Origin of the sequence: Mycobacterium sp. UM_WGJ, from assembly GCF_000455125.1 — a bacterium.
Taxonomy (GTDB): Bacteria; Actinomycetota; Actinomycetes; order Mycobacteriales; family Mycobacteriaceae; genus Mycobacterium.
In genome coordinates, this window is record NZ_AUWR01000018.1 from 1 (window position 1) to 57,671 (window position 57,671).

Consider the following 57,671-nt stretch of genomic DNA (forward strand, 5'->3'; position numbering starts at 1 on the left):
CCCCACGGGGCACTGCCCCGAGACGCCACCGTGTCACGAGCGTCCAATTTCTACAAGACATTGTTTTTGAATAGCCTTTATATGAATTCCTGCGCCACGACCGCCGGCAAGAATTCGCAATGTTCCGGTCCCTGTTGTAGACATTGGCATCGCATGTGAGGCAACCTGCCTTGGGCCACACCACGGGACAGCCCACTCAATTCAGGTAATTCCAGCGCGCCACCACCCGGATGGTTCCCGGATGTCTTCACATCTTTTTCACATACAAAGGATTGGTCGGGATCGCAGCGGGGCAACGCTCAGCCCGGCAGTACCGGCAACGCTCCGCTCACCATGAACGGCCCCAGCGGCGACCAGCTCTGCTCGTCCTCGGCCGCCGCGGACGACAGCGCGAGCACACCCCGCGGATCGGCCACATAGACCGTGGACGGGTCGGCGACGATCGTCGACACCGGCAGCTGCAGATTGCCGTTGGGTGCATCGGAGTTGACCCCGTCGATATTGACGTAGGACACCGGATGTTTGGGATCGGACCGGCTCACCACGATGTCGTCGCCAGTGCGCCAGCTCAACGACACCGCCGAGGAGCCCAGCCCGAAGCCCAGCCGGCGCGGGTAGTGCAGCACGAACTGGCCGCCGGCCATCTGCTCGATACCGGCCAGGATCACCTGTCCACCGATCACCATGGCAGCCCGGGTGCCGTCACGGGACAGTTGCAGCTCGCTGATCGGTCCGGGGAACCGCGCGGAGACCGCCCCGGAATCCACCGGGATCCGGGCCGGGCGGCCTGTTGCGACTTCTTGGATGGCCCGCAGCACATTGTTGCCGTCGACCACCACCCACACGGCCTCGTCCAGCGACCAGCTGGGCCGCGACAGGGTGTGCCCCTCAGCCGCCTGCACCGCCTCGCCGCCGAGGTCACCGATCCACAGGGTGGCCTCCGGGTCACCGGGGTGCACCACCACCGAGGCCACCTGACGGCCATTGCGCGACAGCGCGCACGATTCCTGATCGGGCTCCCGGCCGAACGCCCCGGGCACCCGGTTGGCCTGCTGGCCGTCCAGTACCAGCAGCGATCCACCCACCAGCGCGTGTATGCCCGCACCGGCGCCATCGGAGGCGCCCGGGTCGGTGGTGGCCACATCCGAGGTGGTCCACCCGTCGGGGAACCTGTCGTCGAGCGCCGCGCCGTCGGCGTCGATCACGTAGGGGCCTTTGATATCAGCGCGGGCCAGCGTCCAGATGAGTTGCGCGGCAAGCAGTTTCCTGGTGTTGGGGTCGGTGGCCGCCAAACTGTCCAGGTCGATCTTCGCGCCGCCGTAGCCGCGGCCGACCCCGCTCTTGCCGCCGTCGGCGCGGGTCACCGGCCCGCGCAGTCGCACGGGAGGCGACAGCAGATTGCGCACCCCGGCCATCTCGGGGCGGGGGCCGGCAATCAGCTTGGACACCAGTTCGGTCGCCAACTGGTCGGGATCGGACACCGCCACGTAGCGGGGATCGGGCACCACTGTCTTGCCGGTCGGGTCGACGAAGTAGAGCGTGTTGCGCTTGTAGGTCGCCTGGAACTGCTGCCAGTCCAGGAACACCCCGTTGGGCAGCCGATCGATGCGCCAACCGTCGGAGGTCTTGAGCAGTTCGATCGGCTCCGGGGCCGGCAGGGCGCCCTCGGCGGTCTCGAACACCCCGATGTCCGAGAGCGACCCCAGCATGTCGGCGCGCATTGTGACCGCGACCCGGCCGGCGCTGCGCGTCTCGACGAAAACCACGTTGTCGATCAGCAACGCGCTACCGGCGTCGTCCCAGGAGTCAGAGGCCTCCTGGGTGAGGAACTGCCGCGCCGCGCGGTGCCGGTTAGCCGGATCGGCGGTCGCCTTGAGGAATTCCCGCAGCAGCACATCGGGATCCATCCCCGGGGTGGGCTTGGGCAGCACCGACGGCGGCGGCGACTCCACCGTGCCGATCGCCTGCGGCGCCGACGTGCTGGGCACCCCGGCGCACCCGGCCAGCGCGCCCACCAACGCTGCCACGACCAGCATCCGCGTCGCGATCCTGTTGCGCGGCATCATCCGATCCTCTCGGCGTGCTCGCGGGCCCGCTGACGACGTTCCCGACGCTCGGCGGCGCTCACCGGCTTCATCGGCAGCGGGCTGGTGGTGACCTTGTGTCCGCGCACCAACGGCAGGGTGAGCCGGAAGCAGGCCCCCTTGCCCGGCTCGCCCCAGGCCTCCAGCCGGCCCTGGTGCAGCCGGGCGTCCTCCACACTGATCGCCAGGCCCAGCCCGGTTCCGCCGGAGCGCCGCACCCGGGATGGGTCGGCACGCCAGAACCGGCTGAACACCAGCTTCTCCTCGCCCGGGCGCAACCCCACGCCGTGGTCACGCACCGTGACCGCCACCGTGTCTTCATCGGCGGCCATCCGAATCACCACCGGCTTGTGCTCGGCGTGGTCGATGGCGTTGGCGATCAGGTTGCGCAGGATGCGTTCCACCCGGCGCGGATCGACCTCGGCGATCACCTGATGGCCGGGCATGTCCACCTTGAGCTGGACACCGGCGTCGGCCGCCAGGTGCCCCACGTTCTCCAGGGCACTGTTGACGGTGGAGCGCAGGTCCACCGACTCCACGGACAACTCGGCCACACCGGCGTCGTGACGGGAGATCTCCAGCAGATCGTTGAGCAGAGACTCGAACCGGTCCAGCTCACTGACCAGCAGTTCGGTCGAGCGCCGCAGCGAGGGCTCGAGGTCTTCGCTGTGGTCGTGGATCAGGTCGGCGGCCATCCGCACGGTGGTCAGCGGGGTACGCAGTTCGTGGCTGACGTCGGAGGTGAACCGGCGCTGCAGGTTGCCGAACTCCTCGAGCTGGGTGATCTCGCGCGACAGGGTCTCGGCCATGTCATTGAAGGACACCGCCAGGCGGGCCATGTCGTCTTCACCGCGCACCGGCATCCGTTCGGACAGGTGGCCTTCGGCGAACCGTTCGGCGATCCGCGAAGCCGACCGCACCGGCAGCACCACCTGCCGCGACACCAGCAAGGCGATACCCGCCAGCAGCACCAGCAGCACCAGGCCACCGGTGGCGATCGTCCCGCGCACCATGCTGATCGTGTTGCGTTCGGTGCCCAGCGGATAGATGAGGTAGAGCTCCAGGTTGGTGATGCGCGACGTCGTCGGCGTCCCGATCACCAGCGCCGGCCCGGAAAAGCCTTCGACGTGCACGGTCGCGTACTGGTAGCTGACCTGACCGGCCTTGACGAATTCCCGCAGCGCTGCCGGAACCTGATCCACCGGCCCGGCGGCGGTCGCCGCGCGCGGCCCTTCGCCGGGGACCACCAGGACCGCGTCGAACGCGCCTGCCGTGCCGCTGCCGGCAGCCGGGTCGGTCTTGGACATCAGCGTGTTGCGAGCCAGCTGCAGACTCGATGTCAGCGAGCGGGCCTCCTCACCGCCGACGATGCCACCGGCAGTGACCCGCGCCCGCACGATCTGCTCGGTGGCCGCCCGAACCTTGACGTCCAGCACCCGGTCGGTGATCTGGCTGGTCAACACGAAACCGAGACCCAGGATGACCACAGCCGACATGCCCAGCGTCAGCACCACAACCCGCAGTTGCAGCGAACGACGCCAGGCGACCTGCACCGCGCGGCGCAGTGTGTTCACACCGAGCAGCAGTGGCCCCGACCGCCGGGGGCGCCGTCTGGAGCTGAAGATCATTGGCGCTTCTCCTCAGCCTCGCTGGCGCTCGGCATCGTCGAAGACGCGAAGATCACGTGCGCCGCTCCCCGGTGGGGATCACGGGGGTCCGGCCTTGTAACCCACTCCTCGGACGGTCAGCACCACAGTCGGGTTCTCCGGGTCTTGCTCCACCTTGGCCCGCAGGCGCTGGACGTGCACGTTCACCAGCCGGGTGTCCGCCGGGTGGCGATATCCCCAGACCTGTTCGAGAAGCACCTCACGAGTAAACACCTGCCGCGGTTTGCGTGCCAGCGCCACCAGCAGGTCGAACTCCAGCGGGGTCAGCGAGATCTGCTCACCGGCCCGGCTCACCTTGTGCGCCGGCACGTCGATGTCGATATCGGCGATCGAGAGCATCTCAGCCGGCTCGTCGTCGTTGCGGCGCAGCCGGGCCCGCACCCGGGCCACCAGCTCCTTGGGCTTGAACGGCTTCATGATGTAGTCGTCGGCGCCCGACTCCAGCCCGAGCACCACGTCGACGGTGTCGGTCTTGGCGGTGAGCATCACGATCGGGACACCGGAGTCCTTGCGCAGCACCCGACAGACGTCGATGCCGTTCATGCCGGGCAGCATCAGGTCCAGCAGCACCAGGTCGGGCCGCAGCTCGTGCACCGCGGTGAGCGCCTGGGTGCCGTCACCGACGACCGCGGTGTCGAAACCCTCCCCACGCAACACGATGGTGAGCATCTCGGCCAGCGACGCGTCGTCGTCGACGACAAGAATCCTTTGCCTCATGGCGTACATGGTGTCACCAGATCGAGATAAAACGTGGCTATCACACGCGCGTTTCGCGGAGTTACCCGCGCATCTCGGCCGCCAGAGCGGCCGCATCGACCGTCGGGCCGACTATCTGCCAGCGTCCAGCGAACTCGGCTTGGGCCAACCCGCGATACACCGCGCCGGTGCGGCGCTGCAGACCGTCGTCGCGCTCGTAGCTGTCGCGGGTGCGTGCGGCGTCGTGCTCCTCACGGTGCCGGGCCCGCTGCGCGGCGAGTTCGGTGGGCACGTCGAGCAGTACCTGCCAGTCCGGCGCGGGCAGCGCGAGCCGCTCGAATTCCAGCCGGCGCACCCAGTCCACCATCTCGCCGTCGGCGCCCTGATGCAGCCGGGCGGCGCTGTAGGCCGCGCTGGAGGCGACGTACCGGTCCAAGATCACCACGTCGTTTCCCCGGCACAGCGCGTCGATCTCGCCTTTGGCGCCGGCGCGGTCCAGCGCGAACAACATCGCCATCGCATACACCGAGTCGGCTAGATCGCCGTGCTGCCCGTGCAATGCCTCGGCGGCCACATCGGCGGTCACCGAGACGCCGTAGCGCGGGAACGCCAACGTGGCCACCGACTGGCCGGCGCCCTCGAAGGCGGTGCGCAACCCTTGGGCCAGCGTGTTCTTGCCGGCGCCGTCAACGCCTTCGATCGCGATCAGCACGGCGGGAAGCCTAGTCAGCCCCCTGCCGAGCAGACGCAAAAGCCCCCAATTCCAGGCCGGAATGGGGGCTCTTGCGTCGGTTCGCGGAGAAAATCAGTACCGGTAGTGGTCCGGCTTGTACGGGCCTTCCACATCGACGCCGATGTACTCGGCCTGGTCCTTGGTCAGCTTGGTCAGCGTGCCGCCCAGAGCCTCGACGTGGATGCGGGCCACCTTCTCGTCCAGGTGCTTGGGCAGCCGGTAGACCTCGTTGTCGTACTCATCGCCCTTGGTCCACAGCTCGATCTGAGCGATCACCTGGTTGGAGAAGCTGTTGCTCATCACGAACGACGGGTGGCCGGTGGCGTTGCCCAGGTTGAGCAGCCGGCCCTCGGACAGCACGATGATCGACTTGCCGGTGTCGGGGAAGGTCCAGACGTCGACCTGCGGCTTGACGTTGTCGCGCACCGCGCCGGAGGTCTCCAGGGCGGCCATGTCGATCTCGTTGTCGAAGTGGCCGATGTTGCCCAGGATGGCCTGGTTCTTCATCGCCTTCATGTGCTCCAGGGTGATGATGTCCTTGTTGCCGGTCGTGGTGATCACGATGTCGGCGTCGCCGATGGCCTGCTCGACGGTCTGGACGTCGTAGCCCTCCATCAGCGCCTGCAGCGCGTTGATCGGGTCGATCTCGGTGACGGTCACCCGTGCGCCCTGGCCCTTGAGGGACTCCGCGCTGCCCTTGCCAACGTCGCCGTAGCCGCAGACCAGCGCCTTCTTGCCGCCGATCAGGGCGTCGGTGCCACGGTTGATGCCGTCGATCAGGGAGTGCCGGCAGCCGTACTTGTTGTCGAACTTGGACTTGGTGACCGAGTCGTTGACGTTGATCGCCGGGAACACCAGCTCACCAGCGGCGGCCAGCTGGTAGAGCCGCAGCACACCGGTGGTGGTCTCCTCGGTGACACCCTTGACCGACTCGGCGATCTTGGTCCATTTGGTCTTGTCGGTCTCGAAGCGGTCGCGCAGCGTGGCCAGGAAGACCTTCCACTCGTGCGAGTCGCCGTCCTCGGCAGGCGGAACCACGCCGGCCTTCTCGTACTGGGCGCCGCGCAGCACCATCATGGTGGCGTCGCCGCCGTCGTCGAGGATCATGTTGGCCGGCTCGCCGTCCCAGGTCAGGGCCTGCTCAGCGCACCACCAGTACTCCTCGAGGGTCTCGCCCTTCCAGGCGAAGACCGGGGTACCCTTGGGCTCCTCGACGGTGCCGTGCGGCCCGACGACGACCGCGGCGGCAGCGTGGTCCTGGGTGGAGAAGATGTTGCAGGACGCCCAGCGAACTTCGGCACCGAGGTCGACCAGGGTCTCGATGAGCACCGCGGTCTGGATCGTCATGTGCAGCGAACCGGTGATGCGGGCACCCTTGAGCGGGTTGACCCCGTGGTACTCGTGACGCAATGCCATCAGGCCCGGCATCTCGTGCTCGGCCAGCCGGATCTCCTTGCGGCCGAACTCGGCCAGCGACAGGTCAGCGACCTTGTAGTCGATGCCGTTGCGGCTGTCCGCGGTCAAACTCATCAGTACGCCCCCGTTAGGTTCGGTGAATTGGCTCCGCTACAAGCTACCGGCGCAGGCCGAAGTCTGCTCGGCCGGGTCAATCGGTCTCGGTCACACCGTAGGTCTCGACCGCGGGTGTGAATAGTCGGGCCAGGTCGGCGGCCACATCGTGATCGGCTTCCGGGGGCATCGAGACATAGCTGATGGCCAGCCGCACGACGGCCCGAGCCAGGATTCCGGCGTCGTCCTCGCTGACCTTGACCCAGCTGTGCATGAACGACGTGGTCAGCCGCGCCGAGCAGCGGGTGATGATGGGGCCGCTGTCGATGGTGATGATCTGCAGCAGATCCGGCTTGGCGGCCCCGGTCAGCAATGAGATCACCAGCGGGTCGGCGGCCGACTCGGAGAAGAAGGACCGGAACCCCTCCAACAGCGCGGCGTGGATATCGCCGACGTTGTCGGACATCGCTCGTTCCACGGCGTCGACCAGGCGGTCGGCCAGCCTGATCGCATAGCCCTGCGCCAATCCCTGGCGCGAACCGAACTCGTTGTAGATGGTCTGCCGGCTGACGCCCGCCGCCGCGGCCACCGCGGCCAGCGTGATCGATGACCAGTCCCGGCGGGTCAGCAGTTCGCGCATCGCATCGAGCACCGAGTCACGTAGCAGCGCCCGGGATGCCTCGGCGTAGGGGATGCGCTTCACCAACGCGACGTTAGCGTGTGCCACACCGCCACTCCTCATCTCTGCGTTCTGCTCCGGCGCGGCGGATGCCGCATGCGAAACCGCCCGGTGGGCAGCGAACAGTTCGTAGGCGCTCATGCCGCCGCCGCTTCGGCCGCCCCATACCGGGCCAGGATCTTCGCCCGCCGGCGCGGCGAGATGTTGACCCGGGTGATGTCGCCGCCGTAATGCGCCAGCACCCGGTGGTCCATCAGCCTGCGCCACAGCGGGGGGAAGTAGGTGAGCCCGATCAGCGACGCGTAGCCGCTGGGCAGGTTCGGCGCCCCGGCCATGCTGCGCAGCGTCTGGTAGCGCCGGGTGGGATTGGCGTGGTGGTCGCTGTGCCGCTGCAGGTGGTAGAGGAACAGGTTGGTCACCAGATGGTCGGAGTTCCAACTGTGCTCGGGAGTGCACCGCTCGTAGCGGCCGTTCGCGCGGGTCTGCCGCAGCAGACCGTAGTGCTCGATGTAGTTCACCGACTCCAGCAGCGAGAAGCCGTAGACGGCCTGAATGACGACGAACGGGATAAGCGCCGGGCCGAACACCGCGATCAACACTCCCCAGAGCACCACCGACATCAGCCAGGCATTGAGCACGTCGTTGGACAACCGCCACGGTCCCGTGCCCAACCGGCGTAACCGGGCGGCCTCCAGCTGCCAGGCCGAGCGAAGACCGCCGAAGACGGTGCGCGGCAGGAACTCCCAGAAGGTCTCGCCGAACCGGCCCGACGCCGGGTCCTCGGGGGTGGCAACCCGGACGTGGTGGCCGCGGTTGTGCTCGATGTAGAAGTGCCCGTAACAGACTTGGGCCAAGGTGATCTTGGAAAGCCAGCGTTCGAGCCGGTCCTTCTTGTGCCCGAGCTCATGCGCGGTGTTGATGCCGACCCCGCCCAGGGTGCCAACCGACAGTGCCAGCCCGATCTTGGCGAACCAGCTGAGAGACCCCTCGACTCCCAGCCAGTTCAGATCGGTGGCGGTGAACAGGTAGGCGCCCAGGACAAGGCTGGCGTACTGGCACGGAATGTAGGCGTAGGTGCAGTAGCGGTAGTACCGGTCATTCTCCAACTGCTCCATCACTTCGTCGGGCGGGTTCTGCCCGTCGGCGCCGAACCGCAGGTCCAGCGCCGGCAGCAGAACGTAAACCAGGATGGGCCCGATCCAGAACGGCAACTGCGCGGCCAGATGCCAGCCGACCCGGTTCATCGCCCAGACCAACGGCAGCATCGTGAACATCACCGTGGGGGCGATCAGGCCCATCAACCACAGGTATCGCTTTTTGTCCCGCCACACCGCTGCGGCCTGGGTGCCCATCCACGCTCTCCTTGTGAGTTCGGCCACTGTCCGACTGGACATTACATGGACATAAGTCATCCGTCTAGACATTTGATACCGATTTGTACAAATAGCATGCCGCGCCGTGGCCGCGGAATCCGTATAACTTGGGTGCACAACGCACTCAGGGATGGGCACGACCGCGATGACGACTGCAGGTTCGGGCGCAGGCGCGCGGCCGCGTACCGCCGTCCGGGTCCGCGACTACGCGACCGGGCTGGCCTTCGCCCACCTGTTGACCAGTGCCGAGGCGATCGCGGTGGTGGTGTCACTCAACGGCGAAACGCCCCTGACCGACTCCACCCTGCTGTCGGCGCGAAACCTGGTGCTGGTGGCGGTACTGGTCACGCTGGGCACGCTGTCCGTCGTCGCCGCGGGCAGCGCCAGCATCGCGCCGTCCGTGCGCTGGTACACCACCGGAGCGCCACCCGACCCGGGGCAACGCCGCGCGGCCGTCAACATCCTGCGCCGGCAGTCGGTGATCGTGCTCGGAACCTGGCTGGTCGGCGGGGCGATCGGCATGGCCGCGATCCAATCCCACAACATGGGACTGATCGTGCTGCTCAGCACCATCATCGTGTTCGGGGGCACCGCGTCGCTGAGCACCAGCATGCTGTTCACCCAACGCACCTTCCGGCCGATCGTGGCCGCGGCCTGGCAGGGGTCCGACGTCCGTGCCACCGCCCCCGGCGTCTTGGCCCGGCTGGTGACCATGTGGTTCATCACCTGCGCGATGCCGTCGGCTGCCATCATCGCGCTCATCGTCTGCCGGCAGATGGGCTGGATCATCGACCCGGACTCGTCGGTGGAGATCCCGGTCCTGGTGCTGTGCGTGGTGGCGGTGCTGCTCGGGGTGCGCGCCATGATCCTGGTGTCCCGGTCGATCTCCGACCCGGTCGGCGAAGTCGTCAACGCGATGGCCCGGATCGAGCGCGGCGAGATGACCACATCCGTCGGGGTCTACGAACAGTCCGAGATCGGGCGGCTGCAAACCGGGTTCAATCGCATGGTGGCCGGTCTGGCCGAACGCGACCGGCTCCAGGACCTGTTCGGCCGCCACGTCGGCTCCGATGTCGCCCGACTGGCCGTCGAACAGGACCTCGCGCTCGCCGGCTCGGTTCAAGAGGCGGCGATCCTGTTCATCGATCTGGTGGGCTCCACCGAACTGGCGGCCACCCATCCGCCCGACGAGGTCGCCGGGGTGCTCAACGACTTCTTCCGCATCGTGGTGGACGCGGTCGACGCGCAGCGCGGTTCGATCAACAAATTTCAAGGCGATGCGGCGCTGGCGGTGTTCGGCGCTCCCGTCCCTTCCCAGGACGCTGCTGCGGCGGCGTTGGCCACCGCTCGCAGCCTGATCGCCCGACTTCGCCGGCTGCCATTGGTGGACTTCGGGATCGGGGTCTCGGCTGGCCCGGTGTTCGCCGGCAACATCGGCAGCGAAAACCGCTACGAGTACACGGTGGTCGGCGACGCCGTCAACGAGGCCGCGCGGCTGGCCGACCGCGCCAAGGCCGTCACGGCCCGGGTGTTGTGTTCGGCGACCGCGCTGGAACGCGCCGACCACGACGAGCGGGCGCGCTGGGCGCGCTACGGATCGGCGACCTTGCGCGGCCGCGCACAGCCCACCGAAATGTCGATGCCGATCACCGAGCCTGCGACCGGGGGTGACGCGGCTGCTGGGCACATGCCAGACTCCGAGCATGGCTTATGACATCGCCCGTCCTCAGATCGAGGGGAACATCGCCGTCGGCGAGGACCGTCAGCTCGGCTTCGCCGAATTCGGTGCCCCGCAGGGCCGGGCGATGTTCTGGTTGCATGGCACACCCGGCGCCCGCCGGCAGATTCCGGTCGAAGCCCGGCTGTATGCCGCCGAAGCCAACATCCGCCTGATCGGGGTGGACCGGCCCGGCATCGGTTCCTCGACCCCATTCCAGTACGAGACGGTTTCCCAGTTCGCCGACGACCTGCGCACCGTCGCCGACACGCTCGGGATCGAGAAGATGGCGGTCATCGGGCTGTCCGGCGGCGGTCCCTACACGCTGGCGTGCGCCGCGGCCATGCCCAAGCGGGTGGTCGCGGCCGGCGTGCTGGGCGGTGTCGCCCCAGCGGTGGGCCCCGAAGCCATCGACAGCAACCTGATGCGGCTGGCCCGGCTCGCCGAGCCGGTGCTGGACCACGCCGGGCGACCGATCAGCTTGCTGGCCGCCGGCCTGATTCGGATGGTCCGGCCGGTGGCCTCGCCGGCGCTGGAGCTCTACGCGCGGATCTCCCCGGAGGGCGACCGCGAGATGCTGTCTCGCCCGGAGTTCAAGGCCATGTTCCTCGACGACCTGCTCAACGGCTCCCGCAAGCAGCTCGCCGCGCCGATCGCGGACGCGATCCTGTTCGCCCGGCCCTGGGGCTTCCGGCTCGCCGACATCAAGGTGCCGGTGCACTGGTGGCACGGCGACGCCGACCACATCGTCCCGTTCTCCCACGGCAAACATGCGGTGGCGCTGCTTCCCGACGCCCGGCTCTACCCGATTCCCGGGGAGAGCCATCTGGCCGGACTGGGCCGCGCCGAAGAGATTCTGTGCACGCTGCTCCAGGCCTGGGACGAGGCGCGCGAGCCGACCCTGTGACCGCGCCGCAATCGATCCGGGAGTTGTTCGACCAACTCGGTCTGCGGGAGGTGCCGTCGGCCGACGGCACCCTGACGCTGCAGATGCCGGTCGACGAGCGTGTGGTCAACACCGCCGGCGGGCTGCAGGGCGGATCGATCGCCACCATGGCCGACGTGGCGGCCGGACAGCTCGCGGCGCGCAGCACCCAGTTCGGCAACGGCATCGCCACGACGGACCTGTTCATCCGCTACCTGCGGCCGATCAAGGCCGGACCGGCGCGGGCCGTCGCGTCCATCCTGCGTACCGGCCGGCGTTCGGTGGTGGCCCAAGTCGACATCTACCGAGGCGACGATGATCAGCTGGCCGCCACCGCGACGGTGAATTTCGCCGCCATCGAGCTACCTGGCTGAACGCGCTCATGTCGGTAGTGCTGGTGCACGGCAACCCGGAATCGAATGCGATCTGGGACCCACTGGTCGATGCCCTGGGCCGTCGAGATGTCGTGCGGTTGTCACCACCGGGCTTCGGCGCCCCACTGCCGCAACACTTCTCCGCAACCTACGTCGCCTACCGCGACTGGCTCGAACGTGAGCTCGAAGCCCTCGGCGGTCCCGGCGAGCCGATCGACCTCGTCGGACACGACTGGGGTGGCGTCCACGTCGTCAATCTGGCCATGCACCGCCCCGACCTGGTGCGTAGTTGGACCACCGACATCATCGGTGTGTTCGATCCGGACTATGCCTGGCCCGAGACCGCCCAGATCTGGCGGACCCCGGGAAAGGGTGAGCGGCTGGTCGCGAACATGCTCGGCGGGACAGTGGAAGACCGGACCGCGCTGTGGTCGGCCACGCTGCCGCCAGACATCGCCAGATCCATGGCGCAGGCACAGGGTCCGGAGATGGGCCGGGCAACCCTACTGCTGTATCGCTCGGTGGAAGGCCCCGGCGCGATGGCGCAAACCGGCGGAGGGCTGGAGCGCGCGCGTGCCCGGCCGGGCCTGTCCCTGCTGGCCACCGGCGACCCCTACGTGGGATCCGAGGAGATCCGGCGACGCGCAGCGCAGCAGGCGGGCGCCCGCACCGAAGTGCTCGACGGGCTTGGCCACTGGTGGATGACCGACGATCCGGTGCGTGGCGCGGCCGCGCTCACATCCTTCTGGGAATCGGTCGCCGAATCGCGGTGACTCAGTTCGGCGTGGTCAGCCGGCTTCCGAGGAAGTGCGGCAACCGAAACCGCCGAGGCGCATGCACGACCGGCGTGTCCTGCGACGCTCCGCCGTTCTGGGCGGCGGTGTAGGCCGCGGAGTTACCGGTGACACGCAGCACCTGGCCCCGCCAGCTGATGTCGGCCTCCCGGTAGGCCTCCACCAGAGCCCGCTCCAGCAGTTCGTCGGCCTCGGCGATCGACAGCGCGGCCAACTCCACGAAGTCCCCATCGCGGGCATCGAGTTTGAGCGTGGTGGGGCCGGTTTCCACCAGGTCACAGTTGGCCCGGATGCTCAGTTCGGCGTTCGAACGCGCCAACCCGGCCAGCGCGTAGGCGGCCAGCAGGACACGGCCCGCCTCGTCGCCGGCCGGGCCGCAGTCGAAACGCAGCTGACGCAGCGCGGCGAAGCTGAGCACCTGGGTGCGAATAATCCGACTGCAGCACACTCCGCTGTCGGGCACCGCACGGGAATCCGCCGATACACCTTCGACGAGCACGCCGATGATCTCACCGGACAGCACTCCGCGGAAACGGCTTTGACCGGTGCCCAAAGCGGCGTCGATCGCACCGAAGATCAGACTGCCGGGGCTCAGTTCCAGCAGCGCGCGAGCGTTGTCCGGTGTGCTCTCGCGGGCCACGCGGTAGGCGGGGTGGGCGATCGCGGGCTTGCCGTCGATGGAGCCGGTGAGAAAGTGCCCGTCGAAAATGCGTTGCGGCAGTTCGAGATCGGTGTAGACCACCCGGCCGCCCTCGTAGGAGACCTCCATTCGCGGCACCCGGCTCAGCAGCGGATGCTGGGCGTGGATGCCTTGCAGGATCGCGGCTTCGACGCGCTGGACCTGGCTCTGGTTGTCATCGATGAGCACAGTGGCCGTCGGTTCCCCGTCGATCAGTCGGGTCTCGACCGCCGACGCTGAGCGCCCGGCACGGGGCGCCGGGCTGATCGCGGCGTGTGGTCCCCCAGCCGGCGCCAGCTCGGTGGACACCGTCAGGGTGCTGCCGCCGCCGGCCTGGCAGGCGGCCACCAGCTGTGGAAAGGAAAGTTTGGACAAAGCGATCAACCTTTCTGGTCCACCGAGTGTGGCACAGGCGTGCGGTCCAGATCCGGCTCGAGATAGATGACCAGCGCCGCGGGTACAGCCGCACGGATATTGGCTTCGGCGGCGTCGATGGTGGCCGCGACGCCGGCCAAATCGAGGCTGCGAACCACTGCGATCTTGGCCCCCACCAGCATCTCTTCCGGGCCCAGGTACTGGGTGCGGATGTGGATCAGCCGGGTGACGTTCTCGGTGCCCTCCAGCGCCGCGCGAATGGCCTGATCCTCGGCGGCGGTGGCGCCCTCGCCGATCAGCAGGCTGTGCATCTCCACCATCAGGAATACGGCGACCACCCCCAGCAGCGCACTGATGCCCAGCGTTGCGACACCGTCCCACAACGGATTTCCGGTGACCGTGCTCAGTCCGACGCCGATCAGTGCCAGTGCCAGACCGATCAGCGCCGCGGTGTCCTCGAGCAGGACCACCGGCAGCTCCGGGTTGCGGGAGGTACGCAAGAAGCGCCACCAGCTGGCCTCACCTTTGAGCGGGCGCGACTCGCGCAGCGCGGTGCGAAAACTGTAGGTCTCCAAGCCGATAGCCACCAGCAGGATTGCGATCGCCACCACCGGCGAGCTCAGCTCGACCGGGTGACGCACCTTCTCGTAGCCCTCGTAGAGCGCGAACATCGAGCCCAGGCTGAACAGCACCAGCGCCACCACGAACGACCAGAAGTAGCGGCTGCGTCCGTGCCCGAAGGGATGCAGCGCGTCGGGTGCCTTGGCGGCCGCGCGCTGCCCGAACAGCAGCAGCGCCTGGTTGGAGGTGTCGACCACCGAGTGCACTGCCTCGGCGAGCATGGCGGCGCTACCGGTGATCAGGTAACCGGCGAACTTCGCCACCGCGATGCCGCCGTTGGCCGTCAAGGCCGCGATGATGGCCTTGGTGCTGCCCGAGGACGACACTCTAGAGGCCTATCGTCGCCCGGAACAGGGCGGCCGGTTTTTGGGCGAGCAGCCGGATCGGCCCGTCGTCGCAGGGCACCCAGGCCGACTCGCCGCGGTGCAACGTCAGCGTCTTGGACTTGGCGTGCACGGTGATCACGCCCTCGGTGCACAGCAGAATCTGCGGACCGTCGTGGCGCGCGGGCGCGTCCACCTCGTGACCGAGGTGGCTGCCGTCGAGCGTCAGTCGCGACACCGCGAATTCCTCGGCGGGTGTCCGGTAGACCAGCTCGAGTCCCTCGGTATGGGTGGCCGGTCGCAGCGCCTCCTCCGTGGTGGGGGTGAAATCCAGCACCCGCAGCAGCTCGGGGACGTCGACGTGTTTGGGGGTCAGTCCGCCACGCAGCACGTTGTCGGAGTTGGCCATCACCTCCAGACCCACGCCATGCAGGTAGGTGTGCAGGTTTCCGGCCGAGACGAAGATGGCCTCTCCCGGCGCCAGGCTGATCCGGTTGAGCAGCAGCGAAGCCAGGACACCGGCATCCCCGGGATACCGCTCCCCCAGTTCGAGCACCGTCTTGGCCTCGGCAGAGAACTCGCCGGCCTCAGAACTGAGGTACTGGATGGCCCCTTCCAGCACCGCGGGCACCAACACGTCCAGATCAGGTTGGGGCGCGGTGATCCACGTGGTGAACAGCGCCCGCAGTCCATCGGCGTCGGACTGCACATCGGATTGACCGTTGCCGGTCTGGCCGCCGAGCAGGTCGATGAACGGGTCCAGGTCGGATACGGCCAGCGCCCTCAGCAGCTCGATGGTGCGCGCCACCGGCCGGAATCCTGCCAGCGCCTCGAACGGCTGCAGCGCCACCAGAAGTTCGGGTTTGTGACTGGTGTCGCGGTAGTTGCGGATCGGCGAGGACACCGGGACCCCGAGCCGCTCCTCACGCTCGTAGCCCTCGATCGCCTGCATGGCACTGGGGTGGGCCTGCAGCGACAGCGGCTCGTCGGCGGCCAGCACCTTGACCAGAAACGGCAGCCGGTCACCGAAGCGCGCCTGAGCCACCGGGCCCAGCTGGCCCTCCGGGTCGTGAGTCAGGACGTTGAGCAACGACACCTCGCCGGTGTCGGTCTCCAGGCAGGCCGGGTCCCCCGGGTGTGCCCCCAGCCAAAGCTCGGCTTCGGGATGCGCCGCCGGAACGGGCCGACCGGTGAACTCGGCGATAGCAGTCCTCGAGCCCCAGGCGTAGGTCCGTATCGCACCGCGTAGCTGTTCCACTGTTCCCGTCAACCCCGCAAAAGTCTCACGTAGGCGGCGGCCATCTCCAACCGCACGGCCAACACCGCAAGCTGCTGTTCGGCCCGGCCCGGACCGCTCGGCGACAGCTCCCCCGCCGGCACAGTCAGGCTCGCGGCTTCCGCCGAGGCACCCGGTGCCACCGGCACATCCCCGGCTGCGATCAGATCGACGTCGTGCAGGCCGTTGATTCGGGCCGCCACCACGGTGCGTTCGGCGGCCAACGTCAGGGCCAGTACTCGCAGCCGTCCGGCGGCCGGTCCGTCGATCTGCTCGTCGTGAAAGATGTCGGAGACGTCGCGGCCACCGGCGGCCTGCGCCCGCAGCACGCTCACCGCGTCGGCCAGCCCGGCCGCCGCTACCGTGATCCGACCGATCCGCAGCATCGCCGCGCTGCCGTGCCGAGCCAGCGCCAGGGTCGCCGCGCAGTCGCCGGCCAACGCGACCTCGCGGCCCACGATGCGGTCCGCCAGCATCTTCGCCGGGTTGGTGAACAGCTCACGCGCGGCACTGTTGCGCAGCGCCTCGGCGTCGAGCTCGTCGGCCAGCACGGCCAAGTCGGTCGGTGCGGCCGCACCCTCCAGGGCATCCATGATGGCCAGCCCGGCGGCCAGGTAGCGCGGCAGACCGAACTCCGCCGAGACGGCGATCCGCGGTTCCAGCACGGCGACCCGGCCGGCGGTGGCGTCGCGCAGCGGCCCTTCGTAGGGCGCGACCACCACGACTCGCGCGCCGCGACGTACCCCGGCCGCGGCCGCGGCGACCAGCGCGGGATCGCCCGGATCGTCGCCGGCAACGATCAGGGCGTCCAGCGATCCGATCCAGGACGGGGCCTCGGCGGCCAGCACCAGCGGTGCCCGCGCCGACTCGCCGCGGGTAGCGGCCAGCAGGCTCCCTGCCGTGGCCGCGGTGCCGCGGGTGGACAGCCAGATGATCGTCCGCGGCGGGTAGTCACGGCTCTCGCTGCGCACGGCATCCAGGGCACCCTCATCGACCGTCGCGGCGGTAGCGCGCACCTGTGCGCCGGCCATCGATGCGGCCCACAGTGCGCCGTCACGGTCAGCCGCCAGCAGGGCCTCGGTGTCATCGAGGTCGACGGTGGAGAAGGAGCCGGAGAACGCGGTCACGGACGCGACTTCTCCGCAGCGGTGATCTGTTCGGAGACTTGGGCCACCACCGCGTCCACCGCGGCGGCGTCGGGCGCCTCGACGTTGAGCCGCAACAGCGGCTCGGTGTTGGAGCTGCGCAGGTTGAACCAGCTGCCCGAACCCAGCTCGACGGTCACGCCGTCGAGGTGGTCCACCGACGACACCTGGTCACCGAACGACCCGACCACCGCGTCCACGCAGGCCTGCGCATCGGAGACGGTGAAGTTGATCTCGCCGGACGCCGCGTAGCGCTGGTAGTCGGCGGTCAGCTCCGACAACGGCCGCTGCTGTTCGCCGAGCGCGGCCAGTACGTGCAGGGCCGCCAGCATGCCCGAGTCGGCGCCCCAGAATTCCCGGAAGTAGTAGTGCGCCGAGTGCTCCCCGCCGAAGATGGCCCCGGTCTCGGCCATCAGCGCCTTGATGTAGGAGTGTCCGACCCGCGACCGCAGCGGGGTGCCGCCGCGCTCGCTGACCAGTTCGGGCACGGCATGCGAGGTGATCAGGTTGTGGATCACCGTCGCACCGGGCTCGCGGGCCAATTCACGGGCCGCGACCAGGCCGGTCACCGCCGATGGCGACACCGGCTCGCCGCGCTCGTCGACCACGAAGCACCGGTCGGCGTCGCCGTCGAAGGCCAGTCCGATGTCGGCGCCGCTCTCGCGCACGAACGTCTGCAGATCAACGAGGTTGGCCGGATCCAGCGGGTTGGCCTCGTGGTTGGGAAAGTTGCCGTCCAACTCGAAGTACAGCGGCAGCAGTGTGATACCCCCGACCGAGCCGAACACCGCCGGGGCGGTGTGGCCGGCCATCCCGTTGCCGGCGTCGACGGCCACACGCAGCGGCCGCAGGCCGGAGATGTCGACCAGCGAGTGCAGGAATGCCGCATAGTCGGCGAGCACGTCACGGTCGGTGATGCTGCCGCGCGATTCTTGGCCGTCGCCAGCCGGATCGACGCCGGCGATCAGCTCATCGCGGATCCGGCCCAGGCCGCTGTCAGCGCCCACCGGCTTGGCACCGGCCCGGCAGAGCTTGATGCCGTTGTAGGCCGCCGGGTTATGGCTGGCAGTGAACATCGCACCCGGGCAGTCCAGCGCCCCGGAGGCGAAATAGAGCTGGTCGGTCGACGCCAGCCCGATCCGGACCACATCCAGGCCGCGGGCGATCACGCCTTCGGCGAACGCCGCAGACAGCAGTGGCGAACTGTCCCGCATGTCGTGGCCGATCACCACTTGGTGGGCGCCTTCCTCGGCCATCAGCCGGGCAAACGAGGACCCGACCTCAGTGACGAGGGATTCATCGATCTCCGAACCGACCAGGCCGCGTACGTCGTACGCCTTGATCACACGGTGGACAGCCGCAGCGGGCCGAGACATGGACAGGGCTCCTGACGCAGTGGACTCTTGACGCTCAAGCCTAGCCCGGAACCCGCGATCAGTCCGAAGGGTCTGGCAACACACGCAGGTGGCCACGACGCCGGCCATTGGTCTTGCCCGGTGCCCCGGGCGGTGCCAGCACACCACCACCGGGTCCGGCGGTGGGCGCTCCGCGGGTCGGGGAGTCGATCGGATTGGCCTGGGGGTACCACCCGTTTGCCGGGGCCGCCCGCCCGGATTCGCGCTCGCGAACCGCCTCGGCAAGCGCGATCAGATCATCCTCTTCAGGCGATACCCACGGGCCGGGGTGGCGGACCAGTTCCCAACCGCGCGGGGCGGTGATCCGGCCTGCGTGACTGAAGCACAAGTCCCAGGAATGCGGTTCAGCGGCAGTCGCCAGCGGGCCGACCACGGCGGTGGAGTCCGAGTAGACGAACGTCAGCGTCGCCACCGCATAGTGCGGACACCCTGGCCGGCAGCAACGGCGGGGAACGTTCACGCCCGTGAGGCTATCGTGGCCGCGCGCCCCCGCGCCGCCGGACACGCGCAAGGCGCCGGCACCCTATGCACAACCGTTACCATCTTCTGCGTGATCGCCACGCGTCGCCGCTGGCGCGGCCGCGAAACCCGCGGGCCGCTGTTGCCGCCCACCGTTCCAGGCTGGCGCACCCGCGCCGAACGGTTCGACATGGCCGTGCTGGAGGCCTACGAGCCCATCGAGCAACGGTGGAAGCAACGGCTGACGGCGCTCGATGTCGCGGTCGATGAGATCCCGCGGATCGCCGCCAAGGATCCCGACAGTGTGCAGTGGCCCCCAGAAGTGGTCGCGGACGGGCCAATTCCGCTGGCCCGTTTGATTCCCGCCGGGGTGGATGTGCGGGGAAATCCGACACGCGCCCGAATCTTGCTGTTCCGCAAGCCGATCGAGCAACGCGCAAACGACAGCACAGAGCTCGGTGATTTATTGCACGAGATCTTGGTGGCCCAAGTCGCCACCTATTTGGATGTCGAGCCCACCGTCATCGACCCGACGATCGACGACTAGGACCGATCGGTCACACTCGTCGCAGAGCGGGAATCAGATGATGCCGCGCTTGAGGCGGCGGCGCTCACGCTCGGAAAGCCCGCCCCAGATACCGAAACGCTCGTCGTGCGCCAAGGCGTACTCCAGGCACTCGCTGCGAACCGAGCATCGCTGGCAGATCTTCTTGGCCTCGCGAGTCGAACCGCCCTTCTCCGGAAAGAACGCCTCGGGGTCGGTCTGCGAGCACAGGGCACGGTCCTGCCACTGCTCATTGGTGGCCGTCGCGGGGTCGAACGGGTCGAACTCGTCGTAGTCCTCCGGCTCGGGAACCAGACTCAGATGTGGTCGACTGGGCATCGCCTCCAGCCCGCTCGGCCCAGCCATTTCAGCCATTTCGGCACCGGCGTGCGATGCTCCTCCCATCACGCCCCAAAGGTGCTCATAGGACATGCTCCGCCTCCTCACCTGTAGCGCGATCCTGATATGTCGGCCGAATCCAAGATATTGACCATCTCGATTCGAACATGTGATCGAATCTCGGTCTGCGGCACCGAAATCGGCTGGCCAACCGGGAAATGACACTAGTGTGATTAGACACGGGTTGATCAGCCCGGTCAAGCTGATTGGCCAAATTCCTTACCATCTCGTGATCGATTTCCAACGTGTCCGAGACCGGCGAGTCCCTGTCATCTACCCCACACCCGCGTCTCGGCGTGTCTTACCGTGCCCCCGATGCAGCGACGACGGCGGTCCGCCACACCGGCGGCGGCGGCGCCAAAGGTACTGTCGTGCGCTGTGAAGGTCACCGTTCTCGTCGGAGGGGTCGGCGGCGCCCGATTCCTGCTCGGCGTCCAGAAACTACTGGGTCTGGGCCAATTCGCCGAATCCCCGGCTGACAACGGGGCCGACGCGCACGAGCTGACCGCGATCGTCAACGTCGGCGACGATGCCTGGATGCACGGTGTGCGCATCTGCCCCGATCTGGACACCTGCATGTACACCCTGGGCGGCGGCGTGGATGCCGAACGCGGCTGGGGGCATCGCGACGAAACCTGGCATGCCATGGAGGAGTTGGGCCGCTACGGAATGCAGCCCGACTGGTTCGGTCTCGGCGACCGCGACCTGGCCACCCACCTGGTCCGCACCCAGTCGCTGCGCGCCGGTTACCCGCTGACCGAGGTGACTTCGGCGCTGTGCGAGCGCTGGCAGCCCGGCGCGCGACTGCTGCCGGTCACCAACGACAGTTGCGAAACCCACGTCGTCATCACCGATCCGGCCGACAACACCCAGCGCGCGATCCACTTTCAGGAGTGGTGGGTGCGCTACCGTGCCCAAGTTCCCACCCACGGGTTCGGCTTCGTGGGCGCAGAGAAGGCCACCGCCACAACCGAAGTCGTCGACGCCATCGCCGGCGCCGACATCGTGCTGCTGGCCCCCTCGAATCCGGTGGTCAGCATCGGCGCCATCCTGGCCGTTCCGGGTGTCCGCGCGGCCCTGCGCTCCACGGCGGCACCGGTCGTCGGCTACTCCCCGATCATCGCCGGAAAGCCGTTGCGCGGTATGGCCGATGTCTGCCTGAGCGTGATCGGCTTGGACTCCACCTCCCGAGCCGTCGGCGAGCACTACGGCGCCCGCAGCGGCACCGGGATCTTGGACTACTGGCTGGTGCACGAGGGCGAGTCCCCCGACACACCCGACATCGCCGGCGTCACCGTTCGCGCCGCCCCGCTGTTGATGACCGATCCGGCGGCCACGGCCCAAATGGTCCGCACCGGACTGGAGCTAGCGGGGGTGTCACCATAAAGGGGCAGGGCGAGCACGGCAGCGCCGCCAAGGTCGAGATCCTGCCGGTGACCGGATTGGGCGAGTTCCGGCCCGGCGACGATCTCGCGTCCGTGCTGGCCCAGGCCGCACCGTGGCTGGCCGACGGCGACATCGTGGTCGTCACCAGCAAGGTGGTGTCCAAGTGCGAGGGCCGCATCGTGCCGGCGCCGCACGACGCCGAGGCGCGTGATGCGCTGCGCCGCCAACTGGTCGAGGCCGAGGCGGTACGCGTACTGGCCCGCAAGGGCCGCACCTGGATCACCGAGAACCGCCTGGGACTGGTGCAGGCGGCCGCCGGTGTGGACGGCTCCAACGTCGGCTCCGACGAACTCGCGCTGTTGCCGGTCGATCCCGACGGCAGCGCCGCCGCGTTGCGCGCCGGACTGGCCGAGCGTCTGGGCGTCAGCGTGGCGGTGCTGATCACCGACACCATGGGCCGGGCCTGGCGCAACGGCCAGATCGACGTCGCGATCGGCGCGTCGGGCCTGTCGGTGCTCAACGGCTACGCCGGGTCAGTCGACCGACACGGCAACGAATTGGTGGTCACCGAAGTCGCCGTCGCTGACGAACTCGCCGCGGCTGCCGACCTGGTGAAGGGCAAGCTCACCGATATTCCGGTGGCGGTGGTGCGTGGCGTCAGCAGCCCCGACAACGGTTCCACCGCAGCAGCACTGGTGCGTTCCGGCTCCGAGGACCTGTTCTGGCTCGGGACCGCCGAGGCCATCGAGGCGGGACGCGGGCAGGCTCAGCTGCTGCGCCGCTCCGTGCGCAGGTTCGCCGGGGAACCCGTTCCGGCGCACCTGATCACTGATGCCATGGCCGAGGCCCTGACCGCCCCGGCGCCGCATCACACCCGCCCGGTCCGGTTCGTGTGGCTGCAGACTCCGAGCGTGCGCACTCGGCTGCTCGATGCCATGGCACAGCAGTGGCGATCCGACTTGGCCGGCGACGGCAGATCGCCTGAGTCCATTGACGCCCGGGTCTCGCGTGGCCAGATCCTTTACGACGCACCTGAAGTCGTCATCCCGATGATGGTGCCCGACGGCGCCCACCACTATCCGGACGCCGCCCGCACCGCCGCCGAGCACACCATGTTCACGGTCGCCGTCGGTGCCGCCGTCCAAGGCCTGTTGGTGGCGCTGGCGGTCCGTGGCGTAGGCAGCTGCTGGATCGGTTCGACCATCTTCACCCCCGAGTTGGTCCGCACCGAACTGGATCTGCCGCCCGACTGGGAACCCCTGGGCGCCATCGCGATCGGCTACCCCACCGAGCCGCCCGAACCCCGCGAACCGGCCGACATCGGCGACCTGCTGGTGCGGCGATGATTCTGCACGAGTCCGCTGTAACAACGCTGAGTGGTTGGACCGCACCAGATTCCGCGCAAGATTCGCTCCGGCATGCGGTGCTGGCGTTTCTGGCGGCCCGCCCCGACGCGTGCCGGCGCGAATGCGTTCCCGGCCACATCACCGCTTCCACCCTGGTGCTCGACCACACCGGTGAGCACGCGCTACTCACGCTGCACCCGCGGGTGGGCCGCTGGCTGCAGCTCGGAGGTCATTGCGAGGACACCGACGCCGACATCCGCGCAGCCGCGCTGCGCGAGGCCACCGAGGAATCCGGCATCACCGGCCTGCGACTGGATCCGGCGCTGGCGGCCGTACACGTGCATCCGGTGACCTGCTCACTGGGTGTGCCGACCCGGCACCTGGACCTGCAATTCGTGGCGCATGCGCCCACGAACGCACAGATCGGGATCAGCGACGAGTCGCTTGCGCTGCGCTGGTGGCCGGTCGACGGCCTACCGCCGGACACCGACGACGCCCTGGCGCATCTGGTGGCGCGGGCCGTCGGATAGGCCCCCGGGCTCACTGGGAGTCGTTTACCCGCGTCCAGGGTTGGCAGTTCTGTGACTCGAAGGCCTTGACCGTGACGGGAATGCTCGCGTACATCGGGCCGATTGACGTGTTCGTCTGGACCACATGGTCCTTGGCCGCATCGGGTGTGCTGTAGGTGAACCAGGAACACATCGATTCCTGGGTCGGCACGTTGTTGATCCACACGCCGAAAGCCGAACCCGACCCACCGGTGTGATAGAGGCCCGGTGCGATGTCGGTTCCGACCTGAAAGACCCCGTTACCGGGAATCGGGTCCAGCGGGTCTGCAGCGGCCGGCGCCGCCATGGCGACTGCGGCCAGGCACGCGACGAAGGCTCTGGTGAACATGGTTATGACTATCCACCGTTGACTCGGCGTCCATGGCGGAAAAGCGCGAGATGGGTGCGCCGTTGAGCGCAGAGTCAGCGCGAAAACGGCTCAGACGTCGCTGGAGTAGCGGATCCCGCAGTCCGGGATCGACACCCCGGGCCACACCCGGGCCCCGCGCAGCAATTCGCAGCGCGCCCCGATGTCGGCGCCGTCGCCGATCACCCCGTCGCGAATCAACGCCCGCGGCCCGATGCGAGCGCCGAAGCCGATGATCGATCGTTCGATCACGCTGCCGGCCTCGACTTTCACCCCGTCGAAGATCACCGCGCCGTCGAGGCGGGCACCCGGGCCGATCTCAGCACCCCGGCCCACGACGGTCCCGCCGATCAGCACCGCACCGGGCGCCACCGAGGCACCGTCGTGCACCAGTGCCTCACCGCGCTTGCCGCCCAGCGCCGGTGACGGCGCGATGCCGCGCACCAGGTCCGCCGAACCGCGTACGAAATCCTCCGGCGTGCCCATGTCGCGCCAATAGCTGGTGTCGACGTAGCCGCAGACCAACACGGCGTCGGCCAGCAGCGCGGGAAACACCTCGCGCTCCACCGAAACCGGGCGGCCGCGCGGGATGCGGTCGATGACGCCGCGGGAGAGCACGTAGCAACCGGCGTTGATCTGGTCGGTCGGCGGGTCTTCGGTCTTCTCCAGGAATGCGGTGACCCGCCCGTCGTCGGTGGGCACGCAACCGAAGGCCCGTGGGTCGCCGACACGCACCAGGTGCAGGGTGGCCTCGGCGCCCTGCTCCCGGTGGTAGGCGTGCAGTTCGGTCAGATCAGCCCCGGACAGCACATCACCGTTGAACACCATCGCGGTGTCATGGCGCAGCTTGGGGGCGACGTTGGCGATACCGCCGCCGGTGCCCAGCGGCTCATCCTCGGTCACGTAGTCGATCTGCAGGCCCAGCGCCGAGCCGTCGCCGAATTCCTCGGCGAACACCTCCGGCTTATACGACGTGCTGAGGATGACGTGCTCGATGCCGGCGGCAGCGATCCGCGACAGCAGGTGCGTCAGGAAGGGCAGACCCGCGGTCGGCAGCATCGGCTTGGGGGCCGACAGCGTCAGCGGCCGCAGCCGGGTGCCCTTGCCGCCGACGAGGACCACCGCATCGAGTTGGCTCAGTGTCACGGGTGTCCCTTCGTCAATTTGCGGCGGGCGTTGCGCACCGCCAGGTGTGAGCGCACCGCCAGCGCGCCGCGCATGCTCCAGCGCAACGGGGCCCGCCACCAGCCGGTGTGCCGGTCGGCGAGGTAGGTGTAGGTGCTGCGATGGTGCGCGGCCAGGTTGCGTGCGGGGTCCTTGCCGGTGGCGTGACCCTTCTGGTGCAACACCTCGGCCGTGGGCACGTAGACGTTGAGCCAACCGGCCTTGGCCAGCCGGTCGCCCAAGTCGACGTCCTCCATATAGAGGAAGTAGCGCTCGTCGAAGCCGCCGACCGCGTCGAACGCGGCCCGGCGCACCAGCAGGCAGGCGCCCGAGAGCCACCCGACCGGCCGTTCGCTGGGCTCCAGCCGTTCCTGCCGATAGGCGCGGGTCCACGGATTGTTGGGCCACACCGGACCGACCACCGCGTGCATGCCGCCGCGGATCAGGCTGGGCAGGTGGCGCGCCGAGGGATACACCGAACCGTCCGGCTCCCGGATCAACGGTCCCAGCGTCGCCGCCTGCGGCCACCGGGCCGCCGCATCCAGCAGGGCCTCGATGCTGCCCGGACCCCACTGCACATCGGGGTTGGCCACGATCAGAAATTCGCTGCGCTCGCCGCCCTCGGCGTCCAGCAGAGCCACCCCGGCGTTGACCGCTCCGCCGTAGCCCAGGTTGGCCCCGGTATGCAGCAACTGCACGTTGGGATAGCGCTGCTCGGCCTCCTCCGGCGAGCCGTCGGTGGATCCGTTGTCGGCCATCACCACCCGCACCGGACGGTCGGTCGCCAGCGCCAGCGACGCCAGGAATCGGTCCAGATGCCATCCCGGCGAATAGGTCACCGTCACCACCGGTAGGGCCTCACTCACGGCCTAGAGGTTATCTGGCCACGGCGGCGGACAATGCATCGCTCCACCGGCGCAGCGGTGCCAGGCCGGCCCGCGCCGACTCGTCGCCCGACAACGCGGAGTAGGCGGGACGGGCCGCCGGGCGCGGATGCACGGCACTGCTGACCGGGTGCACCCGGTCCGGATCGGCGCCGACCGCGGCGAACACCGCGCGGGCCTGTTCGTAGCGGCTCGCGGCACCGGCGTTGGCGGCATGCAACACCCGAGCGCCCGGCGGCGAGGACGCCAGCGCCAGCAGTGCGTCGACGAGATCGCCGACATAGGTCGGGGATCCGATCTGGTCGTCGACCACCTCCACGTCCGCGTCGCCCGCGGCCCGCTCGCGCATCACCGCGACGAAGTCCGAACCACCGGCGGCACCGGTGTAGACCCAGGCGGTGCGCACCACCAGGGCGTCCGGTGAAGCGGCCAGTACCGCGTTCTCACCGGCCAGTTTGGTGCTGCCGTAGACCGACAGTGGCCGGGTGGCGTCTGCCGGTTCGTACGGGCGCGGCGGGTTATCGCCGAAGTCGCCGTCGAAGACGTAGTCGGTGGAGATGTGGATCAGCCGCGCGCCGGCCCGAGTACAGGCGGTCGCAAGGTGGCCCGGTCCGGTCGCGTTGACGGCGTGGGCCCGCTCGGCATCGGTCTCGGCGGCGTCGACTTGGGTGTAGGCCGCACAGTTGATCAGCACGTCGTCGGGCCGCAGGTCCACGGCGTCCACGGCGGCGCCGTCGGTGATGTCGCATTGCGCCGATGTCAGCGCCAGCACGTCATGACCGGTCTCGGCGGCGCGTTTCGCCAGGAAAGTGCCGACTTGGCCGCCTGCGCCGGTGATCACAATCCGCATGAGCGTCGAGCTTAAGCGGCGGCTCCAGCTTCGCTTGCGGGCTGCCACGCCGCGCTCGGCTACCGCCGATACGGCAGTTACGCAAGTAATCTGAAGTGATGCCTGCGCAACGTGTGGTTCGTGTGATTGCCACGGTGGCAGCCGTCGCCATCGTCCTGGGGACCGGGGTGGCCTGGAGCCAAGTCCGGTCGTTCGAGGACGGCATCTTCCACGTCTCGTCGCTGGCGCTGGGCAACGGCGGATCCGACGGCGCGGTCGACATCCTGCTGGTCGGGATGGACAGCCGCACCGACGCCCACGGCAATCCGCTGACGCCGGAAGAGCTGGCCGCGCTGCGCGTCGGCGACGACGAGGCCACCAACACCGACACCATCATCCTGGTCCGGATCCCCAACAGCGGGAAGTCGGCCACCGCGATCTCGATCCCCCGCGACTCCTACGTGGCGGCACCTGGGCTGGACAAGACCAAGATCAACGGCGTGTACGGGGCCACTCGGCTGGAGACCGCCGACGCGCTCGTCGAATCCGGGATGGATCCGATCCAGGCGCAGGCGCGCGGCACCGAGGCGGGCCGCGAGGCCCTGATCAAGACGGTGGCCGATCTGACCGGCGTCACCGTCGACCACTACGCCGAGATCGGACTGCTCGGGTTCGCGTTGATCACCGATGCCCTCGGCGGCGTCGACGTCTGTCTCAAGGAGCCGGTGTATGAAGAGCTCTCCGGCGCGGACTTCCCGGCCGGCTGGCAGCGGCTGGGCGGCGCCCAGGCACTGAGCTTCGTCCGACAGCGCCACGAACTCCCGCACGGCGACCTGGACCGGGTCCGGCGTCAGCAGACGGTGATGGCGTCCCTGGCCCATCAGGTCATCTCCGGCAAGACCCTGTCCAGTCCGGGCACCTTGTCGCGGCTGCAGGCCGCGGTACAGCGGTCGGTGGTGCTGTCGGAGGGCTGGGACGTGATCGACTTCGTCACCAAGGCCCAGGACCTGGCCGCGGGCAAGGTGGCGTTCGCCACGATCCCGGTGCTCGAGGAGGCCGGCTGGAGCGACGACGGTATGCAGAGCGTGGTCCGTGTCGATCCCGACCAGGTAGCTGACTGGGTGGCCGGGCTGCTGCACGATCAGGACGAGGGCAAGACCGAGCAACTGGCCTACAACCCGGAACAGACCACCGCCAGCGTGCTCAACGACACCGACATCAACGGCCTGGCCGCCGCGGTTTCCGGGGTGCTCAACGCCAAGGGGTTCGGCACCGGGTCGGTCGGCAACAACGAGTCCGGACACGTGCCCACCAGCCAGGTGCAGGCAGCGTCGGCTGACGACCCCGGCGCGCTGGCGGTGGCCAGGGACCTGGGCGGCTTGCCGGTGGTGTCCAACGAGTCAGTCCCGACCGGCTCGGTGCGCGTGGTGCTGGCCAACGACTACACCGGGCCCGGATCGGGCCTGGGCTCCGGGGGCGCCAGTGCGCAGGCGGCCGGCATCTTTAGCTACGACGACGACGAGGCGCCCCAAATCCCCGTTGCGTCACCGATTCTGACCGCGGGTTCCAACGACCCACAATGCGTGAACTAACGTCGCTGAGGTGATCAACCTCAGCTCGGCGATCCTTGATCCGATCATGCGCGCCGACCCCGTCGGGCCACGGATCACCTATTACGACGACGCCTCCGGCGAGCGCATCGAGCTGTCCGCGGCGACGCTGGCAAACTGGGCGGCCAAGACCGGCAACCTGCTACGCGACGAGCTCGGCGCCGGAGCCGGCAGTCGTATCGCGGTGTTGTTGCCGTCGCACTGGCAGACCGCGGCGGTGCTGTTCGGTGCCTGGTGGATCGGGGCCGAGGTGCTGCTCGGCGATCCAGGAGACGACTCCGATGTCGCGCTGTGCACTGCCGACCGGCTCGATGAGGCCGACGCGGCGGTGGCTGCCACCGGCGGCGAAGTGGTCGTGTTGTCGCTGGACCCGTTCGGCCGGCCGGCCCCCGACCTGCCGATCGGCGTCACCGACTACGCGACCGCGGTGCGGGTGCACGGCGACCAGATCGACGCCGAACGCGCCCCCGGCCCAGCCCTGGCCGGGGCGTCGCCGGATGACGTGCTGGCCTCGTGTGAGAAGTGCGCGGCAGCATTGGGTTTGACGTCGTCGGATCGGGTGTGGTCGACCGGGGACTGGACCAACCCGACCGAGCTGATCGAGAACATGCTGGCGGTGTTCGCCGTGGGTGGGTCGCTGGTCCAGGTCGCCAATGCCGATCCCGAACTGCAGGAGCGTCGCCGGGCCAGCGAAAAGGTCACCCGCGATCTGGGCTGAACCGCCCGACAGCCATTTCCGTCCCCCATCGGGGGGAAGCAGGCGTCACGCCGGGACCACCAACACATGCATAAATGCTTATATGCTGATACTCTTGCCCGCAAGAACCCGCCGTACGTAAGAGGAGATGACCCATGGCAGTGCAGGGATTGCTGGCGAAAGCGGCGTCGACGGTGTTCACCGGATTGGTCGGCGTCAGCGCCTACGAGGTGGCCCGCCGGGCGCTGGCGAAAGCTCCGCTGCACGAGGCAGCGGTGACGGCTACCGAGTGGAGTCTGCGCGGAACCCGGCGAGCCGAAGAGGTCGCCGAGTCGGCACGACTGAAGGTGGCCGACGTGGTGGCCGAGGCTCGCGAGCGGATCGGCGAGGAGGCCACCCCGCCGGCGGCCGCCGTCGAGCACGACCACGAGCACTGACCGCCCCGCGCCGACGAGGGGGAGCGCAGCGATGAACAGCAGCGGCGCCATAGCGACCGTGCCCGCCGACAACGACGAGCTGACCGTCATTTCCGACGCGGCGGGCCGGATACGGGTGCAGGTGGCGTGGGTGCGCGGCGACTCGCGCCGCGCGGTGGCCGCCGAGGAGTCCGCCGGCCGGGTCCACGGTGTCCGTACCGTGCACGCCTATCCGCGAACCGGATCGGTCGTGGTCTGGTACTCCCCCAAACGCAGTGACACTGCGGAGATCCTCGCGGCGATCGCCTCAGCGGCCACCGTGGCCGCCGAGCTGATCCCCGCCCGCACGCCGCGCTCGGCCGACGTCAGCAACACCGACGTGCTGCGCATGGTGATCGGCGGTGCGGCGCTGGCGCTGCTGGGGATGCGCCGCTACGTCTTCGCCCGGCCGCCGCTGCTGGGACCCAGCGGCCAGCTCGTCGCAACCGGTGCCACTGTCTTCATGGGATACCCCTTCCTGCGGGGCGCGCTGCGCTCCATCCGGTCCGGCCGGGCCGGCACCGACGCTCTGGTGACCGCCGCGACCGTGGCCAGCCTGGTGCTTCGCGAGAACGTGGTGGCGCTGACCGTGCTGTGGTTGCTCAATATCGGTGAGTACCTGCAGGATCTGACGCTGCGCCGCACCCGCCGCGCCATCTCGGATCTGTTGCGCGGCAACCAGGACACCGCCTGGGTCAGGTTGGCCGACGGTACCGAGGTTCAGGTTCCGATCGACACGGTGAAGATCGGCGACGAGGTGATCGTCCACGACCACGTGGCGATCCCGGTCGACGGCGAGATCGTCGACGGGGAAGCCATCGTGGACCAATCCGCCATCACCGGCGAGACGCTGCCGGTCAGCGTGATCGCCGGGGCGCGCGTGCATGCCGGTTCGGTGGTGGTGCGCGGCCGACTGGTGGTCCGGGCCACCGCGGTGGGAAGCCAGACCGTGATCGGCCGCATCATCAGCCGCGTCGAGGAGGCGCAGCATGACCGCGCACCGATCCAGACCGTCGGCGAGAACTTCTCCCGCCGCTTCGTACCGGCCTCGTTCATCCTCTCGGCGATCACCTTGGTGCTCACCGGCGATGTCCGCCGCGCGATGACGATGCTGTTGATCGCCTGCCCCTGCGCGGTGGGGCTGGCCACGCCGACCGCGATCAGCGCGGCGATCGGCAACGGCGCCCGGCGCGGCATCCTGATCAAGGGCGGCTCGCATCTGGAGCAGGCCGGCCGGGTGGACGCGATCGTGTTCGACAAGACCGGCACGTTGACGGTGGGCCGTCCCGTGGTGACCAATATCGTTGCCATCCACAAGGATTGGCAGCCCGAACAGGTGCTCGCCTATGCCGCCAGCTCGGAGTTGCATTCGCGACATCCGTTGGCCGAAGCCGTCATCCGGTCCACCGAGGAACGCCACATCAGCATCCCGCCGCACGAGGAGTGCGAGGTTCTGGTGGGGCTGGGCATTCGCACCTGGGCCGACGGCCGCACCCTGCTGCTGGGCAGCCCGAACCTGCTGCGCTCGGAGAAGGTCCGCATCTCCAAGAAGGCGGCGGACTGGGTCAACAAACTGCGCGCCCAAGCCGAGACTCCGCTGCTGCTGGCGGTCGATGGCACCTTGGTCGGGCTGATCAGTCTGCGCGACGAAGTACGACCCGAGTCGCGTGAGGTGCTGGAAGCATTGCGCGCCAAAGGCGTTCGCCGCATCGTCATGCTCACCGGTGATCACCCGGAGACCGCGGCAGCGGTGGCGACCGAACTCGGCATCGAGGAATGGCGAGCTGAGGTGCTGCCGGAGGACAAGCTGCAGGTGGTCCGTGAGCTGCAGGACGAGGGCTACGTGGTGGGCATGGTCGGTGACGGCGTGAACGACGCACCGGCATTGGCCGCCGCGGACATCGGGATCGCGATGGGGCTGGCCGGTACCGACGTCGCGGTGGAAACCGCCGATGTCGCCCTGGCCAATGACGACCTGCGCCGCCTGCTCGACGTCAGGGACCTGGGCGGACGTGCCGTCGAGGTGATCCGGCAGAACTACGGCATGTCGATCGCGGTCAACGCCGTCGGACTGTTGATCGGCGCCGGCGGTGCGTTGTCACCGGTGCTCGCCGCGATCCTGCACAACGCGTCATCGGTGGCCGTCGTCGCCAACAGTTCGCGGTTGATTCGCTACCGGCTGGGTGTCGAGGCGGCGACGCCGATGGCGTCCGTGCCGTCCGTGCCGTAATCTGTCGTCGTCCCGACTGTTCCTGTCGAGCACCACCACCAGCTCCAGGGCAGTCGGGACTTAGCGTCGGTGGGCGCAACAGCGTTTAGCAGCCTTTAACAGCCACAGCCCTCGCCGCGCCACGAGCGGAAGCCCTGCCACACCGAAACGGCGGCCACCCCCAGACCGATCAGCGGGTCCAGCCACCAGCCGCCGGACCATTGGGTGGTCAGGGTCAGCCCGACCAGCACCGCGGCGGCCTGAATCGCACACAGATAGTTCTGCACGCCCTCACCGACTGTCGCCGCCGAGCCGAGCCGCTTGCCGAGCCGCCGCTGGGCCCGGCCCAGCATCGGCATCACCAGCACGGCCGCAGCGGTGACCGCGATGCCGATCGCGCTGCCTTCGCTGCGGTGGTCGCCGATGAAGTGGCGTATCGACTCCGCGGCGATATAGGGGGCGTTGATCCAGAACGAGATCGCCACGCCGATCTGAGCGCGCCGCTCCGCTGTCTCCGACAGTGTGCGGGCACCGGTGAACCGCCAGATCACCACCGCCCCGGCCATCGCCTCGGGAATGGCGCCCAGCGCCCAACCGGTCAGGGCGATCGAACCGGCGGCCAGGCCCTGCCACAGGCCCACCACGCCTTCGATCCCCACCAGGACCAGGCTTATCCAGGCAAGCCGCCGGGCCCAGGTCGCTGCGCGGCGCCAACCCGCATCGTGAACGACGAGAAAGCCGTGGGCGTGCCCCGCGTGGTCGTGGTCGTGGTCGTGGCGCCCGACGGTCGTGACCGGGGCGTCGGCCACCGGATCGGCGATACCCGCGGCCGGGCCCACGACGCTACTGTCCACGCGAAAAATGCTACCTGGCGTTTCGGTGCGGCAGCCGTCACAGCGCCGGTGCCTCAGGCGGCACTCAGCTGTTGGCCTCCACCTTGACGACCCGGTCGTTGCCGCGGTCGGCGACATAGATATCGCCGCGTTTGTCGACGGCGACGTCCAATGGGGAGTTGAGTCCGGTGAACGGCAGCACCACCGGGATTGCGGCTCCGGCGGCCAGCTTCACCACCTTGTTGCGGTTGTGCTCGGTGACATAGACGTCACCGGCCTCGTCCACCGCGATACCCCGCGGAGCGACGATCCCGGCGAACGAGAGCACCACCTGCTCGCCTGTGGCGGCCACCAGCTTGAGCACCCGGTTGTTGCCGGTGTCGGTGACGTAGACATTGCCGGCGGTGTCGACTGCCACCCCGTCGGGCTTGTTGAGGCCGACGAACGGCACCGTGGTCTGGATGTTGGTGACGGTGTCCAGGCGCAGTACCACGTCGTTGCCGCGGTCGGCGACATAGACGTTGCCGCCGTCGGAGTCCACCGCCACCCCGTCCGGGTCATCCAGGCCGGCGAACGGCAGCACCGTGTGAGTCTCGGAGTCCGCGCTGACCTTGACCACCCTATCGTTGACATCGGAGAAGTACACGTTGCCGATGCTGTCGACCGCCACACCGCGGGGCTGGTACTGGTCGCTGAAGGCCACTACCGTCGAGGCGGTCGTGTCGGCGGCCAGGCGCACCACCCGCCCCTGGATGCCTTCGCTGCTGACGTAGACGTTGCCGTCGCCGTCCAACGCCACCCCGCCCGGTGAGAGCCGGAAGTCCAGGTCGGTGAACGGCAGCACCTCCTGTGGGGGTGCCGCCACCGGCGTCGCCGACGAGGGCTCCGACACCACGTGCCCGATGCCGGCGACCACGGTGACCGCGGCAACCGCCGCGGCCGCCACCAGCACCGGCTTGCGGGGCAGCCGCCGGCGTCGCGACGGGGTCGGCATGACCGTGGTCGGCGTCTGCAGGTCGTTGCGCAGCAGGGGTGACATCGGGGAGGGCGCCGGGGGCGGGCCGCCCAGACCGGCGCCCAAAGCAGCACCGAATCCGATGTCGGTCGGCGCCCATCCGGCTCGGCTCACGCCGGCCGGCGCCGCGCCGCCACCTCGGCCCTCAGATCGGGGCTCGGGTTCCAGGCCGCCGGGCAGGTGCAGCGCCGGCTCGCCACGCAGCAGGATCCGGGATACCTGGTGGCGTTCGGGCTCGGTCAGCGCCTGGTAGGCGGCGGCGGCGAGCTCACCGGCGCTGCTGTAGCGCTCCTCGGGTTTGCGGGCCAGCCCGCGGGCGAGCACCGCGTCGATGGCCACCGGAACGCGCCCCGGGAACAGCTTGCTCGGTTGCGGGGGCTCGGTCGTGCGGCGTTCTTCGATCGCCTCGGCGACGGTCTCGGCGGAGAACGGGCACACCCCGCTGAGCGCCTCGGCCAGCACAGCGGCCAGTGAGTAGATGTCGGCGAGATGCGTGACCTGTTCGCCGGTCAGACGCTCGGGCGCCATGTAGGCCAGGGTGCCGACCGCCGGCTTGGCCGCTGCGCCCGGTTCGGCGATGGCCGCGGCCACCCCGAAGTCCATCAGATACGCCGCGTCATCAGCGGTGAGCAGGATGTTGTCGGGCTTGACGTCGCGGTGGACGACAAAGGCGTTATGGGCCGCGTCCAGGGCCGCGGCGACCTGCCGCACGATGGCCACCGCCCGCGGCGGGCTCAACGGACCTCCGTCGGCCAACGCGGTGGCCAGGTCGGTACCGTCGATCAGGCCGGTCTCCAGGTAGAGCACGTCGTCGATCTCGCCGTAGGCGCGGATCGGCACCACATGGGGCTCCGTCAACTGTCCGGCGGCTTCGGCCTCGTCCTCGAGCCGGCTGCGGAACGCCTCGTCGGTGGAGAACGACTCCGAGATCAGCTTGAGTGCCACGGCCTCGTCGTTGCGGGTGTCCTCGGCCCGGTAGACATCACCCACGACGCCGTGGCCGAGCAGCCGCCCCAATTGATAGGGGCCGAATCGCGATCCGGTCCGCGAAACCGGCTCGGGATTGTTCACCGACGACGCTCCCTTCGACCACAGTGCCGCGCACTGCGGCGAAAGAGTAGCTACCAGACTAACCGGCGCCGACGCCGCGAATGGTCACGAGATCGCGTTGACCGCCGTCTGGACCCTGGATTTGAAGGACGGCGGCAGTGGAATGAAGCCGTACTGGTCCAGCCCGTCCTGGCCTGGACCGATCGCAGCCTGCAGGAACGCCTTGACCGCCGTGCCGGTGGCCGCATCGGGGTATTTCGAGCAGACCATCTGGTAGGTCGCCGACACGATCGGGTAGGCGCCGTGTTCGGCGGGCCGGTAGAGGGATGCCATCTCCAGCACCAGGTCATTGTTCGGGTTGGCGTCGGACACGAACTTCGCCCCGGCGATCGTCTTGGAGACCGATTCGGCGGAGATCGCCACCGGTGCCGATCCGGCCGCGGTGACGATCTGAGCCATGGGCAGCTGTTTGCCGACCGCGAACGACCATTCGTTATAGGTGATGGATCCGTCGGTGGCCTGCAGCGCCGCAGCGGCACCGTTGTTGCCGGTGGCGGCTTCGCCGACGCCGCCGTTGAACGTGTCGCCGCTGGAATACCAGCCGCCGTCAGAGGCGACCTCGAGGTACTTCTGGAAATTGGCGGTGCTGGGCGACCGGTCGCTGCGATACACCACATGGATGGGCAGCGCGGGCAGCGGGACGCCGGCGTTGAGCGCCTTGATCGCGGGGTTGTCCCAGCTGCCGATGCTGCCGTTGAAGATTTTTGCCAGGGTTGGCCCGTCCAGGCTGAGGCTGGTCACCCCGGTGATGCGGTAGGTGACGGCGATCGGACTGAACACCAGCGGCAGGTCCCAGGCCGGCGAGCCGCATCGCTCCGCGGCCCGTTCCGGCTGCGTCTTGGCGGGGTCCATAGCCACCTCGGAGCCGGCCAGGTCGCTCTCGTTGGCGAGGAAGTCATCGACTCCGGCGGCGGAGCCATTGGCGGTGTAGACCAGCGCTTGCCCGGGGCAGGCCCGGGAAAAGGCGTAGGCGAACTGCTCGATCGCGTTGGCCTGGGCGGCCGAGCCGCCGGCCTGCAATTCCTGCTTGCCCCCGCAGTCCACGCCTACGGCCGGGTCCTCGGCGGACACCAATTGCGCGGAGCCGCCGCCACAGGCCGAAACCGTCAGTGCGCCAACAGCCAGCAGGGCCGGCAGCACGGTCGAACGGCCGAATTTCACAGGACGACACTGTACCGCGACCCGCCGCGGGCGGGCCTGGTACGGCTGGATGCGCCGCGACCGGTCCCGCACGCCGTCCACGGCGGGGTTACCGCTCCGGGTCGCGGGCGACGCTCACACGAACTGCCAGGCGGCCCGCGCGATCGCCAGCTCCTCATTGGTGGGAACCACCAAGACGGTGGTGCGCGATCCCTCGGCGGAGATGATCCGGGCGCCTTTGCCGGTGCGGTTGCGCTCGGGGTCCACGATGATGCCCAGCCCGTCCAGTCCGGCCAGCGCGTCCTCGCGCACGCTGGGTGCGTTCTCCCCCACTCCGGCGGTGAAGGCGATGGCGTCGACGTGGCCCAGCACGGCCAGGTAGGCGCCGACGTATTTGCGCAGTCGGTGAACGTAGACGTCGTAGGCCAGTCCGGCGGCCTCGCCCAGCGCGCCGCCGGCCGCCCGCTGCTCGAGCAGTTCCCGGAAGTCGTTGACCCCGGACAGCCCTTTGAGTCCGGAGCGGCGGTTCAGCAACTCATCGAGCGCATCGACGCGCATTCCGGCGGTGCGGTTGAGGTGGAACAGTACGCCCGGGTCGATGTCACCGCTGCGGGTTCCCATCACCAAACCCTCCAGCGGGGTCAGCCCCATCGAGGTCTCGACGGCCACCCCGCCTTGCACCGCCGAAGCCGAGGCCCCGTTGCCCAGGTGCAGCACGATGATGTTCAGCTCGGCCGGGTCGCGGCCCAGTACGGCGGCGGTCTCACCGGAGACGTATTCATGCGAGGTGCCGTGGAAGCCGTAGCGGTGAATGCCGTATCGGGCCGCGACGTCACGGTCGATGGCATAGCTGGCTGCGGCCGCCGGCAGGGAGTGGAAGAAACTGGTGTCGAACACCGCCACGTGCGGGACCTCGGGAAAGTCGTTGCGGGCTACTTCGATCCCGATCACGTTGGCGGGATTGTGCAATGGCGCCAACTCCGACAGCCCCGCCACCTCGGCCACCACCTCGTCGGTGATCAGTGTCGGCGCGTAAAACAGTTTGCCGCCGTGCACCACCCGGTGCCCGACAGCGCGGACGGCGGCCAGGTCGATGCCGGAGTCGACGAGCTGCCGGTGGATCAGCTGCAGGCCGGCGGCGTGGTCGGCGACCGGACTGTCCGGCTCGCCGATCTGCTCCACCAGCCCGGACAGCAGCGCAGTGCCGGCCACCGGATCGACCAGTTGGAACTTGATCGACGACGAACCCGAGTTGAGCACCAGCACCAAGCCGGGTGCGGTTGAAGTCACTGAGTCACTCCCTGCGCCTGGATCGCGGTGATGGCCACGGTGTAGACGATGTCGTCGACCAAAGCTCCCCGGGACAGGTCGTTGACGGGCTTGGCCAGTCCCTGCAGCACCGGGCCGATCGCGATCGCGCCGGCACTGCGCTGCACCGCCTTGTAGGTGTTGTTGCCGGTGTTGAGGTCGGGGAACACCAGCACGGTGGCCTGCCCCGCTACCGGCGAGTCCGGCATCTTGGCCGCGGCCACTCCCGCATCGACCGCGGCGTCGTACTGGATCGGGCCGTCGGCAAGCAGATCGGGGCGACGCTCGTGCACCAGTTGTGTTGCGGCACGCACCTTGTCCACGCCGGCGCCGGAGCCGGATTCGCCGGTCGAGTAGGACAGCAGCGCGACTCGGGGTTCGATGCCGAACGCGGCCGCGGTGGCCGCCGAGGAGATGGCGATGTCGGCGAGTTGCTCGACGGTCGGATCGGGCACCACCGCGCAGTCGCCGTAGGCCAACACCCGATCCGACAGGCACATCAGGAACACGCTGGAGACCGTGGACACCCCGGGCGCGGTGCGGATGATCTCGAATGCCGGCCTGATCGTGTGGGCGGTGGTGTGTGCCGCACCCGACACCATTCCGTCGGCGATCCCCCGGTGCACCATCATGGTGCCGAAATAGGAGATGTCGCGCATGATCTCGCGGGCGCGGTCCTCGGTCACGCCTTTGTGTGCGCGCAGCCGGGCGTACTCGGCGCCGAAGGTGTCACGCAGCTCACTGGTCTCGGGATCGATCACCCGCGCGGCGTCCAGGTCCACACCCAGCTCGGCACCGCGCTGACGCACCGCGCCTTCCATGCCGAGCAGGGTCAGATCGACGATCCCGCGCGACAGTAACCGCCCGGCCGCCAACAGGATCCGGTCATCGCTCGCTTCCGGCAGCACAATGTGGCGACGGTCGGCGCGGGCCCGTTCCAGCAGCCGGTATTCGAACATCTGCGGGGTGATCACGGTCGACGCCGGCACCCGGATCCGCTCGGCCAGTTCGGCGCCGTCGATGTGCGCGGCGACCACGGCAAGTGCGGTGTCAATCTTGCGCAATGCACCGACGGTGATTCTCGAGCCGGTATGCGACACCTTTTCGGCGGTGTCGTAGGTGCGGTGACTGGTGGCGATCAACGGCAGGGTGGGCCGCAGTCCCTTCACCAATTTGTCGATGGCCGGGTGCGGCAACAGACCCCCGTTGAGGATGATCCCGGCCAGGGAGGGGAAGCCTTGTGCCTCATGGGCGTTCACCAACGCCAGCAGTACGTCCGAGCGGTCGGCCGGGACGATCACGACCTGCCCCTCGGACAGTCGATCGAGAATGTTCTCAGCGGTCATACCGCCGACCATGACGCTGAGCGCTTCGCGGCGCAGTAACTCCGGGTCGCCGCTGTAGACGGTGCCCTCCAGTGCGGTGCAGAGTTCGGCCATGGTCGGTGCCGACAGCAGCGCCACCTCCGGGACCGCGAACGCCGGAACATCGGCACCGGCCAGGCGGACTGAGATCGCTTGGGTGACATCGGCCAGCTGGTCCGGATCGCAACGGTTGGCGATCACCGCTGCCGGGCGGGTGTGTACCGCGGCCACTTCGGCCAGGCACCGCTCGGTGATCTCAGCGATGGCCTGCGCGTCGCGGTTGTGTCCGTTGACCGCCAGCACAAGTGGCGCCCCCAGGTTCACCGCGATACGAGCGTTGAAGGTCAACTCGCTCGGGTTGACGACGTCGGTGTAGTCGCTGCCGACTACCAGTACGGTGTCGCAGTGCCGGGCGACTTCGTGGAACCGCGCCACGATCTCGCCCAGCGCCGCCTCCCGGTCGGCGAAGACCTGCTGGTAGGTCACACCACGGCAGGCGCTGTGATTGTCGATGGTGGCGGTGGCATGGGCGAGCAGCAGTTCGAGTTGCCCGTCGGGCTCGTCCAGCGATCGCACGACCGGACGGAAAACACCGACCCGCGTCGATGAGGCGGCCAGAAGGTGCAGCAGGCCGAGCGCGAGCACGGACTTGCCGGTGCCGCCCTCCACGGCGGCGAGGTAGATGCTCGACGTACCGGCGTTACCTTCAGACATCGGATCAGGCCAAGGCGATCCGGTCGATCGCGGAGCTCAGTCGCGCCACCGTTCCCTCGATGTCGGCCAGTTTGTCCAGCCCGAACAGCCCAATTCGGAAGGTGCTGAACGTCGCCGGCTCATCGCATTGCAGCGGCACTCCGGCTGCGGTCTGCAGGCCTTGGGCCAGAAACTTTCTGCCGGTGCGGATCTCCGGGTCAGTGGTGTAGCTGACCACCACGCCGGGCGCTTCGAATCCCGGTGCGGCCACGCTGGGGAAGCCACGTTCGGCCAACAGCGCACGTACCTTGCGACCCAGCGCGAACTGCTGCTCGCGCACCGCATCGAAGCCGCGGTCGCGGGTCTCGGCCATGGCGTCGCGAAGGCCGCTGATCACGCCGGTCGGCATGGTCGAGTGATACGCGTGGCCGCCGTTCTCGTAGGCCACCATGATCTCTCGCCACTTCTTGAGGTCCAGCGCGAAGCTGGTGCTCTGGGTGCGCTCCATGGCCTCCAGCGCCCGGTTGGACAGGCAGACCATGGCACAGCCTGGCTCGGCGCTCCAGTCCTTCTGCGGCGCCGTCACCAAGACGTCGACCCCGAGCGCCGCCATGTCAGCCCAGACCACCCCGGCGGCGATGCAGTCCAGGACGAACAGGCCGCCCACCGCGGACGTCGCCGTGCCGATGCGCGCCAGGTAGTCGTCGGGCAGCAGGATTCCACTCGCGGTTTCCACGTGCGGAACGCACACCACCGCCGGCCGGATCCGCGCGATCGCCTCCTCGACCTCGTCGATGGGCGCGGGAGCGAATGGCGCCTGGTCGCCGTCGCCGGTCGGACGGGCCTTGAGGACGGTGACGCGGTCGGTGATGCGGCCGGTCGCAAGGATCTGACTCCACCGGTAGCTGAAGAACCCGTTCCGGATGACGAGTACGTCGGCGTCGTTGGCGAACTGTCGTGCGACCGCTTCCATGCCACAGGTTCCGTTGCCGGGCACCACGACTGCCGCGTCGGCGTGGTAGACCTCGCGCAGCATCGCCGAGACGTCGTTCATGACGTCTTGGAAGCGCGCGGACATGTGGTTGAGTGCCCGGTCGGTGTAGACGACGGAGTACTCCAGCAATCCGTCGGGATCGACATCGCGTCGAAGTCCTGGCATGAAGCCTCTCCTAGGTGGGGCGGACAGCGCCGATTGCCAATCTTAGGGCTGTCGCATTCGTGCGTTCACCGATGCGGACGAACGGCTCAGCCGATCTCGACATCGGATATGGTGCGGCCGCCGAGCCACAGGCCCAGCGCTTCCGCCGTGCCGCGGACTACGGTGCCGCGGCCGCGGGGCCGGCCGATCCCGTTGGTGGGTTCGATCCGATACCGCAGCAGGGTCGGCTGCAGCTTCTGCACGGTCAGGCTCACTCCCTCGGTCAGGATCGCGGCCTCTTCGACCGGCGGGATCTCGCGGCTGCGCCCTAGCCCGCGCAGCACATCCTGGTGATGCATCGCCAAGTCGCCCAGCAGCAGCCGGGCCACGGCGCGGTCGGGTACCTGTGCCCAGCGCCGGGCGGCGGCGATCAAGTCGGCCCGGTCGCGGCCGCGTCCCGCCGTGACGACTTCGGCGTTGATCTTGTGCAACCGCCACGGGGCACGCAGGTATCTGCCGATCTCGGAGGTGCCGATCAGATGAGCCAGCACGTCACGCGGCGACCATTGCGCGCACAGTGTGGTGCCGTGGTCGAATTCAGCGTCCGTGAGCCCGTCGACCGTGTCGACGAACGCATGCCGCGCCGCGCGGACGATGTCGATCCGGTTTGTCATCACCGCGGCGTCAGCGCAGGAGGTGTCGGCTCATGACGACGCGCTGGATCTGGTTGGTGCCCTCATAGATCTGGGTGATCTTGGCGTCGCGCATCATCCGCTCCACCGGGAAGTCGGTGGTATAGCCCGCCCCACCGAACAACTGCACCGCATCAGTGGTGACCTCCATCGCCACATCGGAGGCGAAGCACTTCGACGCCGCGGAGATGAAGCCCAGGCCCGTCTCACCCCGCTCGGCGCGAGCCGCCGCCGAGTACACCATCAGCCGGGCCGCCTCGAGCTTCATCGCCATGTCGGCCAGCATGAACTGCACACCCTGGAAGGTGCTGATGTTCTTTCCGAACTGCTTGCGGTCCTTGGTGTATTCGATGGCCGCGTCCAGCGCGCCCTGAGCGATACCCACGGCCTGAGCGCCGATCGTGGGACGAGTGTGGTCCAGCGTGCGCAACGCGGTCTTGAACCCGGTCCCCGGCTCGCCGATGATCCGGTCACCGGGAATCCGGCAATTCTCGAAGTACAGCTCGGTGGTCGGCGAGCCCTTGATCCCGAGCTTGTGCTCCTTGGGACCGATGGTGAATCCCTCGTCGTCGATGTGGACCATGAACGCCGAGATGCCGTTGGCGTCCAGGTCCGGGTCGGTCACGGCCATCACGGTGTACCAGCTGGACTTGCCGCCGTTGGTGATCCAGCATTTGGAGCCGTTGAGGATCCAGTCGTCGCCGTCGGCCTTGGCGCGGGTGCGCATCGCCGCGGCGTCGCTGCCGGCCTCGCGCTCGGAAAGCGCGTAGGAGGCCATCACCTCGCCGGCGGCCAGGCCAGGAAGCACCTGGGCCTTGAGTTCCTCCGAGCCCGCCAGGATCAGCCCCATGGTGCCGAGCTTGTTCACCGCCGGGATCAGCGACGACGAGGCGCAGACCCGGGCTACCTCTTCGATCACGATGCAGGCCGCCACCGAGTCGGCACCCTGCCCGCCGTACGCCTCGGGGACGTGCACGGCGTTGAAACCCGACGCATTCAACGCCGCCAGAGCCTCCTCAGGAAACCGGGCCTGCTCATCGACATCCTTGGCGTACGGAGCGATCTCCTTCTCCGCCAACGCCCGAATCGCCGCCCGCAACTCATCATGCTCCTCGGGCAACTTGAACAGATCAAACGAGGGATTCCCGGCCCACCCAGCCATCACAGCCTCCTAAGCTACTCGCCGGTAACTTTACCTTGAAGCGTCGCGTCCTTCGCAAGCACGCTCTGGGCCAACTGGTCTTGAAAAGCCTCCATACGAGCCCGCAACGCGGCATCGGCTGAGCCCAGAATACGCACTGCGAGCAAACCTGCATTCCGGGCGCCGCCAATGGAAACAGTGGCCACAGGCACACCCGCAGGCATCTGCACGATGGACAGCAAAGAATCCATGCCGTCGAGGCGGGCCAGCGGCACCGGCACCCCGATCACCGGCAGCGGTGTGGCCGAAGCCACCATCCCGGGCAGGTGCGCGGCGCCGCCCGCCCCGGCGATGATCACCTCGATGCCGCGGCCGGCGGCGTCGCGGGCGTAGTCGAACATCCGCTGCGGGGTGCGGTGCGCCGAGACCACTCCGACCTCGAACGGGATCTCGAACTCGGCCAGCGCCATGGCCGCGTCTTCCATCACCGACCAGTCACTGTCGCTGCCCATGATGACGCCGACCCGGGGACCGGGCTTGTGCTCACTCATGCGGATCCCATCCATCGCTCCATTCCCCGTGCGACAACCAGTGTGCCGCGCTTTCGGCCCGCTCGCGCAGGTTCGCCAAGTCGTTCGCGTCCGCCCCGAGGAGGTTGATGTGGCCGATCTTGCGGCCCGGCCGCTCGTCCTTGCCGTAGAGGTGGACCCGCGCGTCGGGATAGCGCGCGAACAGGTGGTGCAGCCGCTCGTCCATCGTCATCGTCGATGTCTGCGGGGCGCCCAGGACATTGGCCATCACAGTCACCGCCGCAATCGGTGTGGTGGCACCGAGCGGATAGTCCAACACCGCACGTAGATGCTGTTCGAACTGGCTGGTGGCCGCACCGTCCATGGTCCAGTGCCCCGAGTTGTGCGGTCGCATCGCCAGCTCGTTGACCAGAACCTGACCGCCGATGGTTTCGAAGAGCTCGACAGCCAGCACCCCGACCACGCCCAGCTCATCCGCCAACCGCAGCGCCAATTGTTGTGCAGCAGCAGCGGATTCGTCCGAGAGATCGGGGGCGGGCGCAATCACTGTCACGCAGATTCCATCTTCCTGCACGGTCTCGACCACCGGCCACGCCGCGCCCTGGCCATACGGTGACCGGGCCACCAGCGCCGAGAGTTCCCGGCGCATCGCGACCCGCTCCTCGGCCAGTACCGGCACACCTGCGGCCAGGTAGTCGGTGACGACCGCCCGAGCCTGGGCCACATCGTCAACGAGGGACACCCCGCGCCCGTCGTAGCCGCCCCGGGCCGCCTTGACCACCATCGGGCCACCGGTCAGGGCCGCGAAGGCGTCGAGATCCTCAAGAGTCTCGATGGCGGCGAACCGCGGCACCGGCGCCCCCAGCGCCGACAGCTTGCGGCGCATCACCAGTTTGTCCTGGGCGTGCAACAGCGCCGCCGGCGGCGGCGCCACGTTGATGCCCTCGGCGATCAGTTGTTCTAGCAGCTCGCCCGGGACGTGTTCGTGGTCGAATGTGAGCACGGTGGCTCCAGCGGCCGCCCGGCGCAGGTCATCGAGGTCGGTGTGTGAGCCGATCACCACGTCCGGGGTGACCTGGGCAGCCGGCTCGTCGGCCGCCGCGGCCAGCACCCGCAGCCGCTGCCCCAGCGCGATCGCGGCCTGATGAGTCATCCGCGCCAGCTGACCGCCGCCCACCATGGCGACCTGCGGGTACCGCCCGCTTGCGGGGGACGGGCTGCGTCCGCCCGCGGGCGGCGTTGTGGTTGGGGGGTTCGGCACGGCCAATATCGTGTCACGTCGGCGCGCGGCGATCGCAAGTGCGGCGCAGCCGCCATGGGCCCCCTAAGTCGTTATGCGGTCATTAGGCGCAGCTGGGGCCGAGTCCGTACACTGGCGACTTGTGTCTTTTACCGACGCCACGATTGCCCGCCTGCCGCGGGTGATCCGTCCGCTGGCCGAACGCCATCATGAGCTGATCAAGTTCGCCATCGTCGGCGCGACCACATTTCTCATCGACTCGGCGCTGTTCTACACGCTCAAGCTCACGATTCTGTCGCCCAAGCCCGTCACGGCCAAGGTCATCTCGGGCATCGTCGCGGTAATCGCGTCATACATCCTCAACCGCGAGTGGAGCTTCAAAGACCGGGGCGGCCGAGAACGGCACCACGAGGCCCTGCTGTTCTTCGGGATCAGCGGCGTCGGCGTGGTGTTGTCCATGGCCCCGTTGTGGTTCTCCAGCTACGTGCTCGGGCTGAGAGCACCCATGGTGTCGTTGACCATCGAGAACCTCTCGGACTTCGTCTCGGCCTACATCATCGGCAACCTGCTGCAGATGGCGTTCCGGTTCTGGGCGTTCCGCCGCTGGGTCTTCCCCGACGAGTTCGCTCGCAGCACCGACGCCGCACTCGACGCGACGATCGAGACCGGCGCGCTCGCCGAGGCGATCGAAGATGCCTTGGAGAGCGGCCCGGACACCGGCGTGGTGACACTGTTCCGGCGTCCGGCCCGTCATCAACCGCCGGCGGACGGTCTGTCGAAAACTTCGTGATACAGCAGCGTGTGGACCTGCTCCACGCGCGGAATGTCGTAGAACTCCAGGGGTTCCTGCGACGCCGACTCGATGATCAGCGTGCCGGTTCGCAACAGCCGGTCGATGAAGCCATGTACGAACTCCACGCTGTTGATCCGCGCCAGTCCGATGTCGATTCCGCTGCGGGTCAACAACCCGTGCCGAAACATCACGCGCCGGTCAGTGACCACAAAATGCGTGGTCAGCCAGCTCAAGAACGGCCAGAGCGTCAGCCAGCCGAATATCACCAGCCAGATCGCCCAGATCACCCCGAAGACGACGTTCTTGGCAGTCGGATCCCAGGGCCGTGAGTTGACGAACCCAGCGGCGAACGCGGCGCACGCGGTGACCAGCAGCAACGCCAGCACCGGCAGTATCAGTCGTTTGACGTGCGGGTGCCGGTGCAACACCACGTGCTCATCGTCGGCCAGCACATTCTCCGGGTAACCCACCGCCAGGCCCTAGCCGGTGGGCCGAAGTCGGGTGACGTCGCCGGCCGACACCGTGACGGTGCCATCTCCGGTGTTGATCACCAGGCGTCCGGTGTCATCGATGGCTTCGGCGACTCCCTCCACGCGTTGGTCGCCGGGTATGTCGGCGCGCACCTGGGCCCCCAGCGTGCAGCTGTGCCGCCGATAGTCCGACACCAGTGCATCGTCGGCGCCGCCCGCCGCACGCCAGGCCGCGATCCGAATCGCGAGGTGACGAAGAACCTTGTCGGCCCAGAGGTTTCGGTCCACCACCGCAGCGCCGAGCATCGCCAGCGAGACCGCTGCGGGATCCGGAGCCTCCTCCGCGGTCATGGACACGTTGAGCCCGAGGCCCACCACGATCACCTGCTTCGGCGCGGCCACCTCGGCGAGGATGCCGGCCAGCTTTCCGTCGCCCGCGATGACGTCATTGGGCCACTTCAGGCCGACCTGCAGGCCCGAAACTTCGGCGATCGCATCGGCGACCGCGACCCCGGTGGCCAGAGTCAGCCAACCCCAACCCGATGTCGGCACGGTGTCCGCGGCCACACCCACCGACAGCGCGAGCTGGCTGTACGCCGGGGCACTCCAGTGTCGGCCGTGACGACCACGGCCGGCCATCTGATGTTCGGCCAGCAGCACGGCTCCGTCGATATCTTCGCCCGCTGCGGCGCGGGCCAACAGATCCGCATTGGTGGAACCGGTTTCGTCGACGACATCTACGACGCGCCACGGCCCGTCCGGCCCGGTCAGCCCGGCTCGCAGAGCGGCTACGTCCAGCGGCGGCCGTGGCACAAGACTCATTTCGCCAGCTTACTCACCGGCACTGCGGCCACCTCGGTTGAAACGCCCGGCACACGGGTATTCGGCCAGGCGGAGGAGGTGATCGACATGGTCACCAAGGGATTGACGAGGCACGTTCACCGCCGCCACAGCGCGCAATCAGTCGCGGTGTCACTCGCCAGCCGGTTCGTCGTGAAGAACCTGGTGCGCACGTGGGCAGTCCGGCCGGACTTGGCGTGGCCGCTGACTTCCGTCGACCGACTGGCCGGCTTGGTACCGCAGCGGCAAACAGCGCGCGTCCAGCGCTTCCGCCTGGGTTACTGTGTCGCCGAACGGGTTCAGGCTACCGGTGCCTCGGCAGAACGGGCCATCCTCTATCTGCACGGCGGCGCTTTTCTGACGTGTGGACTCAACACCCACCGTTCACTGGTAACCCGGCTGTCCCGAGCGGCCGACGCCAGCGTTCTCAACATCGACTACCGAATGTTGCCCGCACACCGGATCGCTGACGCCGTCGAGGACGGCCTGAGCGGGCTGCGCTGGCTGCTTCGGCGAGGCTACGACCCGGAGCAGATCGTGATCGCCGGCGATTCCGCGGGCGGATATCTGGCCTTTATGACCGCGCTGGCCGCCGCGCAGTCGAATCTGATGAAACCCGCTGGAATTGCCGCGGTTTCACCGTTCACCGATGCGGACCCCACCGCAAAGCTTCAGCACCGCAACGCTCGGCGTTGCGCGATGTTCCCGTGCGAGGCACTGATGGCGTTCACCCGGTACCTGTTGCGCGCCCGGGCGGCGTCGCCGATGGATGCCGACCTGTCAGTGCTGCCACCGGTTGCCATCCACGCAAGCACCGACGAACTGCTTCTGCCCGACGCCGAAGCGATGGCGCAGCGACTGGACACGGCCGGCGTGCGCTGCGATCTGCATCTGTGGGAGGGCCAGGTTCACGACTTCCCGTTGGCGGCCGACGTGCTGCCCGAGGGACGGCGGGCGATCCGCTACCTCGGCGAGTTCGTCAAGGAAGTCACCGCCCCACCTGAACCCGGTACCGCAGCCGCCTGACCCGGGGACAGCCCCGCACCAACCAACTACCACCACCCCGAGAATGTGCTTCGCGACGGTTCAGACGGCGGTGACGTTCCCTAACCGGTCCGGTCGGGCGATCCGATGGCCCACACTTTAAGATCATTTCTTATGACCAGTGTTACTGAGCACTCCGGTGAGGCCCACGTAGAGGCGCAAGCCGAGCATGTCGTCGACATCCACACCACAGCGGGCAAGCTCGCCGACCTCAAGCGTCGGACCGAGGAAACCCTGCACCCGGTCGGTGAGGCCGCGGTCGAGAAGGTGCATGCCAAAGGCAAGCTGACCGCTCGCGAACGGGTCTACGCCCTGCTTGACGAGGGTTCTTTCGTCGAGCTCGACGCGCTGGCCAAGCACCGCAGCACCAACTTCGGCCTGGCCGACAAGCGCCCGCTCGGCGACGGCGTGGTGACCGGCTACGGCACCATCGATGGCCGCGAGGTCTGCATCTTCAGCCAGGACGCCACCGTGTTCGGCGGCAGCCTCGGCGAGGTCTACGGCGAGAAGATCGTCAAGGTCCAGGAGCTGGCCATGAAGACCGGCCGGCCGCTGATCGGAATCAACGACGGCGCCGGCGCCCGCATCCAAGAGGGTGTGGTCTCGCTGGGCCTGTACAGCAAGATCTTCCACAACAACATCCTGGCCTCGGGCGTGATCCCACAGATCTCGCTGATCATGGGCGCGGCGGCCGGCGGTCACGTGTACTCCCCCGCGCTGACCGACTTCATCGTGATGGTCGACCAGACCAGCCAGATGTTCATCACCGGTCCTGACGTGATCAAGACCGTCACCGGCGAAGACGTCACCCAAGAGGAGCTGGGCGGCGCCCACACCCACATGGGCAAGTCCGGCACCGCGCACTACGTCGCCTCCGGCGAGCAGGACGCCTTCGACTACGTCCGCGACCTGTTGAGCTACCTGCCCCCGAACAACTACGCCGACCCGCCGCACTTCCCGGTGCCGGCAGCCGAGGGCGCTATCGAGGACAACTTGACCGCCGAGGACCTCGAGCTGGACACGCTGATCCCGGACTCGCCGAACCAGCCCTACGACATGCACGAGGTCATCACCCGGATCCTCGACGACGACGAGTTCCTCGAGGTCCAGGCCGGTTACGCGCAGAACATCATCGTCGGCTTCGGCCGGGTCGAGGGCCGCACCGTCGGCATCGTGGCCAACCAGCCGACCCAGTTCGCCGGCTGCCTGGACATCAACGCCTCGGAGAAGGCCGCCCGGTTCATCCGGACCTGCGACTGCTTCAACATCCCGATCGTGCTGCTGGTCGACGTGCCCGGCTTTTTGCCCGGTACCGAGCAGGAGTACAACGGCATCATCCGGCGCGGCGCCAAGCTGCTCTACGCCTACGGTGAGGCCACCGTCGCCAAGATCACCGTCATCACCCGCAAGGCCTACGGCGGCGCGTACTGCGTGATGGGGTCCAAGGAGATGGGCGCTGACGTCAACGTGGCCTGGCCTACCGCCCAGATCGCGGTGATGGGCGCCTCTGGTGCGGTCGGGTTCGTCTACCGCCAGCAGCTCAACGAGGCAGCGAAGAGCGGTGACGACGTCGACGCGCTTCGCCTGCAGCTCCAGCAGGAGTACGAGGACACGCTGGTGAACCCCTACGTCGCCGCCGAGCGGGGCTACGTCGACGCGGTGATCCCGCCGTCGCACACCCGCGGCTACATCGCGACGTCGCTGCGGCTGCTGGAACGCAAGATCGTTCAGCCGCTGCCCAAGAAGCACGGAAACATTCCCCTGTGAGCGGAACGAGTGGAGTGAGCGCAGCGAATGACACGAGTGACGCGAGCAGCGAAGGCACCGTGAGCGGAACGAGTGGAGTGAGCGCAGCGAATGACACGAGTGACGCGAGCAGCGAAGGCACCGTGACCGGAACGAGTGGAGTGAGCGCAGCGAATGACACGAGTGACGCGAGCAGTACCGCTCCGTTGAGCCAAGAGAGCGGAGCGAGCTTGTGAGCGAAGAGAACGAAGCGACCACCGCGGTCGAAGAGACTGCGGTGGCGGCCGAGCCGCTCATCAAGGTGTTGCGGGGCAACCCCACCGACGCCGAGATCGCGGCGCTGGTCGCGGTGCTCGGTACGGCAGGCGGCGCGAGTGCCGAAGCCGGTCCGCGGGACCGCAATATGTGGGGACACCCGGTCGACAAGCTACGGCTTCCGCTGTTCAGCTGGCAGCGGATCACGTTGCTGGAACGCACCCACATGCGCCGGTGACCAGCCGGTGACGAGGCCGAGCCCCCGTACGGCGGCGAATACCCGGCGCCCAAAGCACCGTCGGTGACGCGACTGGTTCTCGGCTCGGCCTCCACGGGCCGGTTGGCCGTCCTGCGCGGCGCCGGGATCGACCCGTTGGTGGTGGTCTCCGGTGTCGACGAAGACGCCGTCATGGCCGCTCTTCCCGCCACCGCGTCCCCGGATGCCGTGACCGGCGCCCTGGCCGCCGCCAAAGCGGAGCATGTCGCCTCGCTGTTGCAACCTCCGGTGAGCGCCGATTGCGTTGTGATCGGCTGCGATTCGATGCTCTACATCGACGGCAAGCTGTGCGGCAAGCCCCCGACGCTCGATGCGGCCCGGATCCGCTGGCGCGAGATGGCCGGAAGTTCCGGGCAGCTGCACACCGGCCACAGTCTGATCCGGTTGCGCGACAACGAGATCACCCATCAGATCACCGAAACCGCCGTGACCACAGTGCGCTTCGGCCGACCGGATGACGACGACCTGGAGGCCTACCTGGCCAGCGGCGAGCCACTGCGGGTCGCCGGCGGCTTCACCCTGGACGGCTTGGGGGGCTGGTTCGTCGACGGCGTCGACGGCGACCCCTCCAGCGTCATCGGTATCAGCCTGCCCATGCTGCGCCGGCTGCTGCGCACAGCCGGACTCTCCGTCGCTGCGCTGTGGGCGGCCAACCCGGTCACCTGAGCCAGGTCACGAACACCTGACACCGGAGGATTTCCGGCCACAGGAGTGGCACCACGGTTACCGACCGGTAGGCTCGGCCTCGTGCCAGTTCCTGCCGACCCCACGCCCGCCCTGCAGTCCTACGCTCACCCGGAACGGTTGGTGACAGCCGACTGGCTCGCGGGCAACCTGGGCACACCCGGCCTCGTCGTGGTGGAGTCCGACGAGGATGTCTTGCTCTACGACATCGGCCACATCCCCACCGCGGTCAAGATCGACTGGGTCACCGATCTCAACGATTCCCCGGTCCGCGACTACATCACCGGCGAGCAGTTCGCCGACCTGATGAACCGCAAGGGCATCTCGCGCGACGACACCGTGGTGATCTACGGCGACAAGTCCAACTGGTGGGCCGCCTACGCGCTGTGGGTGTTCACCCTGTTCGGTCATGAAGACGTGCGACTGCTCGACGGCGGGCGCGACCTGTGGGTGTCCTCGGGGCGCGAAACCACGCTGGACGTGCCGTCGAAGACCACCACCGGCTACCCCGTCGTCCAGCGCAACGACGCGCCTATCCGGGCCTACAAGGACGATGTGCTGGCCAACATCGGCCACGTGCCGCTGATCGACGTGCGCTCGCCGCAGGAGTACACCGGCGAGCGCACCCACATGCCGGAGTACCCGGAGGAGGGTGTGCTGCGCGGGGGCCACATCCCCACTGCCGTCTCAGTGCCATGGAGCAACGCGGCCGACGACGCCGGCCGGTTCCGCAAGCGCGAGGAATTGGAACGGCTCTACGCCTTTCTGAAGCCCGGGGACCAGCCGATCGCTTACTGCCGCATCGGAGAACGCTCCAGCCACACCTGGTTCGTTCTGACCCACCTGCTCGGCCTCGACGACGTCCGCAACTACGACGGCTCCTGGACCGAGTGGGGCAACACCGTTCGGGTGCCTATCGTCGACGGCCCCGAACCAGGTCCGGTCCCAGGGGCCGGGGCGGGCTGAGCCGGCTGATGAGCCTGCCGGAAGGATTGGCGCAGGTGGTGTCCGACTTCGCCGACGTCGAAGGCCAGGACAAGCTCAAGCTGTTGATCGAATTCGCCGATGAACTGCCCGAGCTGCCCGACGACCTGACCGAGTCAGCCATGGAACCGGTACCGGAGTGCCAGTCACCGTTGTTCCTGCATGTCGATGCCGCCGACCCGCAGCGGGTACGGCTGTATTTCAGCGCGCCCCGCGAGGCGCCGACGACGCGCGGCTTCGCATCGATCTGGGCCGCCGGCCTCGACGGCGAACCGGCCGACGTCATTTTGGGCGTGCCGGAAGATTTCGCGTCTCGGCTCGGATTGGCCGCACTGATCAGCCCGTTGCGCCTGCGAGGTATGTCCGCCATGTTGACCCGCATCAAGCGGCATTTACGCGCCGCATAAGGGGCACTGGAACAGGTTCAGCGGTCGCGCTTTACACTGCCTGAAGCTAGATTCTTAAAGACATTTCTTAAACATGCCATCAGGAGGGCCAGTGGCGAACCATGCCAGCTCGAAGATCTCCAAGGTGCTCGTCGCCAACCGCGGGGAGATCGCAGTCCGGGTGATCCGCGCCGCGCGCGATGCCGGATTGGCCAGCGTGGCCGTGTACGCCGAACCCGACGCCGACGCACCGCACGTCCGGCTCGCCGACGAGGCTTTCGCCCTCGGTGGGCAGACCTCGGCCGAGTCGTACTTGGTGTTCGAGAAGATTCTCGACGCCGCAGCCCAGTCGGGCGCCAACGCGATTCACCCCGGGTACGGCTTCCTCTCCGAGAACGCCGACTTCGCCCAGGCCGTGATCGACGCCGGGCTGATCTGGATCGGGCCGAGCCCGCAGTCGATCCGCGACCTCGGCGACAAGGTCACCGCGCGCCACATCGCTGCCCGCGCCAAGGCTCCCCTGGTGCCCGGCACCCCGGACCCGGTCAAGGACGCCGACGAGGTGGTGGCCTTCGCCAAGGAGCACGGTGTTCCGGTGGCCATCAAGGCCGCGTTCGGCGGTGGCGGTCGCGGCATGAAGGTGGCGCGCACGCTCGAAGAGATTCCCGAACTGTTCGAGTCGGCCACCCGTGAGGCGATTGCGGCCTTCGGTCGCGGCGAGTGCTTCGTGGAGCGTTACCTGGACAAGCCGCGCCACGTCGAGGCCCAGGTCATTGCCGACCAGCACGGCAACGTCGTCGTCGCGGGCACCCGCGACTGCTCGCTGCAGCGCCGCTTCCAGAAGCTGGTCGAGGAGGCGCCGGCGCCGTTCCTGACCGACGCGCAGCGCAAGGAGATCCACGAGTCCGCCAAGCGAATCTGCAAGGAGGCCGGCTACTACGGCGCAGGCACCGTGGAGTACCTCGTCGGCCAGGACGGGCTGATCAGCTTCCTGGAGGTCAACACCCGACTGCAGGTGGAACACCCGGTCACCGAGGAGACCTCGGGTATCGACCTGGTCCGTGAGCAGTTCCGGATCGCCAACGGTGAAGCCCTGGACATCACCGAAGACCCGGCGCCGCGCGGTCACTCCATCGAGTTCCGCATCAACGGCGAGGACGCCGGCCGCGGCTTCCTGCCCGCGCCCGGACCGGTGACCCGCTTCGACCCGCCGACCGGCCCCGGCATCCGGATGGACTCCGGCGTGGAGACCGGTTCGGTGATCGGCGGTCAGTTCGACTCGATGCTGGCCAAGCTGATCGTCACCGGCGCGACCCGGACCGAGGCCTTGGAGCGCGCCCGGCGCGCCCTGGACGAGTTCCACGTGGAGGGGCTGGCCACGGTCATCCCGTTCGACCGTGTGGTGGTGCGCGACCCGGCGTTCGTCGGCGACGAAAACGGCTTCACCGTCCATACCCGCTGGATTGAGACCGAGTTCGAGAACAACATCGAACCCTTCACCGGCGGTGAGCCTCTCGACGAGGACGACGTGCAGCCGCGCCAGAAGGTGGTCGTCGAGGTCGGCGGTCGCCGGCTGGAGGTGTCCCTGCCGGGCGATCTGGCCCTGGGCGGCGGCGGTGCCGGCGGTGCCGGCGGCGCGATCCGCAAGAAGCCCAAGGCCCGCAAGCGTGGCGCGCACGGCGGTGCGGCGGCATCCGGCGACGCCGTGACCGCGCCCATGCAGGGCACCGTGGTGAAGGTTGCCGTCGAGGAAGGCCAGGAGGTCGCCGCCGGTGACCTGGTCGTGGTCCTGGAGGCCATGAAGATGGAGAACCCGGTCACCGCGCACAAGGACGGTGTCATCACCGGGCTGTCTGCTGAGGCCGGCTCGGCGATCACCCAGGGCACCGTGCTCTGCGAGATCAAGTAACAGTCCCATAGAACCCGTCGAGATCAACGCCGGCCCGTGGTATCTGCGGATGCCACGGGCTGATGACCGCGTCGACGACCGTCCGAACCTGGCCGATCTCGGCGAGACCGACCCGGACTACGTCGCGAAGGCCGCCTCCGGCTGGGCAGACGACTCGCGCTATCTCTGGGCGGTCTGCGAGCCGACGACGGGCGAACTGTTGGCCGAGGCGACGCTGGATCCCGCCTCCGGCGAGATCGCCAGTCGGCACCGGCCAGGTCACAGCCAGGCCGCAGCGACCGGGACGCAGGCGGTGTCCCGTTTCGCTGCCGGCGCGTTAGGTCTGACGCCGGTGATGACCGGCCTGGGTGGTCCGGTTGCGCCCGACGAAAATCCAGGTCAAACCGCCGACCGCCAGCGCTAGAACCGCGATCCCGAAGCCCAGTGTCCACCCGGCGTCGCGCTGCGCGGCAGCGCTCATGAAACCCACCAATGCCAGTGCTGCCATCAGCAGCATGCCCAAGCCCGGCAACTCACGGCGGTCCTTGAACACCAACCCGGCCCGCGGCTGGGTCGTACGCCTCTGATCGATTCCCTCGTCGGTGTCGCTGATGTCGCTCATGAAGCCCTTGTACCCTCGGCGTTTCAACCCGAAACCCGCCGCGCTCGCAGTCGCCGCTGCGCTGATGGCGGCGACCTTCTTCACCCGGCTCCGCCGCGCTCGCAGTCGCCGCTGCGCTGATGGCGGCGACCTGCATCACCCGGCTCCGCCGCGCTCGCAGTCGCCGTCATGGTGCGTCGCGCAGCGCCGCCAGCAGCGGCTCTGCCGCCTCCTTGAGGAAGGCCTCCTGGGTCTCCCCACCGATCTGGATCAGCGCGATGTCGGTGAAGCCGGCTTCTCGGTAGGCACCGACGGCGTCGACGATGGCGTCCAGTTCCGGCCCGCAGGCAATGGCCCCGGCCACGTCACGCGGCTGAACATAGCGGGTGGCGGCCGCGAACGCAGCGGGTGTCGGCAGCTCGGAATTGACCGACCAGCCGCCGCCGAACCAACGGAACTGCCGGTGAGCGCGCTGTATTGCCTTATCCCGGTCGGGATCCCAGCACACCGGTAGCTGCCCGACGACTCGCCCGCCGGCCAGTCCGGCCGCCTGCCGTGCGGCGTGCCAGGACTGGACCAGGTCGCGGTCGGGCTGCACCGCGATCAGGTGATCGGCGGCCGCAGCGAATCGGTCGACGCCCTTGGGTCCCGACATCGCGACGGCCAAGGCGACCGGGATGTCGGGTAGGTCCCACAGCCGCGCCTGGTCGACTTGGAAGTATTCGCCGTGGTGGTCGACCGTCTCCCCCATCAGCAGCTCACGGATGATCTTGATGGCTTCACCGAGCATGGCCTGTCTGCGCGCTACGTTCGGCCAACCGGCTCCCGTCACGATGTGCTCGTTGAGGTTCTCCCCGCTGCCCAGCCCCAGGGTGAACCGGCCTTCAGCCAGGATCTGCACCGTGGCCGCCTGCTGGGCCACGATCGCCGGGTGATACCGCATAGTCGGGCAGGTGACGTAGCTGTACAGACCTATCTCTTGAGTGGCGTGCGCAACCGCGCCCAGCAGCGCCCAGGCGTTGGGGGCGTGGCCCTGCGACGCCAGCCACGGTGAGAAGTGATCGCTGCACACGGCGAAGTCGAAACCGCGTTCTTCGGCGGCAACGGCGTAGCCGACCAACTCTGCGGGCCCGCTCTGCTCGGTCATCAGGGTGTAGCCGAAGCGTGTCATGCTGCCGGAATACCCAACGGCTGAGCACCGAAACGGCACGGTGCCGTTTGGCGCAGCCGGGCTGGCGGGTACCCGCAAGCGTGACCACGGCAATGATCCACACCGAACCTCGTCTGCCCGCCGCGTGCGGGCCGTTGTCCGAGGCGGTGTGCGACCTCTTACGCCAGCCCGCTGGCACGGCCCACGGTTTCCTCCCCCCGGCCCGCGAAGCCGATCCGTATGGCCGCGACCTGCAACTGGCGCTCTACGTCTGCTACGAGTTGCACTACCGCGGGTTCGCCGGCGTGGACCCGGACTGGGAGTGGGACGTCACCCTGTTGGGATTACGCCGACAACTCGAACAGGTGTTCCTCGACCGGGTGCGTCACGATGTCGGAGTGATTCCGCCGGAAGCGACGGCCGCTGCCGAAATGGACGCCGCGGCAACCGAGCCCGTGCGCGGGACCGGCCCGTCGTGGCATCTGCGTGATCACGGAACCTGGGAGCAGGCCCGCGAATACTTCATCCACCGATCGCTTTACCACCTCAAGGAGGGCGATCCGCACGCCTGGATCATCCCGCGCCTGACCGGCCAGGCCAAGGCGTCGTTCGTCGCGGTCGAATTCGACGAGTACGGCGCGGGACAGGGGGCGCGGGTGCACCAGCAGCTCTTCGCCGACCTGCTCACCGCTGCCGGGCTGGATGCCGGCTACCTGGCCTACCTCGACGTGGTCCCCGCCGAGTCGCTGGCGGTGGTGAATCTGATGTCGCTGTTCGGGCTGCATCGCCGCTGGCGGGGTGCGGCCGCCGGCCACTTCGCCGCCACCGAGATCACCTCCCCGCCCGGCTCGAGCCGCCTGGTCGCGGCGCTGCGGCGGATGGGCGCACCGGAGCCGTGCGTGGCGTTCTACGCCGAGCACGTCGAGGCCGATGCCGTGCACGAACAGGTGGTGCGCACCGACGTGATCGGCAGCCTGTTGGACCGCACTCCGCATTTGGAGACTGATGTCGTGTTCGGTATGCGAGCTCTTGACACCGTGGAAAATCGGCTTGCCGACGTGATGACCTCGGCCTGGTCAGCCGGACGTTCATCGCTACTGACGAACTGAAAATTAAGGTTTCACTGGGATTTTCCAGAAATTGTCGAGCACCTCTTTGCCAATCGAATCGGTTCTAGGTAATGTCTGGTTCCTCCGGTTGAGCTCACAGCCGCAGTGAAACGTCACCGCGTAACGCAGTCCCGGAAGTGACGTGATCCAACAGCACGATTCGTCGACTGATGGAGCCACAACATGATGATCAGCAAGGTTACTCAGAACGCATTCGCCACTCCCGCAACGGAAGCCACCCAGGTTTGGCACAATCACACCGCCAAATTCACTGTGCATTGGGGCCGCGCCGGAGCCGTCGTCGCCGTGAACGGTGAGATCGACGCGGCCAACGCCATCCCATTCGCCGACTATGCCAAGCACTGCGCCGAATGCTGCGAATGGCTGGTGGTGGACCTGTCCGAACTGACTTTTATTGGAACCAGCGGGTTTTCAGCTCTTCAGTCGATCAGCGCGCAGTGTTCCAGCACGCAGACCAAACTGAAGGTGGTCCCCAGCCCCGCATTGACCACCTTGCTGCGGATCTGCGATCCACACTCGCGGCTTCCGCTGGTGGACTCGCTGACGGACGCCTTGACTGAGGTGCAGCGGTCCGGCCGACCGCTGCACCTGGTGCCGTGATCTAGGGAGCTAAGCAGGAACCGCGTCCGCAGTGCGGTTCCAGACCCGGTGCTCGGCGAGTGCAGCGGCGAACGCGTCGAAGAACTCGTCATCGAGGTCATCAGCCGCGGCCGTCGTCGTCACTACGCCGGAGGCGACGACGACCGCGGTGTCCTCGGCCGGTCGCTCGGACACGCCCGCCTTGGGCAACAAGTCCACTCCCGCCCCGAACGCCCCGATCACCTTGAGGTGCTTGTAAGCCTCCGTGACGAAATGCACCGCATACCCGTCGCCGGAGAGCGTTTGCACCGCGTCGGGTCCGCACGGCACGACCACCGCGTCGTAGAGCACCGACGCCATCGTGGTGAAGGCTCGGTCGACACTCAACCGGCCACCGGAGCCGCCGGTCAATTCGCCACCGGCGATGGGCGCCAGCACTTCGGCGATCGCGCCGCGTTCCCGCATCGCGGCGACGAACCGTTCGACGCCCACCACGTCCACGCCGTCAGCGGCCAGCATCGCGATCTTGCGGCTGTCGATGCCGGGCGCCTCCTCGCCTGCGGGGGTGCCGGCATCCGTCAGCTGCGAGAGCGCCGGTGAGAGCACCACCTCGTCGACGGGCTGCTCTTCGGGTGCGGCCAGGCCCAGTTTCGCGGCCACCTGCCGCGCCAGGCCGTGGTCGACCAAGTTGAGCTGTTCGACGGTGCGCTGCCGGATCTCAACGGTTTCGCATTTCCCCAGTTCAAAGGCGTAGGCCGCGACGATGTGCTTCGCCTCGGGCGCCGACATGCTGCGGTAGAACATCCGCGCCTGGCTGTAGTGGTTCTCGAAGCTCGCGGCGCGCTTGCGGATCTTGGCCCCGTCCACCTTCCCGGTGTAATGCCGGAACACGCCCTCGTCGGCCAAAGCTGGGCAGCCACCGCCCATCGAGTTCTTGTAGTAACTGGACTTCCCCCGCGGAATCGCGTGTTGGCTGTAGCCGTCGTGCTGGTTGTTGTGCACCGGGGCCACCGGCCGGTTGACCGGCAGCTGGGCGAAGTTCGGTCCGCCGAGCCGGATCAGCTGCGTGTCCAGGTAGGAGAAGTTGCGGAACTGCAGCAACGGGTCATTGGTGAAGTCGATTCCCGGAACGAGGTTGGCCGTGCAGAAGGCCACCTGCTCGGTTTCGGCGAAGAAGTTCTCCGGGTTGCGATTGAGCACCATTCTGCCCACCGGGCGTACCGGAACCTGTTCTTCGGGAATGATTTTGGTGGCGTCCAACAGGTCGAAGTCGAACTTGAACTCGTCGTCTTCTGCAACCAACTGGACACCGAGTTCCCATTCCGGGTACTGACCGGCCTCGATGGCGTCCCACAGAT

General features: G+C 68.2%; 56 protein-coding genes (1 of these 56 running past the window's edge). 23 read left to right on the forward strand and 33 right to left on the reverse strand.

All coding sequences use genetic code 11. The annotated features are described in order from the left end of the window. Positions 1–299: 299 nt before the first annotated feature. From lpqB to N416_RS0107195, 7 genes are all read right to left on the reverse strand, one after another. Positions 300–2,036 carry an MtrAB system accessory lipoprotein LpqB gene (gene lpqB, locus N416_RS0107165; protein WP_196805114.1) on the reverse strand — a complete coding sequence of 579 codons (1,737 nt, stop codon included), beginning with the start codon at positions 2,034–2,036 and terminating at the stop codon, positions 300–302. Positions 2,037–2,062: 26 nt separating this feature from the next. Further along, complete coding sequence (gene mtrB / locus N416_RS0107170) at positions 2,063–3,712, reverse strand: MtrAB system histidine kinase MtrB (RefSeq protein ID WP_024441438.1); 1,650 nt, start codon at positions 3,710–3,712, stop codon at positions 2,063–2,065. Between the two features lie 78 nt (positions 3,713–3,790). Next, complete coding sequence (mtrA, locus tag N416_RS0107175; protein WP_019737852.1) at positions 3,791–4,477, reverse strand: two-component system response regulator MtrA; 687 nt, start codon at positions 4,475–4,477, stop codon at positions 3,791–3,793. Positions 4,478–4,529: 52 nt separating this feature from the next. Continuing rightward, positions 4,530–5,159 (reverse strand): dTMP kinase, encoded by a 630-nt coding sequence (locus tag N416_RS0107180; RefSeq protein WP_024441439.1) that lies wholly within the window; start codon positions 5,157–5,159, stop codon positions 4,530–4,532. Between the two features lie 93 nt (positions 5,160–5,252). Continuing rightward, positions 5,253–6,710 carry an adenosylhomocysteinase gene (ahcY, locus tag N416_RS0107185; RefSeq protein ID WP_036457496.1) on the reverse strand — a complete coding sequence of 486 codons (1,458 nt, stop codon included), beginning with the start codon at positions 6,708–6,710 and terminating at the stop codon, positions 5,253–5,255. A gap of 76 nt (positions 6,711–6,786) precedes the next feature. Then, positions 6,787–7,431, reverse strand: coding sequence for a TetR/AcrR family transcriptional regulator (locus tag N416_RS0107190; protein ID WP_046301870.1), 645 nt, complete (start codon positions 7,429–7,431; stop codon positions 6,787–6,789). Between the two features lie 74 nt (positions 7,432–7,505). Continuing rightward, positions 7,506–8,720 (reverse strand): alkane 1-monooxygenase, encoded by a 1,215-nt coding sequence (locus N416_RS0107195; protein WP_024441442.1) that lies wholly within the window; start codon positions 8,718–8,720, stop codon positions 7,506–7,508. A 166-nt stretch (positions 8,721–8,886) separates the two neighbouring features. On the opposite strand from N416_RS0107195, the gene N416_RS0107200 reads away from it, so the two are divergent. The 4 genes from N416_RS0107200 to N416_RS0107215 are packed head-to-tail and all read left to right on the forward strand — an operon-like array spanning position 8,887 to position 12,530. Next, entirely contained in the window at positions 8,887–10,455 is a 1,569-nt protein-coding gene (locus N416_RS0107200; protein WP_081654497.1) for an adenylate/guanylate cyclase domain-containing protein, read from the forward strand. Continuing rightward, the gene (locus tag N416_RS0107205) at positions 10,445–11,365 is read left to right on the forward strand and encodes an alpha/beta fold hydrolase (RefSeq protein WP_024441444.1); all 921 of its coding nucleotides are present in this window, start codon (positions 10,445–10,447) and stop codon (positions 11,363–11,365) included. The genes N416_RS0107200 and N416_RS0107205 overlap by 11 nt, the downstream gene beginning before the upstream one ends. After that, entirely contained in the window at positions 11,362–11,757 is a 396-nt protein-coding gene (locus N416_RS0107210; protein ID WP_024441445.1) for a PaaI family thioesterase, read from the forward strand. Before N416_RS0107205 ends, N416_RS0107210 begins: the two co-directional genes overlap by 4 nt. An 8-nt stretch (positions 11,758–11,765) precedes the next feature. Beyond that, the gene (locus N416_RS0107215) at positions 11,766–12,530 is read left to right on the forward strand and encodes an alpha/beta fold hydrolase (RefSeq protein ID WP_024441446.1); all 765 of its coding nucleotides are present in this window, start codon (positions 11,766–11,768) and stop codon (positions 12,528–12,530) included. Between the two features lies 1 nt (position 12,531). On the opposite strand, the gene N416_RS0107220 is transcribed toward N416_RS0107215, so the two are convergent. Genes N416_RS0107220 through N416_RS0107245 form a run of 6 tightly spaced genes read right to left on the reverse strand, consistent with a single transcriptional unit; the run spans position 12,532 to position 18,845 of the window. Beyond that, a complete protein-coding gene (locus N416_RS0107220) occupies positions 12,532–13,605 on the reverse strand; it encodes a type I-U CRISPR-associated protein Cas7 (protein ID WP_024441447.1) in 1,074 nt (357 codons plus the stop codon). Between the two features lie 5 nt (positions 13,606–13,610). After that, entirely contained in the window at positions 13,611–14,552 is a 942-nt protein-coding gene (locus N416_RS0107225; RefSeq protein ID WP_024441448.1) for a cation diffusion facilitator family transporter, read from the reverse strand. A gap of 1 nt (position 14,553) precedes the next feature. Continuing rightward, positions 14,554–15,807: a mannose-6-phosphate isomerase, class I gene (gene manA / locus N416_RS0107230; protein WP_024441449.1), complete on the reverse strand. Its 1,254-nt coding sequence runs from the start codon at positions 15,805–15,807 to the stop codon at positions 14,554–14,556. 8 nt (positions 15,808–15,815) lie between these two features. After that, positions 15,816–16,952: a hypothetical protein gene (locus tag N416_RS0107235; protein WP_024441450.1), complete on the reverse strand. Its 1,137-nt coding sequence runs from the start codon at positions 16,950–16,952 to the stop codon at positions 15,816–15,818. Beyond that, on the reverse strand, positions 16,949–18,346 hold the full coding sequence (locus N416_RS0107240) for a phosphomannomutase/phosphoglucomutase (protein WP_024441451.1): 1,398 nt from the start codon (positions 18,344–18,346) through the stop codon (positions 16,949–16,951). Before N416_RS0107240 ends, N416_RS0107235 begins: the two co-directional genes overlap by 4 nt. Positions 18,347–18,404: 58 nt before the next feature. Further along, positions 18,405–18,845 carry a DUF3499 domain-containing protein gene (locus tag N416_RS0107245; RefSeq protein ID WP_081654487.1) on the reverse strand — a complete coding sequence of 147 codons (441 nt, stop codon included), beginning with the start codon at positions 18,843–18,845 and terminating at the stop codon, positions 18,405–18,407. A gap of 93 nt (positions 18,846–18,938) precedes the next feature. Here N416_RS0107245 and N416_RS0107250 point away from each other — a divergent pair, with 93 nt between their 5' ends. Beyond that, complete coding sequence (locus tag N416_RS0107250) at positions 18,939–19,391, forward strand: metallopeptidase family protein (RefSeq protein ID WP_046285013.1); 453 nt, start codon at positions 18,939–18,941, stop codon at positions 19,389–19,391. Between the two features lie 33 nt (positions 19,392–19,424). On the opposite strand, the gene N416_RS0107255 is transcribed toward N416_RS0107250, so the two are convergent. Next, on the reverse strand, positions 19,425–19,820 hold the full coding sequence (locus N416_RS0107255) for a WhiB family transcriptional regulator (RefSeq protein ID WP_024441454.1): 396 nt from the start codon (positions 19,818–19,820) through the stop codon (positions 19,425–19,427). Between the two features lie 345 nt (positions 19,821–20,165). On the opposite strand from N416_RS0107255, the gene cofD reads away from it, so the two are divergent. Genes cofD through N416_RS21390 form a run of 3 tightly spaced genes read left to right on the forward strand, consistent with a single transcriptional unit; the run spans position 20,166 to position 23,049 of the window. Next, positions 20,166–21,173, forward strand: coding sequence for a 2-phospho-L-lactate transferase (gene cofD, locus N416_RS0107260; protein WP_024441455.1), 1,008 nt, complete (start codon positions 20,166–20,168; stop codon positions 21,171–21,173). Beyond that, complete coding sequence (locus N416_RS0107265; protein ID WP_024441456.1) at positions 21,170–22,519, forward strand: coenzyme F420-0:L-glutamate ligase; 1,350 nt, start codon at positions 21,170–21,172, stop codon at positions 22,517–22,519. Before cofD ends, N416_RS0107265 begins: the two co-directional genes overlap by 4 nt. Beyond that, complete coding sequence (locus N416_RS21390) at positions 22,516–23,049, forward strand: NUDIX hydrolase (RefSeq protein WP_036457499.1); 534 nt, start codon at positions 22,516–22,518, stop codon at positions 23,047–23,049. Before N416_RS0107265 ends, N416_RS21390 begins: the two co-directional genes overlap by 4 nt. Before the next feature lie 10 nt (positions 23,050–23,059). On the opposite strand, the gene N416_RS0107275 is transcribed toward N416_RS21390, so the two are convergent. The 4 genes from N416_RS0107275 to rfbD all read right to left on the reverse strand — a co-directional run bounded on the left by N416_RS0107275 (position 23,060) and on the right by rfbD (position 26,332). Next, positions 23,060–23,416 carry a hypothetical protein gene (locus tag N416_RS0107275; protein ID WP_024441457.1) on the reverse strand — a complete coding sequence of 119 codons (357 nt, stop codon included), beginning with the start codon at positions 23,414–23,416 and terminating at the stop codon, positions 23,060–23,062. 90 nt (positions 23,417–23,506) lie between these two features. Continuing rightward, the gene (locus N416_RS0107280) at positions 23,507–24,580 is read right to left on the reverse strand and encodes a sugar phosphate nucleotidyltransferase (protein ID WP_024441458.1); all 1,074 of its coding nucleotides are present in this window, start codon (positions 24,578–24,580) and stop codon (positions 23,507–23,509) included. Next, the gene (locus tag N416_RS0107285) at positions 24,577–25,446 is read right to left on the reverse strand and encodes a glycosyltransferase family 2 protein (protein WP_192830921.1); all 870 of its coding nucleotides are present in this window, start codon (positions 25,444–25,446) and stop codon (positions 24,577–24,579) included. Before N416_RS0107285 ends, N416_RS0107280 begins: the two co-directional genes overlap by 4 nt. A gap of 28 nt (positions 25,447–25,474) precedes the next feature. Further along, positions 25,475–26,332 carry a dTDP-4-dehydrorhamnose reductase gene (gene rfbD, locus N416_RS0107290; RefSeq protein ID WP_036457501.1) on the reverse strand — a complete coding sequence of 286 codons (858 nt, stop codon included), beginning with the start codon at positions 26,330–26,332 and terminating at the stop codon, positions 25,475–25,477. Between the two features lie 95 nt (positions 26,333–26,427). Here rfbD and N416_RS0107295 point away from each other — a divergent pair, with 95 nt between their 5' ends. The 4 genes from N416_RS0107295 to ctpC all read left to right on the forward strand — a co-directional run bounded on the left by N416_RS0107295 (position 26,428) and on the right by ctpC (position 31,303). Next, the gene (locus N416_RS0107295; protein ID WP_024441461.1) at positions 26,428–27,903 is read left to right on the forward strand and encodes an LCP family protein; all 1,476 of its coding nucleotides are present in this window, start codon (positions 26,428–26,430) and stop codon (positions 27,901–27,903) included. A 10-nt stretch (positions 27,904–27,913) separates the two neighbouring features. After that, positions 27,914–28,639 (forward strand): TIGR03089 family protein, encoded by a 726-nt coding sequence (locus N416_RS0107300; RefSeq protein ID WP_024441462.1) that lies wholly within the window; start codon positions 27,914–27,916, stop codon positions 28,637–28,639. Between the two features lie 134 nt (positions 28,640–28,773). Continuing rightward, positions 28,774–29,055, forward strand: coding sequence for a DUF1490 family protein (locus tag N416_RS0107305; RefSeq protein WP_024441463.1), 282 nt, complete (start codon positions 28,774–28,776; stop codon positions 29,053–29,055). Between the two features lie 31 nt (positions 29,056–29,086). Continuing rightward, a complete protein-coding gene (gene ctpC, locus N416_RS0107310) occupies positions 29,087–31,303 on the forward strand; it encodes a manganese-exporting P-type ATPase CtpC (protein WP_051190206.1) in 2,217 nt (738 codons plus the stop codon). A gap of 95 nt (positions 31,304–31,398) precedes the next feature. Here the strand turns inward: ctpC and N416_RS21395 are convergent, their stop codons facing one another. The 10 genes from N416_RS21395 to N416_RS0107360 form a co-directional block, all read right to left on the reverse strand. Further along, on the reverse strand, positions 31,399–31,956 hold the full coding sequence (locus N416_RS21395; RefSeq protein WP_036457523.1) for a cation transporter: 558 nt from the start codon (positions 31,954–31,956) through the stop codon (positions 31,399–31,401). A 244-nt stretch (positions 31,957–32,200) separates the two neighbouring features. Continuing rightward, positions 32,201–34,201 carry a serine/threonine-protein kinase PknD gene (locus N416_RS0107320; RefSeq protein ID WP_024441466.1) on the reverse strand — a complete coding sequence of 667 codons (2,001 nt, stop codon included), beginning with the start codon at positions 34,199–34,201 and terminating at the stop codon, positions 32,201–32,203. A gap of 84 nt (positions 34,202–34,285) precedes the next feature. After that, positions 34,286–35,401, reverse strand: a complete 1,116-nt coding sequence (gene pstS / locus N416_RS0107325) for a phosphate ABC transporter substrate-binding protein PstS (RefSeq protein ID WP_024441467.1) — start codon at positions 35,399–35,401, stop codon at positions 34,286–34,288. A gap of 114 nt (positions 35,402–35,515) precedes the next feature. Next, positions 35,516–36,670: an acetate kinase gene (locus N416_RS0107330; protein WP_024441468.1), complete on the reverse strand. Its 1,155-nt coding sequence runs from the start codon at positions 36,668–36,670 to the stop codon at positions 35,516–35,518. Further along, positions 36,667–38,766, reverse strand: coding sequence for a phosphate acetyltransferase (pta, locus tag N416_RS0107335; protein WP_024441469.1), 2,100 nt, complete (start codon positions 38,764–38,766; stop codon positions 36,667–36,669). The genes N416_RS0107330 and pta overlap by 4 nt, the downstream gene beginning before the upstream one ends. 4 nt (positions 38,767–38,770) lie before the next feature. After that, positions 38,771–39,904, reverse strand: coding sequence for an aminotransferase class V-fold PLP-dependent enzyme (locus N416_RS0107340; protein ID WP_024441470.1), 1,134 nt, complete (start codon positions 39,902–39,904; stop codon positions 38,771–38,773). Positions 39,905–39,990: 86 nt separating this feature from the next. After that, a complete protein-coding gene (locus N416_RS0107345) occupies positions 39,991–40,557 on the reverse strand; it encodes a maleylpyruvate isomerase N-terminal domain-containing protein (RefSeq protein ID WP_024441471.1) in 567 nt (188 codons plus the stop codon). Positions 40,558–40,567: 10 nt separating this feature from the next. Next, complete coding sequence (locus tag N416_RS0107350) at positions 40,568–41,737, reverse strand: acyl-CoA dehydrogenase (RefSeq protein WP_024441472.1); 1,170 nt, start codon at positions 41,735–41,737, stop codon at positions 40,568–40,570. Between the two features lie 14 nt (positions 41,738–41,751). After that, positions 41,752–42,267 (reverse strand): 5-(carboxyamino)imidazole ribonucleotide mutase, encoded by a 516-nt coding sequence (gene purE / locus N416_RS0107355; RefSeq protein ID WP_024441473.1) that lies wholly within the window; start codon positions 42,265–42,267, stop codon positions 41,752–41,754. Next, positions 42,260–43,426, reverse strand: coding sequence for a 5-(carboxyamino)imidazole ribonucleotide synthase (locus tag N416_RS0107360; protein ID WP_024441474.1), 1,167 nt, complete (start codon positions 43,424–43,426; stop codon positions 42,260–42,262). Before N416_RS0107360 ends, purE begins: the two co-directional genes overlap by 8 nt. 202 nt (positions 43,427–43,628) lie before the next feature. Between N416_RS0107360 and N416_RS0107365 the strand changes: the two genes are divergently transcribed. After that, a complete protein-coding gene (locus tag N416_RS0107365; RefSeq protein WP_024441475.1) occupies positions 43,629–44,276 on the forward strand; it encodes a GtrA family protein in 648 nt (215 codons plus the stop codon). On the opposite strand, the gene N416_RS0107370 is transcribed toward N416_RS0107365, so the two are convergent. Together N416_RS0107370 and N416_RS0107375 are read right to left on the reverse strand one after the other, a co-directional pair. Beyond that, positions 44,240–44,749, reverse strand: coding sequence for a PH domain-containing protein (locus N416_RS0107370; protein ID WP_024441476.1), 510 nt, complete (start codon positions 44,747–44,749; stop codon positions 44,240–44,242). The two genes, N416_RS0107365 and N416_RS0107370, sit on opposite strands and share 37 nt — an antisense overlap. A 9-nt stretch (positions 44,750–44,758) precedes the next feature. After that, entirely contained in the window at positions 44,759–45,571 is an 813-nt protein-coding gene (locus N416_RS0107375) for a biotin--[acetyl-CoA-carboxylase] ligase (RefSeq protein ID WP_024441477.1), read from the reverse strand. 87 nt (positions 45,572–45,658) lie between these two features. Between N416_RS0107375 and N416_RS0107380 the strand changes: the two genes are divergently transcribed. The 8 genes from N416_RS0107380 (at position 45,659) to N416_RS23785 (ending at position 53,277) form a co-directional block, all read left to right on the forward strand. Continuing rightward, a complete protein-coding gene (locus N416_RS0107380; RefSeq protein ID WP_036457524.1) occupies positions 45,659–46,615 on the forward strand; it encodes an alpha/beta hydrolase in 957 nt (318 codons plus the stop codon). Between the two features lie 132 nt (positions 46,616–46,747). Then, positions 46,748–48,400, forward strand: coding sequence for an acyl-CoA carboxylase subunit beta (locus tag N416_RS0107385; RefSeq protein ID WP_024441479.1), 1,653 nt, complete (start codon positions 46,748–46,750; stop codon positions 48,398–48,400). A gap of 211 nt (positions 48,401–48,611) precedes the next feature. Next, positions 48,612–48,872 carry an acyl-CoA carboxylase subunit epsilon gene (locus N416_RS0107390; RefSeq protein WP_024441480.1) on the forward strand — a complete coding sequence of 87 codons (261 nt, stop codon included), beginning with the start codon at positions 48,612–48,614 and terminating at the stop codon, positions 48,870–48,872. Positions 48,873–48,935: 63 nt separating this feature from the next. Then, positions 48,936–49,577 carry a nucleoside triphosphate pyrophosphatase gene (locus N416_RS0107395; protein WP_024441481.1) on the forward strand — a complete coding sequence of 214 codons (642 nt, stop codon included), beginning with the start codon at positions 48,936–48,938 and terminating at the stop codon, positions 49,575–49,577. A gap of 81 nt (positions 49,578–49,658) precedes the next feature. Beyond that, entirely contained in the window at positions 49,659–50,561 is a 903-nt protein-coding gene (locus tag N416_RS0107400) for a sulfurtransferase (RefSeq protein ID WP_024441482.1), read from the forward strand. Between the two features lie 8 nt (positions 50,562–50,569). Further along, positions 50,570–50,986 carry a SufE family protein gene (locus N416_RS0107405; RefSeq protein WP_036457505.1) on the forward strand — a complete coding sequence of 139 codons (417 nt, stop codon included), beginning with the start codon at positions 50,570–50,572 and terminating at the stop codon, positions 50,984–50,986. Positions 50,987–51,077: 91 nt separating this feature from the next. Beyond that, positions 51,078–52,874, forward strand: a complete 1,797-nt coding sequence (locus N416_RS0107410) for an acetyl/propionyl/methylcrotonyl-CoA carboxylase subunit alpha (protein ID WP_024441484.1) — start codon at positions 51,078–51,080, stop codon at positions 52,872–52,874. Between the two features lie 7 nt (positions 52,875–52,881). Next, on the forward strand, positions 52,882–53,277 hold the full coding sequence (locus N416_RS23785) for a hypothetical protein (RefSeq protein WP_081654499.1): 396 nt from the start codon (positions 52,882–52,884) through the stop codon (positions 53,275–53,277). Here the strand turns inward: N416_RS23785 and N416_RS23160 are convergent. Next, positions 53,191–53,475, reverse strand: coding sequence for a UsfY protein (locus tag N416_RS23160; RefSeq protein ID WP_155943333.1), 285 nt, complete (start codon positions 53,473–53,475; stop codon positions 53,191–53,193). The genes N416_RS23785 and N416_RS23160 overlap by 87 nt on opposite strands. A 166-nt stretch (positions 53,476–53,641) precedes the next feature. After that, entirely contained in the window at positions 53,642–54,625 is a 984-nt protein-coding gene (locus tag N416_RS0107420) for a TIGR03557 family F420-dependent LLM class oxidoreductase (protein WP_024441486.1), read from the reverse strand. Between the two features lie 80 nt (positions 54,626–54,705). Here N416_RS0107420 and N416_RS0107425 point away from each other — a divergent pair, with 80 nt between their 5' ends. Beyond that, on the forward strand, positions 54,706–55,713 hold the full coding sequence (locus N416_RS0107425) for an iron-containing redox enzyme family protein (RefSeq protein ID WP_024441487.1): 1,008 nt from the start codon (positions 54,706–54,708) through the stop codon (positions 55,711–55,713). A 183-nt stretch (positions 55,714–55,896) separates the two neighbouring features. Continuing rightward, positions 55,897–56,334 (forward strand): STAS domain-containing protein, encoded by a 438-nt coding sequence (locus N416_RS0107430; RefSeq protein ID WP_024441488.1) that lies wholly within the window; start codon positions 55,897–55,899, stop codon positions 56,332–56,334. 9 nt (positions 56,335–56,343) lie between these two features. Here the strand turns inward: N416_RS0107430 and N416_RS0107435 are convergent, their stop codons facing one another. Then, a protein-coding gene (locus N416_RS0107435) for a catalase (protein ID WP_024441489.1) crosses the window boundary here: on the reverse strand, positions 56,344–57,671 show its 3' portion. It continues 799 nt past the right edge of the window; only the last 1,328 of its 2,127 coding nucleotides appear in the window; its start codon lies off the right edge, out of view — the gene reads right to left on this strand; it ends in the stop codon at positions 56,344–56,346.

Coding starts and splice junctions, on each gene's coding strand:
- N416_RS0107200 (WP_081654497.1), top strand. CDS start 8,887: ATGACGACTGCAGGTTCGGGCGCAGGCGCGCGGCCGCGTACCGCCGTC.
- ctpC (WP_051190206.1), top strand. CDS start 29,087: ATGAACAGCAGCGGCGCCATAGCGACCGTGCCCGCCGACAACGACGAG.
- N416_RS0107345 (WP_024441471.1), bottom strand. CDS start 40,557: ATGACAAACCGGATCGACATCGTCCGCGCGGCGCGGCATGCGTTCGTC.
- N416_RS0107375 (WP_024441477.1), bottom strand. CDS start 45,571: ATGAGTCTTGTGCCACGGCCGCCGCTGGACGTAGCCGCTCTGCGAGCC.
- N416_RS0107195 (WP_024441442.1), bottom strand. CDS start 8,720: ATGGGCACCCAGGCCGCAGCGGTGTGGCGGGACAAAAAGCGATACCTG.
- mtrB (WP_024441438.1), bottom strand. CDS start 3,712: ATGATCTTCAGCTCCAGACGGCGCCCCCGGCGGTCGGGGCCACTGCTG.
- purE (WP_024441473.1), bottom strand. CDS start 42,267: ATGAGTGAGCACAAGCCCGGTCCCCGGGTCGGCGTCATCATGGGCAGC.
- N416_RS23160 (WP_155943333.1), bottom strand. CDS start 53,475: ATGAGCGACATCAGCGACACCGACGAGGGAATCGATCAGAGGCGTACG.
- N416_RS0107275 (WP_024441457.1), bottom strand. CDS start 23,416: ATGTTCACCAGAGCCTTCGTCGCGTGCCTGGCCGCAGTCGCCATGGCG.
- N416_RS0107430 (WP_024441488.1), top strand. CDS start 55,897: ATGATGATCAGCAAGGTTACTCAGAACGCATTCGCCACTCCCGCAACG.
- N416_RS0107240 (WP_024441451.1), bottom strand. CDS start 18,346: ATGTCTCGGCCCGCTGCGGCTGTCCACCGTGTGATCAAGGCGTACGAC.
- N416_RS21390 (WP_036457499.1), top strand. CDS start 22,516: ATGATTCTGCACGAGTCCGCTGTAACAACGCTGAGTGGTTGGACCGCA.
- N416_RS0107420 (WP_024441486.1), bottom strand. CDS start 54,625: ATGACACGCTTCGGCTACACCCTGATGACCGAGCAGAGCGGGCCCGCA.
- N416_RS0107350 (WP_024441472.1), bottom strand. CDS start 41,737: ATGGCTGGGTGGGCCGGGAATCCCTCGTTTGATCTGTTCAAGTTGCCC.
- N416_RS0107340 (WP_024441470.1), bottom strand. CDS start 39,904: ATGCCAGGACTTCGACGCGATGTCGATCCCGACGGATTGCTGGAGTAC.
- ahcY (WP_036457496.1), bottom strand. CDS start 6,710: ATGAGTTTGACCGCGGACAGCCGCAACGGCATCGACTACAAGGTCGCT.
- mtrA (WP_019737852.1), bottom strand. CDS start 4,477: ATGTACGCCATGAGGCAAAGGATTCTTGTCGTCGACGACGACGCGTCG.
- N416_RS0107190 (WP_046301870.1), bottom strand. CDS start 7,431: ATGAGGAGTGGCGGTGTGGCACACGCTAACGTCGCGTTGGTGAAGCGC.
- N416_RS0107380 (WP_036457524.1), top strand. CDS start 45,659: ATGGTCACCAAGGGATTGACGAGGCACGTTCACCGCCGCCACAGCGCG.
- N416_RS0107305 (WP_024441463.1), top strand. CDS start 28,774: ATGGCAGTGCAGGGATTGCTGGCGAAAGCGGCGTCGACGGTGTTCACC.
- rfbD (WP_036457501.1), bottom strand. CDS start 26,332: ATGCGGATTGTGATCACCGGCGCAGGCGGCCAAGTCGGCACTTTCCTG.
- N416_RS0107405 (WP_036457505.1), top strand. CDS start 50,570: ATGAGCCTGCCGGAAGGATTGGCGCAGGTGGTGTCCGACTTCGCCGAC.
- pta (WP_024441469.1), bottom strand. CDS start 38,766: ATGTCTGAAGGTAACGCCGGTACGTCGAGCATCTACCTCGCCGCCGTG.
- N416_RS0107215 (WP_024441446.1), top strand. CDS start 11,766: ATGTCGGTAGTGCTGGTGCACGGCAACCCGGAATCGAATGCGATCTGG.
- N416_RS0107255 (WP_024441454.1), bottom strand. CDS start 19,820: ATGTCCTATGAGCACCTTTGGGGCGTGATGGGAGGAGCATCGCACGCC.
- N416_RS0107205 (WP_024441444.1), top strand. CDS start 10,445: ATGGCTTATGACATCGCCCGTCCTCAGATCGAGGGGAACATCGCCGTC.
- N416_RS0107360 (WP_024441474.1), bottom strand. CDS start 43,426: ATGGTGGGCGGCGGTCAGCTGGCGCGGATGACTCATCAGGCCGCGATC.
- lpqB (WP_196805114.1), bottom strand. CDS start 2,036: ATGCTGGTCGTGGCAGCGTTGGTGGGCGCGCTGGCCGGGTGCGCCGGG.
- N416_RS0107385 (WP_024441479.1), top strand. CDS start 46,748: ATGACCAGTGTTACTGAGCACTCCGGTGAGGCCCACGTAGAGGCGCAA.